Source organism: Rathayibacter sp. AY1H3, from assembly GCF_002932015.1.
In genome coordinates, this window is record NZ_PSUU01000001.1 from 283927 (window position 1) to 340667 (window position 56741).

Consider the following 56741-nt stretch of genomic DNA (forward strand, 5'->3'; position numbering starts at 1 on the left):
GCGGGCCGTGTGTCGATCGGATGCGGGATCGACCCATCCGATCGGCGCTGGGCGACGAATGAGGAGCAACAGACCGCTCGGGGGCGTGGCGGGAGAGGCGCGATCAGTGGCGCATTTCTACTCTTCTCTCCCCGTCGGCCCGATGATCCTGTTCGCGAAGTTCACCTCTACCGTCACCCGAAGGCGGCACAAAAATGCTCAATATTCTTTCCATCTGGGCGCGTCTCGCGCTGTCGGTCCTCCTGTGGATCGTCGTTCTTCCCGACATGCTCGTCCTGGTGCCGTTCCGCACGGGCAGGAGCGCCTCGCTCCCCGCCCTGCGACCGGTGCCGGTTCCCGCACCGACGGTTCCGATCGACACCCGGAGCACCAGCGGCGCGTACTAGGCCCACTTCCCGGTCGTTCCGGGCTCGACGCCCCGCTCCCATGAGCTCCGGCGTCGTCCGCCCACCGATCCCCGACGCCCGAACAGCCGTGCCTCTCTCCGCCAGGAGGGGGCGCGGCTGTTCGTCGTTCCCCGGGTCGATCCCGACTGACCGACAGATGTCGATATCGGCTCCTCTCGATCGCGAGCCGCGTCAAGCCCTTCGCAGAATCTCAGGGACTGGCAATACAGCGCTCGCACATGGTTCACCGATCGGAAGGAACACGGATGCTTCGCGCCACGCGCGACACCGCTGGGATCCAGCTCGATTCGACCACGGGATCCCCCGTGCGCCCCGACACCCCGGTCTCGGTGGTCGCGTCGGCGCCTCAGAGCCTGATCTCGCGGATGCTCGGACGCCGCCGCTGCGAAGCCTGCGGAGCGGCCTCGGCCCGTCGCCGCGACGGCTTCTGCTCGGCCGACTGCGCCGGCACCTTCCACCTCTACGAGTGAGCCCGACCGGCCGAGTGCCGGTGGTGAACGTTTCGAAGGCCCGTGATCGACGATCGCGGGCCTTCGTGCTGTCTCGGCAGTGTCGGAGCGCCGGGTGAGGAGCGCCACGGTCGGACTCGGTCGCCCACCGGGTGACGCCGCTCGGTCCGTGATGGAGGGGTGCGCCTCGAGGGGCGTCGAGCACCGGAGCTGAGCGCCCGTGTACGAGGAAGGAGAGCGGAGGACCGCGGGTGTGCCCCCAGTAGGATTCGAACCTACGCCCCTGCCTCCGGAGGGCAGTGCTCTATCCCCTGAGCTATGGGGGCCAGGAGTGCCTGACCACATTAGCACCCGGGCGGGGCGGGCCCCGACGCCGGGAGCGGTCCTCGCGCATGCCACGATGGAGCCATGCTGCGCACCGTCTCCGCCTCGCTGGATCTGCGTCTGAACGGCCCGACCGACCTGATCTTCCTGGTGGCGGCGACGCCCACGGGCGACTCGTTCGAGGACTCCTTCACCGTCCGGCTCGACGGGCAGGACGTGCCGGTGCGGGAGTTCCCGGCGCGGCACGGCGCCCGCGTGCACCGCGTCGCGGGGAACGAGGGCGACCTGCGGGTCGAGTACCGGGCGCGGGTCGCCGGGCACGGCGCTCCGGACGAGCCGAGCGAGCTCGAGCTCGTCGAGTACCTGCGGCCGAGCCGGTACGCCGAGGCGGACGTGCTCGGCGGGATCGCCCGGCGCGAGTTCGGGCGGGCCCGGGGCTTCGAGGCGCTGACGGCCGTCGAGGAATGGGTGCACGGCCACCTGTCGTACGTCTACGGGTCGACGGTCGGCACCGGGGGAGCGGCGCAGGTCATCGAGAGCGGCCAGGGCGTGTGCCGGGACTTCGCGCACACAGTCGCCGGGCTGCTCCGCGCCCTCGACATCCCCGCCCGGGTGACGGCGGTCTACGCGCCGGGCCTCGAGCCGCGCGACTTCCACGCGGTCACGGAGGCCTGGGTCGGCGGCGCCTGGCACGTCGTGGACGCGACCCGGCTGGCTCCGCGCGGGTCGATGCTGCGCATCTCGTCCGGCCGGGACACGGCCGACACCGCGTTCCTCAGCAGCTACCTGACGGACCTGCGCCTGACCGGGATGAGTGTGGAGGCCGACTGCGACGCGGCGCTCGTCGACGACCACGTCTCGCCGGTGCGCCTGGGCTGACGCCGGGGCTCAGTCGGCGAGGACGCCGATCGCCGACCGCACGAGCGGCTCGGGGTCCCCCGGCTCGACGAAGGCGGCGCTGGGCGCCTCGATCCAGTACTCGCCGACGAAGGCGTCCGCGACGCCCCGCCCCTCGGCCACCTGGTAGTAGCCCTCGATCTCCGGCGGCTTGCCGTAAGTGGGGACGGCCTTGCTGGTGGTGAAGAACTCGTTCTTGAGCGCCTCGATCACCGCGGGGTCGAGGTGGGCCACGGCCAGCTGCAGCTCGGCGCCCGAATCGTCGGACCATCCGCAGACCAGGCCGTCGTACTGGGCGATCTCCTCGGAGACGGCAGTGGTCCCGATGCCGTCGTCCGGGGAGAATCCGCCCCACAGGCCCGCCAGCGCCGAGGCCGGGACCAGCTGCTCGCAGGCGAGGGGGATCGGCGTGCCGCTGACGGCGCCGCTCGCGCTCGGCTCCGGGTCGGCCGCGGGGGAGCAGCCGGAGAGGGCCGCCGTGGCGAGGGCGACGAGGAGGAGGGCGGCGGGACGGCGCATGCGTCGCACCCTAGCAACGCCGCCCTGCCGAGCGGCCCCGCGGTGCAGGAGGGACGGGGGGCGCGGGCGCGGCGGCCGGTAGAATCGCTCCCCGTGACTCCCGAACAGCTCGCCGCCTCCCTGCACGCCCTCGTCCTCGACGCCGTGCAGCGACGGGGGAGCGATGCGGGCGTCGAGCTCTCGGACGTCGTGCTGGAGCGCCCGAAGAACCGCGACCACGGCGACTGGGCCTCGAACATCGCGATGAAGCTCGCGAAGCGGGTCGGCGCGAACCCGCGCGAGCTCGCCGCCGAGCTGGCCGAGGGGCTGGGCGCGGTCGAGGGCGTCGCCACGGTCGAGGTCGCCGGTCCCGGCTTCCTCAACGTCCGGCTCGAGGCCGCGGCCGCGGGCGCCCTGGCCGGCGCGATCGTCGAGGCGGGCGAGGCCTACGGCACCGGGTCCGCCTACGCCGGCGTCCGGATGAACCTCGAGTTCGTCTCCGCCAACCCCACCGGCCCCATCCACATCGGCGGGACGCGCTGGGCGGCGGTCGGCGACAGCCTGGCCCGGATGCTCCTCTCGCAGGGCGCCGAGGTGACCCGCGAGTACTACTTCAACGACCACGGCGCGCAGATCGACCGCTTCACGCGGAGCCTCCTCGCCGCCCACCGCGGCGAGCCGACCCCGGAGGACGGCTACGGCGGCGCCTACATCGGCGACATCGCCGAGCGCGTCGCGGCCGCCTACCCGGGCGACCTCGCCGTCCTGCCCGAGGAGGAGCTCGCCGAGACCTTCCGCTCGATCGGCGTCGAGCTGATGTTCGGCGAGATCAAGCAGAGCCTGCACGAGTTCGGCGTCGACTTCGACGTGTACTTCCACGAGAACTCCCTGCACGAGTCGCGCGCCGTCGACCGCGCGATCGAGCGCCTCCGCGAGCTCGGGCACATCTTCGAGGCGGACGGCGCCACCTGGCTGCGGACCACCTCGTTCGGCGACGACCGCGACCGCGCCATCATCAAGAGCGACGGGGCGGCGGCCTACATCGCGGGCGACCTCGCCTACTACCTCGACAAGCGCGAGCGCGGCTTCGATCGGGCGATCATCATGCTCGGCGCCGACCACCACGGCTACATCGGCCGGATGATGGCGATGTGCGCGGCGTTCGGCGACACCCCGGGCGTGAACCTCGAGATCCTGATCGGCCAGCTGGTCAACCTGCTCCGCGACGGCGAGGCGGTCCGGATGTCCAAGCGGGCGGGGACCGTCGTCACGATGGAGGACCTCACGGAGGCCGTCGGCGTGGACGCCGCGCGCTATTCGCTGGTGCGCTCCTCGGCCGACTCGACCCTCGACATCGACCTCGACCTGCTGACCAAGCGGAGCAACGACAACCCCGTCTACTACGTGCAGTACGCCCACGCGCGCACCCGCCAGGTCGCGGCGAAGGCCGCGGCGTCGGGCGTCCCCGTCGAGCCGTTCGCGCCCGAGACGCTGGTGCATCCGACCGAGTCGGCGCTGCTCGGCGGCCTGCAGGAGTTCCCGCGCATCGTGGCGCACGCCGCGGAGCTGCGCGAGCCGCACCGCGTCGCGCGGTACCTCGAGGAGGTCGCCGGCCTCTACCACCGCTGGTACGACAACTGCCGGGTCGTGCCGCAGGGCGAGGACCCGGTCGAGGCCGTGCACTCGACCCGGCTGCGCCTGAACGAGGCGACCGGGCAGGTGCTCCGCAACGGGCTCTCCCTGCTGGGCGTCACGGCCCCGGACCGGATGTGAGCGCGTCGGGGGCTGCGCCGCGGCGCCGGCGCGGGGGACGCGCGGCCGTGGTGGTCGTCGTGGTGCTGGTGCTGCTCGTGGTCGCGGCGGTGGTGGGCGACTCGCTCGCCCGCCGCGCCGTCGCGGACCGCGCCGCCGCGAGCCTCCGCGAGGCGCTCGCACTGCCCGCGGACCGGGCGGTGGACGTCGACGTCGCCGGCTGGGCCGTGCTCCCGCAGCTCGTCTCGGGGCGGCTGGACCGGCTCGACCTGCGCAGCTCGGACGTGACGTTCGGCGAGCTCGACGGCGACGTCGCTGCGACCCTGATCGGGGTGCCGGTGAGCGGCGTCGGAGCGGTCGAGTCCGGCAGCACCACGGTCGCGATCGACGCGGCCTCGGTCTCGCGGCTCGTCACCGAGCGCAGCACCGTTCCCGTCGACGAGGTGACCCTGGACGCTCCGCTCGTGCGCGTGACCGCCTCCGTCGAGGTGCTGGGCCTCCGGCTCGGCGCGGGCGTGGGGATGGAGCTCGCGGCCGTGGACGGCGCCATCCGGCTGACCCCGGCCGAGGTCTCCGCCGCCGGTGCGACCTTCTCGGCGACCGACTTCCGCGACCGCTTCGGCGCCGTCTCCGGCGACCTGCTCGCTCCGTCCTCCGTGTGCATCGCGGACTCGGTGCCGCGCGGACTGACGCTGACCGGAGTCGAGGTCGCCGACGAGTCGCTGAACGCAAGCTTCGCGCTCTCTCCGACGTTCCTCAGCGACCCCGCGGAGCAGGAACCGGGCACGTGCGCCTGAGCCCGCGCGGCGCCGCCGCCCCGGACCGGTAGGATCGGAGCCCTGTGCCGGCGTCTTCCGCGGGCCGAACACTGACATCGCTGGCTTCAGGGGTCAATCCGGACCCGCTCGCCCCGCAGTGACGCTCCCACTCTCTCCTGTGAGGTCTCACCCGTGGACACCGTCGACGCCCGCGCCCGCGCCCCCCGGCATCCGCTCGCGCCTGAGTGGCTGCACACGCCCGCCGACCCGAACGCCCTGGCCGACGGCGTGTGGCCGGACAGCGCCGAGCGCGGCGAGGACGGCGGGATCCGGATCGCCGGAGTGCCCGTCGCCGAGCTGGTGCGCGAGCACGGCACTCCTCTCTACGTGGTGGACGAGGCCGACGCCCGCCGCAGGGCCGTCGAGATGCGTGAGGTCTTCGCCCGCGAGCTCGGCCGGATCGGCACCGGCGTCACGGTCTACTACGCGGGCAAGGCGTTCCTCTCGACCGAGGTCGCCCGCTGGATGCGCGACGAGGGCCTGAACCTCGACCTCTCCAGCGGCGGCGAGATGGCAGTGGCCCTCGCCGCCGGGATCGAGCCCGAGCGCTTCGGCCTCCACGGCAACAACAAGTCGCTCCGCGAGATCGACAGGGCCGTCGAGGTGGGCGCGGGCACGATCGTGCTCGACAGCCTCGTCGAGATCGAGCGCGTCGCAGCCGCGGCCGAGCGGCACGGCCGCGTGCAGGCGGTGCGCCTCCGGGTCAACAGCGGAGTGCACGCGCACACCCACGAGTTCCTCGCCACGGCGCACGAGGACCAGAAGTTCGGCCTCGCACTCGCCGACTGCCCGGCCGCGGTCGCCCGCATCCGCTCCTTCTCCTCCCTGCGGTTCCTCGGGCTGCACTGCCACATCGGATCCCAGATCTTCGGCTCCGCCGGGTTCGCGGAGTCGGCGTCGCGCCTGCTCGACGTCCACGCGGCACTGCTCGCGGACGGCCCCGTGCCGGAGCTCAACCTCGGCGGCGGCTTCGGCATCGCGTACACCAGTGCCGACGACCCGACCCCGATCGCCGAGATCGCGGCCGCCGTCGCCGACGCGGTCGCCGAGCAGTGCTCCGCCCGCGGCGTCCCGGTGCCGCACATCGCGATCGAGCCCGGCCGCTCGCTGATCGGGCCCGCCGGCGTCACCCTCTACGAGGTGGGCACCGTGAAGGACGTGACGGTCGGCTCCGAGGGCTCGACCGCGGTCCGCCGCTACGTCAGCGTCGACGGCGGCATGAGCGACAACGCCCGTCCGGCGCTCTACGGCGCCGACTACACGGCGCGGATCGCCGACCGCTCCTCCTCGGCCGAGCCCGCCCTCGTGCGGGTGGCCGGGAAGCACTGCGAGTCGGGCGACATCGTCGTCCACGACGACTTCCTGCCCGCGGACGTGCGGCCGGGCGACCTGCTCGCCGTCGCCGCGACCGGCGCCTACTGCTGGTCGCTCGCCAGCAACTACAACTACCTCGGGCGCCCCCCGGTGGTCGCCGTCCGCGACGGGCGCTCGCGCGTCCTCGTGCGCGGCGAGACCGAGGAGGACCTCCTCCGCCGCGACGCCGGCATCGAACGAAAGGCCACCTCCCGATGATCGAGTACCGCAGCCTCCGCGTCGCCCTGCTGGGCGCCGGGTCCGTCGGTGCCCAGGTGGCGCGCCTCCTGCTCGACCACGGCGACGAGCTCGCCCAGCGCGTGGGGGCGCCGCTGGAGCTCGTAGGCGTGGCCGTCAGGGACGTGGACGCGCCCCGCACCGCCGACATCCCGAAGCACCTGCTCACCACCGACGCCGAGTCGCTGATCCTGGGCGCCGACATCGTGGTCGAGCTGATCGGCGGGCTCGAGCCCGCCCGCAGCCACATCCTCACGGCGATCTCGTCGGGCGCGGACGTGATCACGGCCAACAAGGCGCTGCTCGCCGCCCACGGCAACGAGCTCTTCGAGGCCGCCGACCAGGTGGGCGCCCAGCTCAACTACGAGGCGGCCGTCGCCGGCGCGATCCCGATCATCCGGCCGCTGCGCGACAGCCTCGCCGGCGACCGGCTCCACCGCATCCTCGGCATCGTCAACGGCACGACCAACTACATCCTCGACCGGATGGACACCGAGCACGCGAGCCTCGAGGACGCGCTCGCCCGCGCGACCGAGCTCGGCTACGCCGAGTCCGACCCGACCGCCGACATCGAGGGCTACGACGCGGCGCAGAAGGCGGCGATCCTCGCCCGCCTCGCGTTCCACACCGACGTCCCGGTCACCCTGGTGCACCGCGAGGGCATCACCGGCATCACGAAGGCGCAGGTCGACCAGGCCCGCGACTCCGGCTACGTGATCAAGCTGCTCGCGATCTGCGAGCGGCTGACCGACGCCAAGACCGGCGTGGAGGGCGTGTCCGCGCGGGTCTACCCCGCGCTCGTGCACCGCTCCCACCCGCTCGCGGCCGTGCACGGGGCCAACAACGCGGTCTTCGTCGAGGCGGAGGCGGCCGGCGACCTGATGTTCTACGGCGCCGGCGCCGGCGGGATCGAGACGGCCTCCGCCGTCCTCGGCGACGTCGTGTCGGCCGCCCGCCGCCACGTGGTCGGCGGCCCCCGCCTGGTGACCAGCGCGAGCTCCGGGCTCGCGGTCCTCCCGATCGGCCACGTCACCACCCGGTACCAGGTCACCCTCGAGGTGCTCGACCGCCCCGGCGCGCCCGCCCAGATCGCCGGCGTCTTCGCCGCCCACGCCGCCTCGGTCGAGACCCTGCTGCAGACCCCGCCCGGCGCCGACCCGCTGGAGGAGCAGGGCGGTGCGGAGCGGCGCGAGCCGACCGCTACCCTGGTCATCGGCACGCACGCCGCGGCGGAATCCGATCTGGCGGCCACCGTCACCGCCCTCCATTCCCATGGTTTCGTCGGCGCCGTGACGTCCGTTCTACGAGTTGAAGGAGCCTGAGATGGCCAAGCAGTGGCGCGGAGTCCTGCACGAGTACGCGGACCGCCTCGATGTCACCGAGGCAACCCCGGTCATCACTCTCGGCGAGGGCGGCACGCCGCTCATCCCCGCGGCGGCCCTCTCGGCGCGCACGGGCGCGAAGGTGTGGGTCAAGTACGAGGGCATGAACCCGACCGGCTCCTTCAAGGACCGCGGCATGACCATGGCGATCTCGAAGGCCGTCGAGCACGGCGCGAAGGCCGTCATCTGCGCTTCGACCGGCAACACCTCCGCGTCGGCCGCCGCCTACGCGACGCACGCCGGCATCACCGCGGCCGTCCTGGTGCCGGAGGGCAAGATCGCCCTGGGCAAGCTCAGCCAGGCGATCGCGCACAACGCGCAGCTGCTGCAGGTGCAGGGCAACTTCGACGACTGCCTCGACATCGCCCGCGACCTCGCGAAGAACTACCCGGTCCACCTGGTCAACTCGGTGAACCCGGACCGCATCGCCGGCCAGAAGACCGCGGCCTTCGAGGTCGTCGAGGTGCTGGGCGACGCGCCGGACTTCCACATCGTCCCGGTCGGCAACGCGGGCAACTACACCGCCTACTTCCGCGGCTACTCGGAGGAGCTGGAGCGCGGCGAGTCGACCCGCCTCCCGCGCATGTTCGGCTTCCAGGCCGAGGGCTCCGCTCCGATCGTGCACGGCGCCCCGGTCCGCCACCCCGAGACGATCGCCAGCGCGATCCGGATCGGCAACCCGGCCTCGTGGGAGCTCGCCCTGAACGCGCGCACCGTCAGCGACGGCTACTTCGGCGCGATCAGCGACGAGAAGATCCTCGAGGCGTACCGCATCCTCGCGGGCGAGGTCGGCGTCTTCGTCGAGCCGGCGTCGGCGATCAGCGTCGCGGGGCTCCTCGAGCGCGCCGAGGCCGGAGCGATCCCGAGGGACGCGACCGTCGTCCTGACGGTCACCGGCCACGGGCTCAAGGACCCGCAGTGGGCGCTCCGCACGGCCGACGGCGCGGACATCACGCCGACCGTCGTCCCGGTCGACACCGCCGCGATCGCGGATGTGCTGGGGCTGGCCGGCGCATGACCTCGGCGGTTCCCGTCGGCCGCACCGTCCACGTCAAGGTCCCCGCCACCTCGGCGAACCTGGGCCCCGGCTTCGACACGCTCGGCCTGGCGCTCTCGTTCTACGACGAGCTCGACGTGACGGCCGTCGCGGCCACGGGTGCGCGGGTCACCGTGCACGGGGTCGGCGAGGGAGAGGTGGCGACCGACGAGACGAACCTCGTCGTGCAGGCCATCGCGTACACGTTCGCCGACCAGCGGCAGGAGATGCCCGGCATCGAGGTGATCGCGCGCAACATCATCCCGCACGGCCGCGGGATGGGCTCGTCCGGCGCCGCGATCGTCTCCGGCATCATGGCCGCGAAGGGCCTGCTCGAGGGCGTCGTCGAGCTCGACTCGGACGACCTCCTCCGCATCGCCACCGAGATGGAGGGGCACCCCGACAACGTGGCGCCCACCTGGTCGGCGGCCTCACCATCGCATGGGTCGAGCCGCACGCCTCCGGCGCCGACGACTCGCCGCTGCGCCCGCGCTCCAAGAAGCTCATGGTCTACCGCGGCGTGTCCCCGGTCGTATTCGTGCCCGAGCACACCATGTCGACGCGGATGGCACGCTCGCTGCAGCCGAAGAGCATGCCGCACGAGGACGCGGTGTTCAACGTCTCGCGCTCCTCGCTCCTGATCGCCGCTCTCATCCAGAGCCCGGAGCTGCTGTTCGCGGCGACCGAGGACAAGCTGCACCAGAACTACCGCGCGGCCGCCATGCCCGAGACCTCAGCGCTGATCGCGCTGCTGCGCTCGCACGGCTACGCGGCCGTCGTCTCGGGTGCCGGACCGAGCGTCCTGGTGCTCTGCAGCGACCCCGCACAGCGCCTCGCCGCCGCGGATCTGGTGGAGCGGGAGGCCCCCACGCCGTGGCGCGCGCACACGCTTGCGGTCGACTTCAAGGGTGCTACAGTGGGGACTGCATCCCGAGGAACCGCGTAACGAGCGGAATCTGTCCGACGGATCGTCCCGACAACCACGGCCATCACATCGTGTGAAGGGCGCCCCTGCTCCTCTTGCAGACCGGCGCCTGGTCTCCGGGCCCTCTCCTCGCTCTCTGCGGCAGTCGGTCCCGGCGGCCGAGAGCATCGCGTGGATCAGAACACGCGATGGCACCGCACGGTCGATGAGCTCTCCCGGTGAGCACTCGTTCCCGGGGGGAAGGAACCCTCTCCAGTGACAGACGTCAACACCCACGGCTCGACCGTGGACCTCACCGCCGACCTCTCCGGTCTGCGCGTCGCCGAGCTCCAGGCTCTCGCGACGCGGCTCGGCCTCGGCGGCGCCTCCAAGCTCCGCAAGGGCGAGCTGGTCCAGGCCATCTCGGACCTGCGCGCCGCCTCCGCCGAGGACGCGCCCGCCGCGATCGCCGACGCGGTCGGTCCGCACGACGCAGAGGTCCACCCGGACGTCGACGCAACCGGCGTCGCGGCCGAGCCGGCCGATGTGGCCCAGCAGTCCCCTCCGCAGACCGACGCGACGGCGGAGCTGCCGACGCCCGTCGAGAGCACCGAGGCCGACACGGCCGACGTCCTCGAGCAGGCCGCGCCCACCGTCGACGAGCCCTCCGCGACGGCCGCCGAGTCGGCCCCCGTCGAGCTCGAGCTCCCCGCGGCGGCCGAGCCGGTCGCCGAGCCCGCCGAGCGCGCGCCCCGCCGACGCAGCTCGCGCCGCGCCTCCAGCGGCACCGTCGCCGCCGGCGAGCACCTCAACATCCCCGGCGGGACCGGCGTCGAGTCGCTGATCCCCGACCTCCCCGTCATCGAGCAGGACCGCGACGCCGACCAGGCTGCGAAGCCCGTCATCGACATCGAGCTGCCCAACGGGCCGGAGTCGGACGACTCCTCCCGCGAGGGCGGCCAGCGCGAGCGCCGCGGACGCCGCCGCAGCCGCGGGGGCGCCTCCGAGCAGAGCGAGCAAGCCGAGCAGGCGCCCGCCGAGAACGACGCCGACTCCTCCGACTCCGGCGACCAGCAGGAGCAGCAGGGCGGCGACCAGCAGCAGAACGGCGACCAGCAGGGCACCGGCCGCGGTCGCAACCGCCGCAACCGGAACCGCAACCGCGGGGACGACCGCCAGAACGACGCTCAGCAGAGCCCCGCCTCGCAGTCCCAGCCGCAGAACGGTCAGGGCGCGCGCGCCGCGCAGTCCGAGGGCCAGCAGGCTCCTCAGCAGAACGGCTCCGGACAGCCCCAGAACGGCCAGCAGGCCGAGGGCGAGGACGGCCGCCGCAGCCGCTACCGCGACCGCAAGCGCCGCGGCGGAGCGATCGGCGACGACTTCGAGCCCGAGATCGGCGAGGACGACGTCCTCATCCCGGTCGCCGGCATCCTCGACGTCCTCGACAACTACGCCTTCGTGCGCACCACCGGGTACCTGCCCGGCGTCAGCGACGTCTACGTCTCCCTCGGCCAGGTCAAGAAGTACAACCTGCGCAAGGGCGACGCGGTCGTCGGCGCCATCCGCCAGCCCCGCGAGGGCGAGGGCGGCGGCCGCCAGAAGTACAACGCGATCGTCCGCGTCGACTCGATCAACGGCCAGACCGTCGAGGAGGCCGCTGCGCGCGTCGAGTTCCAGAAGCTCACGCCGCTCTACCCGACCGAGCGCCTGCGCCTCGAGACGGAGCCCGGCAAGCTGACCCAGCGGATCATCGACCTGGTCGCCCCGATCGGCAAGGGACAGCGCGGCCTGATCGTCGCGCCGCCCAAGGCCGGCAAGACCATCGTCCTGCAGCAGATCGCCAACGCGATCGTGCAGAACAACCCCGAGGTCCACCTGATGGTCGTCCTGGTCGACGAGCGTCCGGAGGAGGTCACCGAAATGCAGCGCACCGTGCGCGGCGAGGTCGTCGCCTCCACCTTCGACCGCCCGGCCGAGGACCACACGACCGTTGCCGAGCTCGCGATCGAGCGCGCGAAGCGCCTGGTCGAGCTGGGCCACGACGTGGTCGTGCTGCTCGACTCCATCACCCGTCTCGGCCGCGCCTACAACGTGACCGCTCCTCCCTCGGGCCGCGTGCTCTCGGGCGGCGTGGACGCCTCGGCGCTGTACCCGCCGAAGAAGTTCTTCGGAGCGGCGCGCAACATCGAGAACGGCGGCTCGCTCACCATCCTCGCGACGGCGCTCATCGAGACCGGCTCGAAGATGGACGAGGTGATCTTCGAGGAGTTCAAGGGCACCGGCAACATGGAGCTCCGCCTCTCCCGTCACCTCGCCGACAAGCGGATCTTCCCCGCCGTCGACGTGAACGCCTCCGGCACGCGCCGCGAGGAGATGCTGCTCAGCGCCGACGAGGTCAAGATCACCTGGAAGCTGCGCCGCGCCCTCGCCGGGCTCGACCAGCAGCAGGCGCTCGAGATCATCCTGTCGCGCCTGAAGGAGACCTCGTCCAACGTCGAGTTCCTCATGCAGGTCTCGAAGTCGGCCGTCGGCCCGGCCACCGCCGGCCACGGCAACGGCCACCACTAGCGCCCCGACGTCCGCGGTCGCCCCTGTCACCGGGGGCGGCCGCGGACGTTTTCGCGTCCCCGGGCGATGAGCCCGACCCCGACCACCTCCGGAAGCCAGGACCCCATGTTCGAATCCGTCAGCGTCCTCCTCGCCGAGCACGAGGACCTGCAGACGCAGCTCTCCGACCCGGCACTCCACGCCGATGCCGCCCGCGCCAAGAAGGTCAACCGGCGCTACGCGGAGCTGAGCCAGATCAAGGCGGCCCACTCCGCCTGGATCCAGGCCGGCGAGGACCTCGAGGCCGCGCGCGAGCTCGCCCGCGAGGACGAGGCCTTCGCGGAGGAGGTCCCCGAGCTGGAGGAGTCGCTGCGGGTGGCGCAGGAGAAGCTGCGGCGCCTGCTCATCCCGCGCGACCCCGACGACGGCCGCGACGTCATCATGGAGATCAAGGGCGGCGAGGGCGGAGCCGAGAGCGCGCTGTTCGCGGCCGACCTCCTCCGGATGTACCTCCACTACGCCGAGGCGAAGGGCTGGAAGACGGAGATCCTCGACCGCGACGAGTCCGACCTCGGCGGCTACAAGAACGTGCAGGTCGCGATCAAGAGCAACGCCACCGATCCCTCGCAGGGCGTGTGGGCGCACCTCAAGTACGAGGGCGGCGTGCACCGGGTGCAGCGCGTCCCCGTGACCGAGTCGCAGGGGCGGATCCACACCTCGACCACGGGCGTGCTCGTGTTCCCCGAGGTGGACGCGCCCGAGGAGGTCGCGATCAATCAGAACGACCTGAAGATCGACGTCTACCGCTCCTCCGGTCCCGGCGGGCAGTCCGTCAACACGACCGACTCCGCCGTGCGGATCACCCACCTCCCGACCGGCATCGTCGTGTCGATGCAGAACGAGAAGAGCCAGCTGCAGAACCGCGAGGCGGGCATGCGCGTGCTCCGCGCTCGCATCCTGGCCCGCCAGCAGGAGGAGATCGCCGCGGCGGCCTCGGACGCGCGCAAGACGCAGATCCGCACGATGGACCGCTCCGAGCGCATCCGGACCTACAACTTCCCCGAGAACCGCATCGCCGACCACCGCACCGGCTACAAGGCGTACAACCTCGACGGCGTGATGAACGGCGCGCTCGACCCGGTGGTGGAGAGCGCCATCCAGGCCGACGAGGAGGCCCGCCTGGCCGACATCGGCTCCGAGGAGGCGTGACCCTCGTGACCACCGGCGTCGACGCGCGCACCCTCCTCGCGGATGCGGTCGCCCGCCTCGCCGCCGCCCGCGTCCCCACGCCGGACGTCGATGCGGAGCTGCTTCTCGGGCACCTGCTCGGGCTCGGCCGCGGCCGGCTGCAGGCGCGCCTCATCACGGGGTTGAGCGTCGACGAGGAGCACGCCGCGGCGTTCGCGAGCGCTATCGAGCGCCGGTCGGCTCGCGAGCCCCTGCAGCACATCACCGGGATCGCGCCGTTCCGCTCGCTCGAGCTCGCGGTCGGACCCGGCGTGTTCGTCCCGCGACCCGAGACCGAGGGCGTCGCGCAGATCGCGATCGACGCGCTCCGAGCGGTCGTCGATCCGGAGCCGATCGCCGTCGACCTCGGCACGGGCAGCGGAGCCCTGGCGCTCGCGCTCGCGCACGAGGTGCCGCACGCGCGCGTGATCGGCGTGGAGAACGCTCCCGAGGCGTTCATCTGGGCCCGCGGCAACCGCGAGCGGCTCGGGCTCGAGAACGCCCGCATCGTCTTCGACGACCTCGCCCGGGCACTTCCCGAGCTGGACGGCACCGTCTCCGTCGTCGTCTCCAACCCGCCCTACATCCCGGCCGCCGCCGTCCCGCGCGACCCGGAGGTGCGCCTGTTCGACCCGCCCTCGGCGCTCTACGGCGGCGAGGACGGCCTGGACGTCGTCCGCTCGCTCTCGGCGACCGCCCTCCGCCTGCTCCGCTCCGGGGGAGTGCTGGTGATGGAGCACGGCGAGCTGCAGGGCGCCGATATCCGCGCCCTGCTCACTGCCGACGGCTGGCGCGGAGCGACCACGCAGCGCGACCTCACCGGCCGCGACCGCGCGACGGTGGCGGTGCGCTGAGGCGTCGCGGAGCTCTGCTAGCCTCAGCGGCGATCCGGTGGCCGCACCGGGCAGGCAGGCTCGGGAGGCTCGCATCGCCGCTGCACGCGATCGGCCGCGCCGTCGGCTCCGCCGCCCGCTGCTGATCGTCCTGGCCGTCGTGGTGGTCGCGGCCCTCGTCGTAGTCGCCGTGCGGCTCCTCGAGCGGAGCGACGGAACTGCTCCCGTGGCCTGCGCGCCGTCGTCCGTTTCCGCGTCGCCCGCGCCTGCCATCGGCTCGGTCGACGACTACCTGGGCGGCCGGTCCTACCTCCGCGGCGTCAACGTGTTCGATCTGCAGTCGCGCGTCGACGTCGGAGTCGACTGCACCGCCGGGAATCCGGCCGAGAGCTACGAGTTCCTGGCGGACCGCGGGCTCACCCTGGTCCGGCTCGCGGTGCCCTGGTCGCTCCTGCAGCCGCAGGCCGACGGGGAGAGCACCGACGACGCTCTGGCGAAGGGGCTCGATCCGGCGGCGGTCGCGCTGCTCCGGACCGAGATCGCCGCCATCGGCGCCGCCGGCATGCGGGTCGTGCTCGACCTGCACAACAACGGCACTTATCCGGCGAGCCAGGGCGATCTGCCCGAGGGGACCGTCTGGTTCGGATCCGGGCTCTCGGTATCCCAGGCGCAGAGGGTCTGGACCCTGCTCGCGGCGGAGTTCCAGAACGACGGACGCATCGCCGCCTACGACCTCTTCAACGAGGTGAAGCGGTCGCTGGTCCCCGTCGAGACCTACAAGGCCTACACGCAGGCCGTGGTGTCCGCCGTCCGGGGAACCGGCGATCGGCACACGATCTGGGTCGAGGGGATGCGGGAGGCGACGACGGGCACGGTCGCCGCGATCGCACCCGACGGGCCGTGGATCCAGGACCCGCTGGACCGGACCGTGTACTCGCAGCACTTCTACCCCGGCGGCACGGGCACGACCCTGCGCTCGGACAAGCAGGGCGGCACCGACGAGCATGTCTTCGTGGCGGCGGTGACGACCTTCGGGCAGTGGTGCCGGCGGTACGGGGTGCACTGCTCGGTCGGGGAGGTCGGCTGGCCCAGCGATCAGAGCCTCTCTCTCACCGCGGGCGGCGCGGGCTCTTGGACGGACGTCGGCGAAGCCTTCTACACAGCACCGACTGGCTGTTCGCGCCGATCGAGGACGACGAGCCTCTCGTGGTGGTCGCCGTGGGGGGCACGCCGGAGCGCTCGCCCAAAGCGGCGGAGGCGGTCGCCGCCCGCACGTCCCGGATGACCTGGCTCGCGTACGACGGATTCGACCAGCAGTGGCACGGCATCGGCGAGGAGCGGCCGCTCGCCGAGTCGCTCGCCCGTGCCGATCTCGTCCTGGTCGGGATGGGCATGCCCCGCCAGGAGCGCTGGATCCTGGAGAACCGGGACCTCGCCCCGCGGGCGGCGTTCGCGAACGTGGGGGGGCTGCCTCGACTACATCGCCGGCACGCAGGCGCTCGCCCCGCGGTGGATGGGCGCCCTGGGCGTGGAGTGGCTGTTCCGCCTGGCGCGCGACCCGCGCCGGCTCGCGGCCCGCTACCTCCTCGAGCCACTGCAGCTGCTCCGCATCGTCCTGTCCGGTCGGTCCCGCGCGAAGCGGACGCCCGGCCCGTGCGACTCTCCGCGGCCCTCCGGCCGGGTGTCGACCGGAGTCGGTCCGCACTGATCCCCGCCGGCGGGCCGCCTCAGGCCTGAGCGGAGTACTTCTCCTCGGTGGCGGCCTTCGCGGGGCGCCACCAGTCCTCGTTGGCGCGGTACCAGTCGATGGTGGCGGCGAGTCCGGCGTCGAAGTCGGTGTAGCGGGGGCGCCAGTCGAGTTCGGTGCGCAGGCGGGTGGAGTCGATGGCGTAGCGGAGGTCGTGTCCGGCGCGGTCGGTGACGTGGTCGAAGGCGTCCTCGGGTTGTCCGAAGGCGGTGAGGATGCGGGTGACGACGTCGAGGTTGCTCTTCTCGCCGTCGGCGCCGATGAGGTAGGTCTCGCCGATCTCGCCGCGGTCGATGATGGCCCAGACGCCGGTGTTGTGGTCGTCGACGTGGATCCAGTCGCGGACGTTGGCGCCGGTGCCGTAGAGCTTGGGGCGAATGCCGTCGATGGCGTTGGTGATCTGGCGGGGGATGAACTTCTCGACGTGCTGGTAGGGGCCGTAGTTGTTGGAGCAGTTGGAGATCGTGGCGCGCACGCCGAAGGAGCGCACCCAGGCGCGCACGAGGAGGTCGCTGGCTGCCTTGGTCGAGGAGTAGGGGCTGGAGGGGTTGTAGGGGGTGTGCTCGGTGAAGCGCGCGGGGTCCTCGAGCTCGAGGTCGCCGTACACCTCGTCCGTCGAGATGTGGTGGTACCGCACGTCGTGCGCGCGCACCGCCTGCAGGAGCGCGAAGGTGCCGATGACGTTCGTCGCGAGGAAGGGCGTCGGGTCGTGCAGCGAGTTGTCGTTGTGCGACTCCGCGGCGAAGTGGACCACCAGATCCGCATCGGCGACCAGCCGGTCCACCAGCTCGGCGTCTGCGACGTCGCCCTCGACCAGCCGCACGCGGTCGGCGACGGGGGCGAGGGAGTCGCGGCTGCCCGCATAGGTGAGCTTGTCGAGCACGGTGATCCGCGCGTCGGGACGCTCGCGCAGGGTCAGGTGGACGAAGTTGCTGCCGATGAAGCCGGCACCGCCGGTGACGAGGATCCGCACGGGTTCTCCTGGAGGTCGGGAAGGTCGGGGGAGGCCGGGCTCAGCGGCCCGCGTTCACGCCTTCGAGGCTGAGCAGGCGGTGGAGGTAGGCGCCGTAGCCGCTCTTGACCAGCGGTGCGGCGAGCTCGGCGAGGCGGGTGTCGTCGATCCAGGAGTTGCGCCAGGCGATCTCCTCGATGCAGCCGATCTTGAACCCCTGCCTCTGCTCGATCACGCGCACGAACTCGGTCGCCTCGATCATGGAATCGAAGGTCCCGGTGTCGAGCCAGGCCGTTCCCCGGTCGAGCACCTGGACGTTCAGCCGCCCCGCCTCGAGGTAGCGCTCGTTGATCGTCGAGATCTCGAGCTCGCCGCGGGCCGAGGGCGTGATCGTCTTCGCGATCGCCACGACGTCGTTGTCGTAGAAGTAGAGGCCGGGCACGGCGTAGTTGCTGCGCGGCTGCTCGGGCTTCTCCTCGATGGAGACGGCTCGGAAGTGCTCGTCGAACTCGACGACCCCGTAGGCGCGCGGGTCGGCGACCTGGTAGGCGAAGATGACGGCGCCCTCGATCGTGGTGTTCGCCGCGAGGGCGGTGCCCAGGGCGGTGCCGTGGAAGATGTTGTCGCCCAGGACCAGGGCGACCGACTCGTCGCCGATGAACTCCTCGCCGATCAGGAACGCCTGCGCGAGCCCGTCGGGGGAGGGCTGCACGGCGTACTCGATCCGCATGCCCAGGCTCGACCCGTCGCCCAGCAGGGCGCGGAACTGGTCGTTGTACTCGGGGGTCGTGATCACGAGGACCTCGTCGATCCCGGCCATCATCAGCGTCGACAGCGGGTAGTAGATCATCGGCTTGTCGTAGATCGGCATCAGCTGCTTCGAGATGCCCTTGGTGATCGGCCACAACCGCGACCCCGAACCACCCGCGAGGACGATGCCCCTCATCGGAGCAGCCCCGGGTGAGGAGCTGCGGCGGGGGTCCGCTGCACCGCCGAGGGGAGCGTGAAGATCTGCGGGGAGAGGGTCACGGAGCCGACTCTATCGGCGGCGCCGCGGTGCCTCCGCATGCCGGTGCGGCGGGCGCGGAACCCGTGGCGGGGACTGACGGTCGAGCGACCGCTACCGACGCGATCCGACTCCGTGAGCGGCGCGCACGCCGCCCCCGCCTCCGTATCGCGCCTCCCACTCGGAGGCCGCCGGGCACGGGGATAACTTCTCCGACGTCCGCGGCTCCGCCTGCCGCGACGGAGAGAGGTACCGCCCTGTGCACGAGGTCATCGACCAGCGGGACTCCGCGCTCCTTACGTCTCCCGGTCCCTGCCGCCGATCCCCCCTGACGGGGGGAGTCCGCCCGTGCTGACCATCGGGATCGTCGCCCTCGATGCCTGGCACGCGGCTCCGCTCGAGCGCGCCTGGCGCCGCCAGGGACACCGCGTGGTCGTGGTGACCGGTGACCCGGAGGGGTTCAGCGGGGCGGAGCTCCGCCCCAGCGTGCTCGCCCGCTTCCTCGAGCCCGCCGGCCGGAGGGGCGCCGGGTCCGTCGGGCTCGCCGTCGTCACGCGCCGGGCCCGCCGACTGCTCGCCCCGGAGCGGCCCGACCTCGTGGTGGCTCTCCCTGGGACGGCCGTGGAGCTCGCCGGGCTCGCTCCGACGACCGTCCTCCTGGCCGACGACCTCCCGGCGCTCCCGCGCCTCCGGTTCGAGGAGGAGCGCCGCGGTGCTGTCGTCGTCACCCCGACGGAGCGGCTCGCGTCCGCCCTCGCGGGAACGGTCGTGACCCTGGGCCTGCCGGACGCGTCGTTCCCGACACCGTCCGCCCCCGACGGGCCCCTCCGCTTCGCCGCCGTGGGAGCCTCCGGTCTCGACCGGGGCGCCGAGCGGCTCGATCTCCTCGCCCGGCTGGACGGCACCGAGTACGTCACCGTGATCGACGACGGCGGCGGGATCGCCGACGACCTCGCATCGGGGCTGCGCTCCGTCGGCGAGCAGGACCGCGACGGCGTCGTCGAGGTGCTCCGCCACTCCCACACGTACGCCCATCTGACGCCGTCGACGACCGGCGCGGCCGCCGGACTCGACGCGCTGGCGAGCGGGCTGCCGGTCCTCGCGATCGAGTCGAGCGTCCTGGCCGATCTCTGCGCGGCGGGGGCGGGCGTGGTCCTCTCCGACGACGCGACGCGCGAGGAGTACGAGGACGCCCTCCACCGGCTCCGACGCGAGTGGACGGCTCTCTCCCGGGGGGCCGCCGAGCTCGCGCGGGAGCGCCCGTGGTCCGTCGCGGCCAAGGAGATCCTCGCCCTCGCGGAGGGACGCGTCCGTGTCGCCTGAACCGGTCCCGGCTGTCGGCGCCTCCGCCGACGCGATGCTGCCGAACGCCGTCGCCCTGCGCCTGGCCGCCGTGCTGGTGCAGTACAGCCTGCGGACGCACGGCGTCCGCAGCCTCGTGGTGAAGGGCGAGGGTCTGCACCGCCAGGGGATCCGCGCGCCGATGACGTCGGCCGACGTCGACCTCTGGGTCGACCCCGAGCGCTTCGACGAGGCTCTCGGGCTGCTCGCCTCGATGGGCTGGCGCCGCCGCGCCGAGGCTCTCAGCTGGACGCTCTTCGTCGACCACTCGATCACGCTCGTCCACCCCTCGTGGCCGTGTGACGTCGACGTCCACCGCTCCTTCCCGGGTGCCTTCGAGGAGGAGCGGATCGTCTTCGACCGTCTCTGGGCGGCCGCCGAGGATCTGCCGCTGAGCGACGAGACCCTGCGGATCCCCGGGCGCGCGCACCACCTCGTGCTGCACGCCCTGCACCAGCTGCGCAGCGCGCGCTCCGCCTCGGCGACCACGGCGCTGGCGGTTCTGAAGGCGCACGCCGCCGGCCTTCCGAGCGAGGAGCGCGAGGCGATCCGCGACGCGGCCGTCGAGCTCGGCGCGCAGACGCCGATGACGGAGCTCCTCACCTCCTGGGGAGTCCCCGCCGCGCCCGAGGAGCGCTACCGGCAGGCCCAGATTCTCTGGGACGTGCGCCGCAGCTCCGACCGGCACACCTTCAACTGGCTGCACGCCGTGGCGTCCGCTCCCTGGCACCTGAAGGGAGGCCTGCTGGTGAGAGCCGCCTTCCCCACCCGCGCGGATCTCGAGGCGAGCCATCCTGAGGCGACGACGGTCCGGCGTCGGCTCCGGCTCCGGGGGGAGCGGACCCTGCGGGCGCTCCGAGGCCTCCCCTCCGCCCTCACCGGTTTCGCCCGGGTGGCGCTGAGCGGCCGCAGCGAGGAGCAGGGCCCGGCGTCCTCGTTCGAGGCGATCGCGGAGGCCACGGCGCCGGCGAGCGACCTCCCGGCCTCGTCCGACCCCGCGGCGAGCGCCGTGCATCCGGTGGAGGCCTCCGCCGAGGCGCAGGGGGGCAGCGCGCCGCCGGCCCAGCGCTTCGCCGTCGAGCGCACGGACGGTCAGGTCTACGTGCTCGACCTGTCCCGCCCGTCGGTGCCCCCGATCGTGCTCTCGCTGAGCGCCGCCTCGGTCTTCGAGGCCGTGATCAGGCAGCGCCGGCCCCGGGACGAGGTCGTCGACCTCCTCGCCGATCACTACGACGTAGACCCCGGGACGATGGGCCGCGACGTCGACGCCGTCCTGGCCGAACTCGACGTCCGCTTCCCGGGCGCGGTTCCCGACGGGGCGCTCTCATGAGGGCAGCCCGTTCCCGTTCCCTGCGGATCCTGCACGTCCTCGACTCCTTCGAGGACGGGGGCGCGCAGCGTGTGGCCCTCTCCCTGTGTGCGTGGAGCCGCGAGCACGGCTGCGAGACCGCCTACTGGGGGCGTCCCGGGCCGCTCAGCGACCGCGCCGCGCAGGAGTCGCCCGTCTTCGTGGTGCCGAGACCCGGACAGGGCTTCGCGGCCGATCTGCGCGAGCTCGCACTCGCCGTCCGCCGGTTCCGCCCGCACGTCCTGCACGCCCACCAGCGCCGCGAGGCTCTGCTGGCCCTCCTCGTCGGCGCCGCGCTCGGTGTCCCCGTGGTCGAGCACGCGCACACCGAGCTGCCCGGGATCGACAGGCGAGCGCTCTCCTTCCGCTCCCGGCGGGTGTTCGCCGTCTCCGCCTCAGTGGGGCGGATGGTCGTCGAGGGCTACGGCCGCCCGCAGGATCGCGTCGTGGTCACCGGCAACGCCCCGGCGAACGTCACCGCGGAGCCCGCGAGCGCGCCGGAACTCGCCGAGCCGGTCGTCCGCGTCCTCGGCATCGGGCGGCTCGCGGAGCAGAAGGACCCGGTCCGCTTCCTCGCGGCCGTCGAGGCCCTCGCCCGGGTCCGGCCCGTCACCGGCACCTGGCTCGGCGACGGTCCGATGCTGCCGGTGCTGCGCGAGCGCGCCCGGGGAGCCGGAGTGGTCGACTTCGCCGGTCCGTCGGCGGACGTGACCGGAGCGCTGGACGCGGCGCATCTCCTCCTGTCGACCTCGCGGTGGGAGGGGACTCCGCTCGTGATGCTGGAGGCGATGGCCCGCCGTCGCCCGGTCGTGGCGACCGACGTCGGCGGTGTGGGTGAGCTGCTCGCCGACGGTCGGGGCCTCCTGCTCCCCGCCGACGCCGACGGGGAGCGGATCGCCGAGCTCCTCGCCGCCGCTCTGGAGCGACCCGAGGGGCTCCTGATGCAGGCCGACCGCGCGAAGGCGTGGGTGGACGAGGCCGCCTCGCCCGACGCCGTCTTCGGCCCCGTCGTCGCCGCCTACCGCGAGCTCGGGGGCCGACGGTGAGCGGGGGCGTGCACTCGGTGACCGTCGTGGCTCCCTGCTACAACGCGATCGCCCGGCTCGACGGCTTCCTCGCGCGGCTCGCACTCACTCTCGGACCGGGGACGCGGGTCGTCCTCGTCGACGACGCGTCCTCGGACGGCACGGCGGAGGTGCTCGAGAAGTGGGCCGAGGGACGCGAGGACGCCCGGGTCCTGCTCCTCGAGCAGAACGGCGGCGTCGCTGCCGCCCGGAACCGCGCCCTCGACGGCATCGACTCCGAGTTCGTCTGGTTCGTGGACGTCGACGACGAGTGGGACACGGAGATCCTGCGGACCCTCACCGCCGAGGCCGAGCGGACGGCGGCCGACGTCGTCGTCTGCCGGGCGCTCTACCGCACCCGGCAGTCGACCTCCGGACGTGTGATCGACGGCCTCGACCGGCGCGAACTGGTCTCGTCCGAACTCGCTCTCGAGCGGATGGCGTCCGGGCGCCTGCACGGCTTCCTCTGGAACAAGCTCTTCCGCCGCGCCGTCCTGCAGGAGGAGCTCTTCCCGCGCTTGAGCTCCCAGTCCGACTTCGTCGGCGTGCTGCGGGCCGTCCAGGCGGCGGAACGGGTGCTCTTCGTGCCGGAGATCCTCTACTCCTACGTCCACACGGCGTCCTCGATCACCCGTCGGCGCGACCCGGACCTCCGGAACCTCCTGGTCTGCGCCGAGGAGATGCGCGCGGCGCTCGCCCGTACGTTCGAGGAGGTGCCGCGCCCGCTGTCGGACTGGTTCACGACCTGGTTCTACGCCGTCCCCGTCGCGCTCACCCCGATCCGCCAGAACTCCGACGCGGCGCTCGTCGAGACCGGCGTCCGGCTCGGGTCCGAGGCGCTGCGCGACGTCCGCGTGCTCCGCTCCGCGCGGTCGCCGCGGCTGCTCGTCCTGGGGCTGGTGCTCAAGCACGTCCCCGCCGCCTTCACGGCGCTCAGCCGGATCCTCTACGCCGTGCACGACACCCGCCGCCGGCTCTCCGATCGGAGGAGCACCCGGTGGACGACGTGACCGTCCCCGTGCAGGCGGCCGCGACCGGCCCCTTCCGCACACCAGCTCCGTTCCCTCCCTCCCGCACCGACCCCCGAGGAGCACCGGCATGACCTCCTACATCACCGGCCGCATCGAGCGGATGCCGGCCAGCATCACCACGCTCGACGAGGCGGCGGAGGCCGTGCTCGAGCTGTCCCGGAGCGGCCGCGACGAGCTGGTCGTCACGCCGAACACCGACCACTTCGTGCGCTGGAAGCACTCCGGCGAGCTCCCGCGGTACTACGGCCGGGCGTCCCTCGTGGTGCTCGACGGGGCGCCTCTGGTCTGGCTGGCCCGCTCGTACGGCCACCGCACGGCGAGCCGCGTGACGGGCATCGACCTCTTCACCGAGGTCTGCCGCCGCGCGGCGCTCGAGGGTGCGCCGGTCGCTCTCATCGGCGGACGCCCCGGAGTCGGCGATCGCGCAGCCGCCGAGCTGCAGCAGCGCTTCGCCGGGCTCCAGGTTCCGGTCGTCCTCTCGCCGGAGCCGGCCGAGCTCGCGGACGACGCCTACCTCGCCCGCCTCTCCTCGACTCTGCGCACGGCAGACGTCCGCATCGTCGCGCTCTGCCTCGGCTCCCCCAAGCAGGAGGAGGTTCGCGAGCGCCTGCTCGCCGTCGGCGGCACGGGAGCGGTCTGCCTCGGCGTCGGCGCCGCCGTGGACTTCCTCGCCGGCGAGATCCCGCGGGCGCCGCTCGTGGTGCAGCGCCTCGGCCTCGAGTGGGCGCACCGGCTCAGCCGGGAGCCCGGCAGGCTCTGGCGGCGCTATCTGGGCGACGCCGTGCGGGTGCTGCCGAGCGTGGTCGCGGCCCTCCGCTACCGGGTGCGCCGTGCCGTCCGCTGAGCACGCGGGCGGCGTCGCCGGCGAGAGGCCGCTGGTCCTGGTCTGGAAGCGCGCGTGGCTGCAGGACTCCGAGACGTTCGTCCGCAATCAGATGCACGGACTCGAGCGCTGGCGCGCCCTCGGAGTGGGCCTCGAGCGCACCGGCTCGGGCGTCCTCCACGACCGCACGGACATCGTCCTGCACGATCCGATCACCCCTCGCGGGCGGCGGTCCCTCCTCCTGCGGTGGCTCGGAGTGTCACGACGGCTCGACGCGATCGTCGATGAGCACCGGCCCGCCCTCATCCATGCGCACTTCCTCATCGACGCCGTCTTCATCGCGCGGTACGCACGGAGGAGGCGCCTCCCGCTCGTCGTGACGGGGCACGGCTACGACGTGACCAGCTGGCCGCTCGCGACCGGAGCTCCGCGCCTGCTCCGCCCCCTCGCCCGAGCTCACCGCGCCCTCGAGGCCCGCGCCGTCTTCCGCACCGCGCTCGCGGTGATCGGGGTCTCCCGCTTCATCACCGACGGGCTCCTGCGCCTGGGGGCGGACCCGCGGCGCACCGGAGTGGGCTACATCGGCGTCCCGACCTCCCGCCCCGAGGCCGCACCGGCTGCGGAGCGCGCGGGAATCGTCTTCGTCGGACGCCTCACCGACAAGAAGGGCGTTCCGGATCTGCTCGAGGCGGTCGCCGCCCTCCCCGGACCGATCCGCGACGTCCCCCTGACCGTCGTCGGCGACGGCCACCTGCGGGAGGCGCTCGTCGAGCAGGCGGCGCGGCTGGGCCTGCAGGTGACCTTCACCGGCTCCCTGCCCCCCGCCGAGGTCGCCCGCATCCTCGCCGGCGCCGCGGTCCTCTGCGCACCCTCGCGGACCGCCGCGACAGGCGACTCCCAGGGCTCCGGCACGGTCTCCCGCGAGGCCGCGCCCGCAGGCGTCCCTGTCGTCTCGTACCGCCACGGCGGCGTCCCGGAGGCGGTCCAGGACGGCGTCACCGGGCTGCTCGTCCCGGAGGGGGACGTGCCCGGCCTGACCGGGGCGCTCGCCGCCCTGCTCCGGGACCCGGACCGCGCGGAGCGGATGGGCGCGGAGGGGCGGGAGCGCGTGCTCGCCTCGTTCGACCTCGCCGAGCGGATCCGCGACCTCGAGGACCTCTACGACCGGGCGGCCGGCCGATCGATGCCGACGACGACGGACGGAGATCGCGGATGAGCCGCGCCGAGCACCGCGCCGACGATCCACGACCGGACCTCCGTCCGGCCTCCGCCGGGCGGGAGAGGTGAGCCTGCGCCGGAGCACCGTCGACGCGACCGCCTGGACGGCGGTCTCGTTCGCCGTCGCGCTCGTCGTGCAGCTCGGGCAGTTCGCGCTCCTGGCGAGACTGCTGGACCCCTCCGAGATGGGGATCATCGCGATCGTCGCGCTGCTCAACGCGTTCGTCGACATCTTCCTCGGAATGGGGGTCGCCCAGGCGATCATCCAGCGCCGGCGGGCGACCAGCTTCGAGCTCTCGTCGGTCTTCTGGCTCAACCTCTCCGTCGGGCTCCTGGTCACCGTCGCCGTCCTCCTGGGCGCCGCACCGATCGCCTCCCTGCTCGGGTCCCCCGCCGCGACGCCGGTCCTCACCGTCCCCTCGCCCGTGTTCGTGGGCAGCGCAGCCGGGCAGGTGCCGAGAGCGGTGCTCGAGAAGGGGATCCGGTTCCGAGCGGTCGCCGTGTCCGAGACGATCGCTCTCGTCGGCGGCTTCGCCGTGACGGTCTGCCTCGCGGTCTCTGGAGCAGGGGCGCTTTCCTACGCGTGGGGGCTCGTCGCGACCGCGGCTCTGCGCTCCGTGCTCGCCCTCGTGCAGGCTCGGCGCTGGTTCCGACTGCGATTCCGGTTCCGGATCCGCGAGACCGCCCGCTTCCTCTCCTTCGGCGTCTTCCAGACCCTCGACGGCATCGTCAACTACCTGGGCTCGAACGCCGGCTCGCTCGCGATCGGCCGCCTGCTCGGACCGGCCCAGCTGGGCGGGTACACCCTGGGATACAACCTCGCCGTGAACCTCCCCGCGAGGGTCAACCCGATCGTGACGCGGGTGATGTTCCCGGTGTTCTCCTCGATCCAGCACGACCGTGAGCGCGTCGCGCGGAACCACCTCCGCGTCACCGCGGTGCTCAGCATGGCGAGCATCCCGCCGCTGATGCTGGTGGCGCTGCGCTCCGAGGAGATCGTGCGACTGTTCTACGGACCCGGCTGGGGCTGGATCGCGGGCATGACGAGCGCGCTGACGGTGGTGGGCGCGGTGCGGGCGATCGGCAATCCGGTCGGCTTCATCCTGATGGCGATGGACCGGGTGCGGTTCGGGCTGATCGTGAACATCGTGAAGACCGCGATCACGATCCCGATGATCGTCGGCGGGGGAGTGCTGTTCGGACTCGACGGCTTGATCGGCGGGCTGCTGCTCTCGAGCGCTCTCGGCTTCGCCGTCACCTGCGCCGTGCTGCGGGTGGTGCTCGGAGTGCGCCTCGGCGCGTTCCTGCGCGCGTGCGCCGCGGGGCCGCTGCTCGCCGCACCGATGGCGATCGTGCTGCTCCTGCTCCGCCTGCTCCCCGAGGGCGCGCCCCTGCGGCTGCTCCCGGTGGAGCTGGCGCTCGCGGGCCTCGTGCTGGGAGCGACCGCCCTCCTGACGCCGGGGCGCGACATCGCCGAGGCGCGATCGCTCGTCCTGTCGCGACTGCCCGCCCGGCTCCGGCTCGGCTCCGCCGCCCCGGTCGAGGTCGCCGTGGTGCTGGCCGCCGAGGAGCGCTTCGACGGCAGCGGGGGAGCCGTGGCGACCTGGGTCCGCGAGACGGTGTCCCGGTCCTCGCTCCGGATCGCCGTGCACGCGCCGTGGTCGTCGGCGTCACCGGGCGTGGACGTCCGGCCGCACCGCCTGTACCGGCGGATCTACGCGGTCCAGCGGCGCGCGGCACTCCTCCTGGCGCGTCGGCGCGACAGCGACCCGGGCGCCGAGCTGCGTCGGCTGTCCTTCGGTGGCCGCTTCTGGCTGCTGGTGCTCGCTCCGTCGCTGCGCCGTGTCCCGACGGTCTGGATCCACAACCGCCCCCGCTACGCCGTGCGCCTGCGCCGCCTGGGCTACCGGGGGCGGATCGTCGCACACCTGCACAACGACCTGCTCGATCACCTGCCACCCGATCCCGCCGCCGCCCGGCGCTACCTCGACGCGGTCGACGAGTGGATCTTCTGCAGCGAGTTCCTGCGCGCCCGGGCGGTCGACCGGTACGGCCTGATCGCCACAGCCGTCCTGTACAACGGGGTCGTCCCTCCGCCCGAGGTCCCGCCAGCGCCGCTCGGCGGTACTGCGGAGGCGGTCTTCGCCGGGAGGCTGGTGGCCGAGAAGGGAGCCCGCGAGGCCGTCGAGATCGTGAGGCGGATGCGGACCGAGCACGGCGCCGATCTGCGGCTGGTCATCGCCGGCGCATCGGGCCTCGGGGACGACGCGACGCCCACCCCGTACGTCCGAGCGCTCGACGAGGCGGTCGCCGCCCTGCCCGGCGTCGTGCGCCGGCTCCCGTTCCTCCGGCACGAGGACCTGCTGGAGCTGTTCGGCTCCTCGGCGCTCCTGCTCTACCCCTGCCGCTGGGACGAGCCGTTCGGGATGGTGGTGGTGGAGGCGCTCTCGCGGGGGATCCCCGTCGTGACGGTCGAGCGCGGAGGCCTCCCCGAGATCCTGCGCACCTCCGACGGAGTGGTCGACGGATCCGTCCTCGTCCCGCCGGGCACGGAGGAGGAGGTCGCGGACGCCGTCCTCGCGGAGCTCCCCGCCCTCATCGCCTCGCTGCGCGATTCCCCGCGACGCGCGGAGGTCGCTGCGGCGTCGCGGCGCCGAGCGGCGGACTTCGGCTGGCCGGGCATCGCCCGCCGCGCGGACGAGCTGCTGGCAGACCCCCGTGGCTGAGGCGCGGGGCCGCCGCGCGCACGCGGATCGACGTTCCGCGCCAAGCCCGTCGAGGCTCGTGCCGCGCGATTAGTGTCGGCGCGACATGCCACCTGCATCCCCTCTCCCGCCCGCGTCCGCCGACGCCACCGCCTCTCCCGTGCTGCTCGATCCGCCTCCCGCCCCGGACCGGCGCCCGCGGACGACCCTCCCGCCGCGAGAGGTCGGCCCGTCGTCCCGGAATCGGCGCGCCGCTCCTCCGCTCCGCCAGACGGAGGCCGCCACCAGCACCTCCGCGGAACGGCTCTGACATGGGCCGCCACGCCGACGACGCCCTCCTCCGCCGCCCGACCGCCTCTCGTCCCTCCGTCATCGCCGCGACCCGCGTCACCGACGCTCCGGAGACCCGCGGGCGGCCGTCGCGCGCGCCGGCGGATCCCGCTCAGCGGCGGCACGAGCGGATCGTCCTCGTCTTCCTCGCGGTGCTCCTGGCGCTGAGCGTCGTGCAGCTCTACACCCTGGGCCCCGTCACCGCTCCGGTCGCCTGGAGCCTGCTCTTCCTCCCGTACTCCGTGGCGCGGCTGCGCGGCGGGCGGATCGACCGGTTCGTGGTCGTGGTCCTCCTCGTGATCGCCGGCACCCTCTTCGCGCTCACCTACTCCGGAGCACGCGCGGCCGCGCTGCGCGACGTGGTCTCCGTCGTCTCCTTCCTCACTCCGTACCTGGCCGTCCGCGGGCTCGGCGACGGCGCCTGGCGTGTCGTCGGCCGCGCCCTCAACTGGGCGGCGCCCGTGTTCCTCCTCCAGGTGACGCTCACGATCCTCTTCCAGCTCGATCCCGTGCAGGAGACCGCCTACCTCCGGTGGCCGGAAGCGGTGCTGTTCTCCGACATCTACGTGCGGGACATCTTCACGACGTCCTTCAACAACGTCCTGCAGGAGAAGTCGGGAGGGTTCTTCCTCAACGGCAACATCGCCTCGATGTACATGGCCACGACCGGCGCGCTGGCCTTCGCCGTCTGGAGACGGCAGCGGGGGAGTCTCCTCCTGCTCGTCGCCGTCGCCGGGCTGGTCGGCGCCCTCTTCACGCTGTCCAAGACCGCGATCGTCCTCGCGATCGTCCTGCCCCTGCTGGTCGCCGCGATCCGCGGACTCAAGGGACGCAGCCTCGGTCCGGTCGCCTGGATGATCACCATCCCCTCCGGGATCACGGCCGTGTACGCCGTCGCCGTGTCCTTCCCGCAGCTGGCGGAGGCGGGCGTGCTCACGCTCGGGGCCCGCGGCGACTTCCTGCGCCTGGCTGCGAGCGCGTTCCCCGACAACTGGCTGCTGGGGCTGGGGTACGGCGGATGGCAGGAGCTGTGGCTGGCGCGCGGGTCGCAGTTCACCCAGCACAGCGAGCCGCGCCCGCCTCACAACCTCCTCGTCACCGCGTGGACCAACGGCGGGCTCCTGATCGCGCTCCCCGTCATCGCGTTCCTCCTCCTCGCCACCGTCGCCGTCGTGCGCCTGCTCCTCCGGGTCGCCCGGAACGAGGCCGTCGCCGTCGGGGCGCTCGCCGTCGCCGTCCTCTGGACGTTCCTGCACGGGATGGCCGACAACACCACCTGGTTCGGCGATCAGCACTCGCTCGCGACGCTCGCCGTCTCCGTGGCGCTCGTGGGCGTCCTGTCGGCGGAGGCGCCCGCCACGCCGGGCCGAGTGCCTCACGGAAGCGCTCCGGCGGCCTCGGCCGGCGCGGGTCGGGCGCCGCTGCGACGGCCGCCGAGCCCCGGCCTCGGGCGGCGCTGACGCGACCGCCGCGCCGCAGCCGGTCCGGACACGGACCGCGCCGGTATCATCGACCCGTTATGGCACGCATCTACGACTGCTCCGTCGACACGGACCTCCTGACCGGCACCCGTCTCGCGCGGACGGCCATCGGCCGCGGCGAGCTCGTGGTGATCCCCACCGACACCGTCTACGGCGTCGCGGCCAACGCGTTCGACGCCGCCGCGGTCCAGCGCCTGCTCGACGCGAAGGGACGGACGAGGCAGTCGCCGCCGCCCGTCCTGATCGGGGACGTGGCCGCCCTCGACGCCCTCGCCGAGAACGTGCCGGAGGCGGTGCGCGACCTCGCGCGCGAGTTCTGGCCCGGCGGGCTCACCATCGTCCTGCACGCCCAGCCCTCACTGGTCTGGGACCTGGGCGAGACGCGCGGGACCGTGGCGCTGCGCATGCCGGACAACCCGGTGACGATCGAGCTCCTCGCCGAGACCGGCCCGCTGGCGGTCTCCTCCGCCAATCGCACGGGGCAGCCCTCGGCCACGACCGCACAGGAGGCGTTCGACCAGCTCGGCGACTCCGTCGACGTCTATCTCGACGCCGGCGCCGCCGGATCGCGCTACAGCGACCGCCCCGCGGGCGCCAGCGAGTCCTCGACGATCGTCGACGCGACAGCGCTGAGCTTCGAGGGCGGCACCCTGCGCATCCTGCGCCAGGGCGTCGTGTCGGCCGAGCGGATCCGCGAGGTCGTCGGAGACCTGCTGCCGGATCCGGACGCGCCTCGTGCCGAGACGTCGGAGCCCGACGCCTCCACGGCCGGCGCGGCGCAGGCCGGGTACCAGCAGGAGCCCGCCGAGACCGCGACCGGCAGCGACCCGTACGCCTTCGAGCGGACCCCGACCGCGCGCCCCGACTGGGCCTCCGGCGCCCGCCTGCAGGACGACTCCGCGCCCGGCGACTCCGCGCCCGTCGATTCCGCCGATGCGCCGGACACGGGCTCGTCGAGCACGAACGCGCCGACGCCCAACACCGGCACCGGCGCCGCCCGGACCGACTCCACTCCGGGTGAGTAACCGGTGATCACCTTCGCCCTCGTCTCGCTCGCGGTCGCGCTCGTGACCGGAGCGCTGTCGTGGGTCATCTGGAAGCTGAGCCTGAAGTACCGGCTCTACCCGAAGATCCGCGTCAGGGACATGCACACGCGGCCGACCCCCCGCCTGGGCGGCATCGCGATGTTCCTCGGGATCCTCGTCGGCTTCGGCATCGCCTCCCAGCTGCCCTACTTCCGGCTGGTGTTCGCCAATCCCGAGCCGATCCTCGCGATCCTCGGCGCGAGCCTGCTCATCGTCCTCATCGGCGTCGCCGACGACATCTGGGACCTGGACTGGAGCACGAAGCTGGCCGGTCAGCTGATCGCCGCCGGCCTGATCGCCTGGAAGGGCGTGCAGATCGTCTCCCTGCCGATCGGCGGCCTGACCGTCGGCTCGCCGTGGATGTCGCTGATCATCACCGTGCTCGCGATCGTCCTGGTCACCAACGCTCTCAACTTCATCGACGGCCTCGACGGCCTCGTGGCGGGCGTCGCCCTGATCGCCAACGGGGTCTTCTTCCTCTACAGCTACCTGCTGGTGCAGCAGACCTCGCCCACCGACTACTTCAACCTGGCCTCGCTCATCGCGGTCCTGCTCGTCGGCGCCTGCGCCGGATTCCTCCCCATCAACTGGCGTCCGGCGCGGATGTTCATGGGCGACAGCGGCGCACTGCTGATCGGGATGCTGATGGCCACCTCCGCGATCGCGGTCACCGGCCAGATCGACCCGGCCCAGCTCGCGGCGAAGGAGCTCCTGCCCGCGTTCATCCCGATCATCCTGCCGTTCGCGATACTCGTGGTGCCGCTGATGGACTTCGGCCTCGCTGTGATCAGGCGCCTGCGCGCGGGAAAGTCGCCGTTCAGCGCCGACCGGAAGCACCTGCACCACCGCCTGCTCGACATGGGGCACTCCCATCTGCACGCCGTGCTGATCTTCTACGCGTGGACCGCCGTCGTCGCCGTCAGCTGCCTGCTGATGTTCGTGGTCGACGTGCTGTGGGTCCCGCTCGTCTTCCTCGGAGTCGGTCTGCTGGTCTGCACCGTCGTCACGCTCGCCCCGCTCAGCCGCCGCAAGCGGCTCGAGGCGGCGGCGCAGTCCGCGGAGGCCTCACCCGTCCTCGACCCCCTCGACCGCGCGTCCTCGACGGAGCTGCTCCGTCCGCCGGCCGGACTCCCGATCGACCGGGACACGACAGCGCCGACCACGGCGCGGAAGGAAGCATCATGACCGGAGCCTCCCCGGCCACCCCCCGTCCGCAGCCCGCGTCCGTCCCCGTCCTGCGCCGCGCGCTGGTCGTGGGCGGCCTCTTCGTGCTCGCCCTGGCCGTTCTCGGCACCGTCGTCGGCGGGATCGCCGCCGGGGGAGAGGGCGCGATCGGAGCCCTCCTCGGCGCGATCGTCGGCGGCGTGATGGTGCTCCTCACCGCCGCGAGCATCCTCGTCGCCAACCGCCTCGACATCGGCGGGTTCTTCGCCGTCGTCCTCGGCACGTGGCTCGCCAAGTTCGTGCTGTTCGTGATCGCCGCCCTGGTCCTGCGCGATCAGCCGTGGCTGAACAGCACCGCGATGTTCGTCACGATCATCGTCGCCGTCCTGGGGTCCCTGGTGATCGACGTCCTCGTCGTCTCGCGCTCGCGCATGCCGAACGTCAGCGACATCGCTCGATGAGGACGAGCCGAACGGTTCCTGAGAGGACCACGATTCGGCTCTCAGGCCGTTCTGTTGCTACAGTAGGGACGAATCCCGCAGGCGAACGTGTCCTCAGATCGTCTCATCGTTGATGGCGGTCGTCGAGCACGATCGCCGTCCGAGCGGAAAACCCCACCTTTCGTCGTCGCGAGAGCGTTGCGTCCGAATGATTCGATTCGGTCGGCTGCAACGTGCCACGCCCCGAATTCCAGGAGCTAGCGCTGTTTGCTAACGCTGTGACCCTGTTGGTCTCGTCCTCGACCGGTGAGAGTGACTTCCACACCCCGTCGATCTCCGAGTTCTTCCCGCCCGGTTTCCTCTTCGAGGGAACCCCTTTCGAGATCAACCGCGTCATGCTGGTCCGCTTCATCGCGGTCATCGCACTGATGCTGTTCTTCTGGCTCGGGACGCGCAAGCTGCGCCTCGTCCCCGGCCGCTTCCAGAACGTCGTCGAGCTCGCGTTCGACTTCGTCCGCGTCACCATCGCCAAGGACATCCTCGGCGAGAAGGACGCGCGCCGGTTCCTCCCGATCCTCGTGACGATCTTCTTCGCGATCATCTCGATGAACCTGACCGGCATCGTCCCGTTCCTGAACATCGCGGGGACCTCCGTGGTGGGCATGCCGCTCTTCCTCGGCCTGGTCGCCTACGTGACGTTCATCTACGCGGGCATCAAGGACCGGGGGATGGGCTTCTTCAAGAACGCCCTGTTCCCGCCCGGAGCGCCGTTCCTGATCTACTTCATCCTCACGCCGATCGAGCTGCTGCAGACGTTCATCATCCGTCCGCTCTCGCTCGCACTGCGGCTCGTGATGAACATGATCGTCGGCCACCTCCTGCTAGTGCTGTGCTTCTCGGCCACGCAGTTCTTCCTCTTCAGCTCCCAGATCGACCCGGGCTTCAAGCTCTTCGGCGTCGTGACCTTCGCCTTCGGCGGTGCGTTCACGCTCTTCGAGCTCCTCGTCGCCGTGCTGCAGGCCTACATCTTCACCCTCCTCGCTGCGGTCTACATCCAGTTGGCCGTCGCCGAGGAGCACTGACCCCACTACTCACGGGCTCCCGCCCGTTCTCACGATCACCCCACTGAAAGGACCCACTCGTGGACTCAGTCACCGTTCTCGCCGAACTCACCGGCAACATCGCGACGGTCGGTTACGGCCTCGCAGCGATCGGCCCCGGCATCGGTGTCGGCATCGTCGCGGGCAAGACCGTCGAGGCCATGGCGCGCCAGCCCGAGATGGCCGGCCGCCTCCAGACCACGATGTTCCTCGGCATCGCGTTCACCGAGGTGCTCGCGCTCATCGGCCTCGCCACCTACTTCATCTTCGCGGCGTAGTCGTGTTCAGCACCGCTGTGAACATCGCTGCGGAAGAAGGTGACGTCCCCGCGGTCATTCTGATCCCGGAGTTCTACGACTTCTTCTGGTCGGGGGTGATCTTCCTCATCCTGCTGTTCTTCTTCTGGAGGCTGGTCCTGCCGCGCCTGCAGAAGATGCTCGACGCGCGCTCCGCCGCGATCGAGGGGAACATCGCGAAGGCCGACGAGGCCCAGCGACAGGCCGAGGCCGCCCTCGAGAAGTACACCGCCCAGCTGGCCGAGGCCCGCGCCGAGGCCGGAGTGATCCGTGAGAAGGCGAACGCCGACGGCAACGCGATCGTGGCGGCGAAGAAGGAGCAGGCGCAGGTCGAGGCCGAGCGCATCCTCCACAACGCGCACGCCCAGATCGAGGCGGACCGTCAGGCCGCCGTGGTCTCGCTCCGCTCCGAAGTCGGAACCCTCGCCATCGACCTCGCCTCCGGCGTGATCGGCGAGAGCCTCAACGACGACGCGAAGGCGTCCGCGATCGTGGACCGCTTCCTCGCCGACCTCGAGGCCTCGGAGAAGGCGAACAACTGATGGGCAGCGCGTCCAGGCAGGCACTCGCATCGGCGAAGGCGGAGCTCTCCGCCCTCGCCGGTCAGGCGTCCCTCGACACGGCCCAGCAGCTCTTCGAGGCCGCACGGGTCATCGACAGCAATGCGCAGCTGCGCGCGGCACTAGCCGATCCGAGCGACGACTCGATCAGCAAACAGGCTATCGTCTCCCGCGTGTTCGGTCCCTTCGGCGAGCCGGCCAAGCGCCTGCTCACCGTGATCGTCGGCCACCGCTGGTCGAGCCCGAGCGACATGGTCGCCGGGGTCGAGGAGGTCGGGGTCCGCGCGATCGCGTCGTCCGCTCCGGAGGGCGTCAACCTCGAGAAGGAGCTCCACTCCTTCGGCGAGGTCGTCGCCTCCGACGCCCAGCTCGAGCTCGCGCTCGGCAGCAAGCTCGCCGCCGCCGACTCGAAGGTCGCGCTCGTGCAGCGCCTCCTCGAGGGCAAGGCCGCGGCCGAGACGCTGGCGATCCTCCGGCAGCTGATCGCGCACCCGCGCGGTCGCCGCATCCCGGAGCTCGTCCGCTTCGCAGCAGGCGTGGTCGCCGACCAGGGCGGGTTCATCCTCGCCACGGTCTCGGTCGCCGCACCGATCGCCCCCGAGCAGCTCGACCGGCTCCGCTCGGCGCTCACGCGCCAGTACAGCCGACCGGTCTCCGTCAACGTCGTGGTCGATCCCTCCCTCCTGGGCGGGATGCGCCTGCACGTCGGCGACGAGGTCATCGACGGAACCGTCTCCGCACGGCTGTCCGACCTGAAGCTCCAGCTCGCGTCCTGACGGGCGCACGTATCCTCAGAGGGCACTGCCCTCGACCCCCGCACCATCCAGGTCAGGCCCCGACGACCTCTTCGGCTCGCACGGACCCAACGAATAGGAATTCCCATGGCAGATATCACCATCAGCCCGGATGAGATCCGCGACGCGCTGAAGGACTTCGTCTCGTCGTACGAGCCGGGCAAGGCCTCCACCACCGAGGTCGGCTACGTCATCGACGCCGCCGACGGCATCGCCCACGTCGAGGGCCTCCCCGGCGTCATGGCCAACGAGCTCATCCGCTTCTCCAACGGTGTCCTGGGCCTGGCCCAGAACCTCGACGAGAACGAGATCGGCGTCGTCGTCCTCGGCGAGTTCTCCGGCATCGAGGAGGGCATGGAGGTCACCCGCACCGGCGAGGTCCTCTCGGTCCCCGTCGGCGACGGCTACCTCGGCCGCGTCGTCGACCCGCTCGGCAACCCGATCGACGGACTCGGCGAGATCGCCTCCGAGGGCCGCCGCGCCCTCGAGCTCCAGGCTCCCGGCGTCATGTCGCGCAAGTCGGTCCACGAGCCGCTGCAGACCGGCATCAAGGCCATCGACGCGATGATCCCGGTCGGCCGCGGCCAGCGCCAGCTCATCATCGGCGACCGCCAGACCGGCAAGACGGCCATCGCGATCGACACGATCATCAACCAGAAGGCCAACTGGGAGTCGGGCGACACGAACAAGCAGGTCCGCTGCATCTACGTCGCCATCGGCCAGAAGGGCTCGACCATCGCCTCGGTGAAGGGCGCGCTCGAGGACGCCGGAGCGATGGAGTACACGACCATCGTCGCGTCCCCCGCCTCCGACCCCGCCGGCTTCAAGTACCTCGCCCCCTACACCGGCTCGGCCATCGGCCAGCACTGGATGTACGGCGGCAAGCACGTCCTGATCATCTTCGACGACCTGTCGAAGCAGGCCGAGGCCTACCGCGCCGTGTCGCTCCTCCTGCGCCGCCCGCCGGGACGCGAGGCGTACCCGGGTGACGTCTTCTACCTGCACTCCCGTCTGCTGGAGCGCTGCGCGAAGCTGTCCGACGAGCTCGGCGCCGGCTCGATGACCGGTCTCCCGATCATCGAGACCAAGGCGAACGACGTCTCGGCCTACATCCCGACTAACGTGATCTCGATCACCGACGGCCAGATCTTCCTCCAGTCCGACCTCTTCAACGCCAACCAGCGTCCCGCGGTCGACGTGGGCATCTCGGTCTCGCGGGTCGGCGGCGACGCGCAGGTCAAGTCGATCAAGAAGGTCTCCGGCACGCTGAAGCTCGAGCTGGCGCAGTACCGCTCGCTCGAGGCCTTCGCGATGTTCGCCTCCGACCTCGACGCCGCCTCGCGCCGTCAGCTCGCCCGCGGCGCCCGCCTCACCGAGCTGCTCAAGCAGCCGCAGTACTCGCCGTACCCCGTCGAGGAGCAGGTCGTCTCGATCTGGGCCGGAACGAACGGCAAGCTCGACGAGGTCCCGGTCCCCGACGTGCTGCGCTTCGAGCGCGAGCTCCTGGACTACCTGGGCCGCAACACCCAGGTGCTGAACACCCTCCGCGACACCAACGTGCTCTCCGACGACACCGTCGCCGAGCTCAACCGTGCCGTCGACGGCTTCAAGCTGGAGTTCCAGACCGGTGAGGGCAAGCCGCTCGCCTCGGTCGGGCGCGAGGAGCACCAGGCCATCGCGGCCGACGAGGTCGGCCAGGAGAAGATCGTCAAGGGCCGTCGCTGACCAGCGGCACCCCGACGATTCGCCACTTTTAGGACAACAGGAGACACATGGGAGCGCAACTCCGGGTCTACCGGTCGAAGATCCGCTCGGCCCAGACGACCAAGAAGATCACTCGGGCCATGGAGCTGATCTCGGCCTCGCGCATCCAGAAGGCGCAGAACCGCGTCGCTGCCGCGGCGCCTTACTCGAACGCGATCACGCGCGCCGTGTCCGCTGTCGCGACCTACTCGAACGTGGAGCACCCGCTCACGACCGAGCGCGAGAAGCTGGACACGGCCGCGATCGTGATCTTCACCTCCGACCGCGGCCTCGCCGGCGCGTTCTCCTCGAGCGTGCTCAAGGAGGCCGAGGAGCTGGCCGCGCTGCTGCGCAGCGAGGGCAAGGAGGTCGTCTTCTACCTGGTCGGCCGCAAGGCGAACGCGTACTTCTCGTTCCGGAAGCGGGCCAGCGTCCGCGTCTGGACGGGCGGCACCGACCAGCCCGTGTTCGAGACGGCGAAGGAGATCGCGGACGCGGTCGTCGAGTCGTACAACCTCGATGACGAGGAGGGCGGCGTGGACGAGATCCACCTCGTCTACAACCGCTTCGTCAGCATGGTCACCCAGCAGCCGACCGTCGTCCGGCTGCTGCCGCTCGAGGTCGTCGAGGGCGCCGAGGAGCAGAACAGCGAGCTGTACCCGCTCTACGAGTTCGAGCCCGACCCCGAGACGGTCCTCGACCGCCTCCTGCCCGTGTACGTCGAGAGCCGCATCTTCAACGCGATGCTGCAGTCGGCGGCCTCGGAGCACGCGGCACGCCAGAAGGCCATGAAGTCGGCGAGCGACAACGCGGACACGCTGATCAAGACCTACACGCGTCTCGCCAACAACGCCCGCCAGACCGAGATCACGCAGCAGATCGCCGAGATCGTCGGCGGCGCCGACGCCCTGTCCTCCTCCAAGTAAGAGGGCTCCGCTCCACACAGTTTCGACTCCGCCCTCCGGGAGCGGTGAGACCACAGAAGGAAGTAGCAATGACACTGACCGCACCTGAGGCGGCGACCGGGACGTCGGGCGGGGCCATCGGCCGCATCGCCCGCGTCACCGGCCCCGTCGTTGACATCGAGTTCCCCCACGACGCGATCCCCGAGGTCTACAACGCGCTCTACACGCACGTCGAGGTCGAGGGCGTCTCGAGCAAGCTGACCTTCGAGGTCGCGCAGCACCTGGGCGACGACCTCGTCCGGGCCATCTCCCTGAACCCCACCGACGGACTCGTCCGCGGCCAGGAGGTCCACGACACCGGCCTGCCGATCTCGGTCCCGGTCGGCGACGTGACCAAGGGCAAGGTCTTCAACGTGATCGGCGAGGTGCTCAACGCCGACGCCGACGGGAAGATCAACGGAGAGTCGTTCGAGATCACCGAGCGCTGGCCGATCCACCGCAAGCCCCCGCAGTTCGACCAGCTCGAGTCCAAGACCGAGCTGTTCGAGACCGGCATCAAGGTCATCGACCTGCTCACTCCGTACGTGCAGGGCGGCAAGATCGGCCTGTTCGGCGGCGCGGGCGTCGGCAAGACCGTCCTCATCCAGGAGATGATCCAGCGCGTCGCGCAGGACCACGGTGGAGTGTCCGTGTTCGCCGGCGTCGGCGAGCGCACCCGTGAGGGCAACGACCTCATCGCCGAGATGGAGGAGGCGGGCGTCTTCGACAAGACCGCTCTCGTCTTCGGCCAGATGGACGAGCCGCCGGGAACGCGTCTGCGCGTCGCCCTGTCGGCCCTGACCATGGCGGAGTACTTCCGCGATGTGCAGAAGCAGGACGTGCTGCTCTTCATCGACAACATCTTCCGCTTCACGCAGGCCGGCTCGGAGGTGTCGACCCTGCTGGGCCGCATGCCCTCCGCGGTGGGCTACCAGCCGAACCTCGCCGACGAGATGGGTGTGCTCCAGGAGCGCATCACCTCGACGCGCGGACACTCGATCACCTCGCTGCAGGCGATCTACGTCCCCGCCGACGACTACACCGACCCGGCGCCGGCGACCACCTTCGCCCACCTCGACGCGACCACCGAGCTCTCCCGTGAGATCGCGTCGAAGGGCCTCTACCCGGCCGTCGACCCGCTCACGTCCACCTCGCGAATCCTCGACCCCCGCTACCTGGGCGCCGACCACTACCGCGTGGCGACGAACGTGAAGCAGATCCTGCAGAAGAACAAGGAGCTGCAGGAGATCATCGCGATCCTCGGTGTCGACGAGCTGTCGGAGGAGGACAAGATCACGGTGTCGCGTGCGCGCCGGATCCAGCAGTTCCTCTCGCAGAACACCTACATGGCGAAGAAGTTCACCGGTGTCGAGGGATCGACCGTCCCGCTGAAGGACACGATCGAGTCGTTCGACGCGATCACCAAGGGCGAGTTCGACCACGTGGCCGAGCAGGCGTTCTTCAACGTCGGCTCGATCTCGGACGTCGAGGAGAAGTGGACCCAGATCCAGAAGGAGAACGGCTGATCATGGCCGGGACCCTGAAGGTCAGCGTCGTGTCCGCGAACGCCGAGGTGTGGTCCGGAGAGGCGAAGCAGCTCACGGCTCGCACGGTCGAGGGCGAGATCGGCATCCTCGCCGGCCACGAGCCGATGCTCGCGATCCTCGCCACCGGCGAGGTGCGCGTCACGGCCCTGGACGGCACGCGTCTCACCGCGCAGGCCGACGACGGCTTCCTGTCCGTCGAGAACGACGTGGTGACCGTGGTCGCCCGTCAGGCATCGCTGGTCTAGTACACCGCCGCTCACCGCGGCACGGAGGGGCCGGACGATCATCGCGATCGTCCGGCCCCTTCGTCGTGCCGCCCGTCCCTCTTCTCCGAAGGAGTCCTGTGCACGTCCTGCTGCCACCGTCCGAGACGAAGCGCGACGGCGGCGACGAGCCGTTCGTGCTCGAGTCGCTCGCCTTCCCCGAGCTCCACGCGAAGCGGCGCGAGCTGGCGGAGGCGCTGATCGCGCTGGCCGGGGACCGCGAGCTCTCGGCCCGGGCGCTGAAGCTCGGTCCGCGTCAGCTCGGCGAGATCGATCGCAACGCGGCGCTCGCGACCGCGGCAGGCCTCCCCGCGGTCGACCGCTTCGACGGGGTGCTCTTCGATGCGCTCGACGCGCGCAGGCTCGATCCCGGTGCACGGGAGGTGCTCGGTCGGACGGCGATCGTGCAGTCCGCGCTCTGGGGGCCGATCCGCGCCCTCGACCTGATCCCTGCATACCGTCTGTCCCACGACTCCCGCGTCCCGGGGAGGTCGCTCAAGCGCTGGTGGGCAGCGGAGGCCGGGCGGGTGCTGAGCGCGCTCGACGGGCTCGTCCTCGATCTGCGGAGCGAGGCGTACGCGGCGCTCGGACCGGTTCCCGCGGGCGAGGGGCGGTTCTTCGTCCGCGTCCGCTCGCGCGGGGCCGACGGCGCACTCCGGTCGCTGAACCACTTCAACAAGCAGGGCAAGGGACGCTTCGTCAGGGCGCTGGCGGAGGACCGGGTGGCGACGGAGTCGCTCGGCGAGCTCTCGGCGTGGGCGGCCGGGCGCGGGTTCCTGCTCGCCGAGAACCGGCACACGGGAGAGCTCGACCTCGTCGTGCCGGAGTCGTAGGCGTCAGCGTCGGCGCCAGCAGCCGGTGAGGTGGTCGTCGACGACTCCGGCCGACTGCATCAGCGCGTACGCGGTGGTCGGTCCGACGAAGCGGAGCCCAGCGGCCTTCAGCGCTCGCGCGAGCGCCGTCGACCCGGGCGTCGTCGCAGGGACGTCGGCGGCTCGGACCACCCGGTCCTCGACGTCCGGATCGTGGAAGGACCACACGAGCTCGTCGAGCGCGCCCTCGCCTCTCTGCTCCAGGAGCGCGAGCACGGCCCGGGCGTTGTCCCGGGTGGCGATGATCTTCGCGCGGTTCCGGATGATGCCGCTGTCCTCCATCAGCCGCTCGACATCGGTGTCGTCGTACCGGGCGACGCGGGCCGGATCGAAGCCGTCGAAGGCCTCGCGGAACCTCGGCCGCTTGCGGAGGATCGTGATCCAGGAGAGGCCGGACTGGAACGCCTCGAGGGAGATCTTCTCGAACAGCGGGCGATCTCCGTGCAGCGGGGTGCCCCATTCCTCGTCGTGGTAGCGGCGGTACTCCGGATCCGCGCCGCTCCAGGCGCAGCGGACCAGGCCGTCCTCTCCCTCGACGAGTCCGTCGGCCGTGCTCATCGGTGGGGGATCCCCTCGTGATCGAGAAGCCAGGCTTTCGTGGCGACGCCCTCGCCCGCGCTGAAGCCGGTGATCCGTCCGTCGCTCGCGAGGACGCGGTGGCAGCCCACGATGATCGGCACCGGGTTCGCACCTACCGCTCCGCCGATCGGCCGGCCCGCCCGGGGGCGACCGGCGGCCGTGCCCAGTGCGCCGTAGGAGGTGATCTCCCCGAAGCCCAGAGCCTGGAGCCGCTGCCAGATCTCGAGCTGGAAGGGCGTGCCGCGCAGAGCGACCGGCAGATCGAAAGAGCGGCGGGTCCCGTCGAAGTACTCGTCCAGCTGCTCGACGGCCCGCAGGAGCACCGGGAGGTCCGACTCCGGGAGGTGCTCGTGCGGGAGCAGACCGGCCTGCTCGATGGCGAGCGAGACGATCGCATCGCCGTCGCTGCCCACTTCGATGCGGCCGAGGGGGCTCGTCGTCCGTCGGACGTGAAGGGGAGTCGTTCTCATGCGTCGAGAGTATCCGCGGGACTCCCCACCGACCGGCGGGAATCGGACACCGGTGCAGAACTCGGCCGATCGGTCCCTGTGGAGGGATTCCTGGGGGCCGGAGGGCGCCATCCGTGCGCCGGCGATTCGGTGTCGATGGGACCTCTCCCTCCACAGGCGGCGATCTCGAGATCCTTCCGATGATCCCGAGGGCCGTCGCTCCCGGCGGGTGCGAGGGTCGGCAGGATCGCAGCATGACCTCCTCAGCGCTCCTCCTCCGCCCCGCTCCCGCCTCGCGTGTCCCGGCCTCACCCGACGACGCCGCCCTGTTCCACGCCGCTCACGGGTCCCGGCGGTGTGCGGCCGAGGCGAGCCTCGTGCTCGTCCCGTTCCGGGCCGGCGCGCCGAGCGGCTCGCTCCGCTTCGAGCTGTCGGGGGCGGATCCGTCCCTGATCGCGCGGGCCAGCCTCGGTGCGCTCGGCCGGTTCGGGCGGGTGCAGCGAGCACTCGCGCTGGTGCATCCCGGCGAGGCGGGTCCGGAGTCGTGCGAGGGACTCGTCGCCGCCCTCGAGGAGCGTGCGCGCCGGCTCCCCGGCCTCGCCCTCCGCGTCGCCGTGCTCCCGTCGTCCGGCCGCGACGACGGGCTCGAGGCCGGCGACCGGGACGACCCGCGAGCGGTGGCCGCCGCGGTCGACCGTCTCCTCGACCGCCACCCGCGGGCCGAACTGCCCGACGTGCTGTTGCACGGCGTCGACGACCTCGTCCGGCGAGCTCTCACCGGTCCCGATCCCGAGGTCCGGCCTGCGGGCCTGGCTGCGCTCGTCGTGGCCGTGCAGCGCAGCCGCGGTGCGGACCGCGTGCTGCGGTCGGCGCGGAGCGGTGACCCCTGCGCGGCGGGAGCGCTCGCCCCGCTGCTCCGCCGTGCCGCCGTCGTCGCACCCGCGAGCGAGCGAGCCGGAGTGCTCGTCCTCCTCGCGCGGATCCTGGCCGGTGAGGGCCGTGCCGACGAGGCCGGACGGCTCGCCGACGAGGCCGTCGCTCTCGATCCGCACCACGCAGGTGCGCGCCGGGTCGCGGCCGCACTCGCCGCCGATCGGCGGGAGCGCGCCGCGTGAGGTCGCTAGAGCCGCGACCAGGCCTCGGTGAGAACGCTCCGGAGGATCTGCTCGATCTCGTCGAACTCGCGCGGGCCGATGGTGAGCGGCGGTGCGAGCTGCACGACGGGATCGCCTCGGTCGTCCGCCCGGCAGTACAGCCCCGCGTCGAAGAGCCCCTTCGAGAGGAATCCGCGCAGCAGCCGCTCCGACTCGTCCTCGTCGAACGTCTCCTTCGTCGCCTTGTCCTTCACCAGCTCGATGCCGAAGAAGTAGCCGTCGCCCCGGACGTCGCCGACGATCGGCAGGTCGAGCAGCTTCTCGAGCGTGGACCGGAAGACGGGCGAGTTCTCGCGCACGCGCTCGTTCAGGCCCTCCTCCTCGAATATGTCGAGGTTCTCGAGCGCGACCGCGGCCGAGACGGGGTGGCCGCCGAAGGTGTAGCCGTGCGGGAAGACGACCTGACCGTGGCGGAAGGGCTCGTAGATCCGATCGCTGACGATCGTCGCGCCGATGGGGGAGTAGCCGCTGGTCATCCCCTTCGCGCAGGTGATCATGTCCGGCACGTAGCCGTACTCGTCGCAGGCGAACATGTGCCCGATACGGCCGAACGCGCAGATCACCTCATCGGACACCAGCAGCACGTCGTGCTTGTCGCAGATCTCGCGGACCCTCTGGAAGTACCCGGGAGGGGGCGGGAAGCAGCCGCCCGAGTTCTGCACGGGTTCCAGGAACACGGCGGCCACCGTGTCCGGCCCCTCGAACTCGATCATCTCCTCGATGCGGTTCGCCGCCCACAGGCCGAACGCCTCGAGGTCGTCGCCGTGCTCGGGAGCCCGGTAGAAGTTGGTGTTGGGGACACGGAAGCCGCCCGGCACCAGCGGTTCGAACATCGACTTCATCCCGGGGATGCCCGTGATCGCGAGCGCTCCCTGGGGAGTGCCGTGATACGCGACCGAGCGCGAGACGACCTTGTGCTTGCCCGGCTTGCCCTGCAGCTTCCAGTAGTGCTTGGCGAGCTTGAAAGCCGTCTCCACAGCCTCGCCGCCGCCGGTCGAGAAGAAGACCCGGTTGAGGTCGCCCGGCGCGTGGTCGGCGAGCCGGTCGGCCAGCTCGATCGCCGAGGGGGTCGCGTAGGACCAGAGCGGGAAGAAGGAGAGCTCGGACGCCTGCTTCGCCGCGGCCTCCGCCAGTCGGCGCCGCCCGTGTCCCGCATTGACGACGAAGAGGCCGGACAGGCCGTCGAAGTACTTGCGCCCGGTGCTGTCCCAGATGTGGTGTCCCTCGCCGCGCGTGATGATCGGCACGCCCGCGCCGGAGTCCATCGTCGACTGACGGGTGAAGTGCATCCAGAGGTGGTCCTTCGCCTTCTTCTGCAGGGAGGCGTCGTCGATCCCCCCTGGCGCGTCGGTCCCGCGGACGGGATCGCCCGACTCGAGGCCGGAGGTCGAGAAGGCTGTCTCGGTGGTCATCTTTTACCGCGTTCCCCAGTTGTAGAACTGCTTGTGGAGCTTCAGATAGACGAAGGTCTCGGTCGAGAGCACGCCGGGAAGCGACCGGATCTCCTGGTTGAGCAGGGCGATCAGATCGTCGTCGTTCTCGCACACGACCTCGGCGAGGATGTCGAAGGAGCCGGCTGTCAGCACGACGTAGTCGACGGCGGGGATGGAGGCGAGCCGGTCCGCGACGTCGCGGGTGTCGCCGGTGACGCGCACACCGATCATCGCCTGGCGGTAGAAGCCGAGCTGCATCGGATCCGTCACCGCGACGATCTGCATGACGCCCGACTCCGTGAGCTTCTGCACCCGCTGCCGGACGGCCGCCTCGCTCAGGCCCACGGCCTTGCCGATCTCGGCGTACGAGCGCCGACCGTCGGCCTGCAGCTGCTCGATGATCGCCTTCGACACCTCGTCGAGCTGGACAGGACGCTGAGAGGGTGGGCGAGACGGGGCCATGCGGCGATTCTGGCAGTCCACGGGGGCCCGGGCAAGTGGATCCGCACGTCGGAGCTCGCTCCGGCATCGGATCCGGTGGTCGGAGCGTGGTCCCGTCTGCGCGACGGACATCGGGCGACAGCGATGGCGGCCGGCTCGGCGGAGGGCCGTCAGCGACTACCATCGGGAGGCGGCAGGGCACCCCTGGAGCCGGCGGTCACGGGCCGTCGGACCGGACGGCCGCGGGCCACGGGGATGCGAGGAGCAGCGATGACGCAGATCGGCCGCAGCCGCGCGTCCGTCACCGTCCCCGTCTCCGCCTGGAGCTCCGACGCGCCCTCGGCCGAAGTGACCCTCGGCTGGGCCGCGCGCACCGAGACCGGCCACGTGCGCAGCGCGAACGAGGACAGCTACCTCGCCAAGCGCCCCCTCTTCGCTGTCGCCGACGGGATGGGCGGGCACGCGGCAGGAGAGGTCGCCAGCGACGCGGTCGTGTCGCGCCTGTCCACCGCGGCGCTCGGCGCGACCGTCGGAGCGGAGGAGATCGACCGGGCGCTTCGGGAGGCGGTAGGGGACATCGCCCGGCAGTCGCACACGGCCGACGTCGGCACCGGGACCACGGTCACCGGGATCGCGCTCACGGTGGTCGGGGGAGAGCCCTACTGGTCCGTCTTCAACATCGGCGACTCGCGCGTGTACCTGAGCGTCGCCGGGACCCTCGTGCAGCTCACCGTGGACCACTCCATCGTCCAGGAGCTGGTCGACGCGGGCCTGATCTCCCGCGACGAGGCCGACGTGCATCCGCACAGCAACGTGATCACCCGCGCGGTCGGCTTCCACGAGGCGCCCGTCCCCGACTACCGGCTCGTGCCCGTCCTCGCCGGATCGCGTCTGCTGATCTGCTCGGACGGACTCACGAAGGAGCTGACCGATGCCGGCGTCGGCCACCTGCTCAGCGGCACCGGCTCCGCTCAGGAGGCGGCCGACGCCCTGGTCGACGCCGCGCTGGACAACGGCGGGCGCGACAACGTCACCGTGATCGTCGTCGACGTCCTCGCGGTCACCGGCGACGAGGAGGCCGGCGCACCGGTCTGACGAGCAGAGCTCCGGCACGGGACGGCCGCGGTCGCGGTGCCGCCGGACCGCCCGCACGCGCCGAACGGCCGTACGACGGTCCTGCGCCTGCCGGTTCGCGTCGGGTTCGGCCGGCTCGAGGCTCCCCGCGCCGGCGCTGGGTACGATGGTGAGCGGAAGGGCGTTCTCGGTGATCTGCAGCAAGTGTGGCTCCAACCTCGCTCCCGGGGCGATCCTCTGCGGCGAGTGCGGTTCGTCGGTGGCGGCGCATGCCACGACGGGTGCGTCCCGCCCCTCGTCCTCCGGCGACACGACGGTCCTCGACCCGTCCCGCCGTGCCTGGCTGCCGGGCCTGGCCCCCGGCCGGCACCGGCGTCCCGCCCCCGGCGCACCGATGGCGCCGCCCTCGCAGGGGCTCGTGCGCCTCAGCTTCGCGACCGGGCAGCACGCGATCGTGACCGGCAACGGCCTGATCGGACGCCAGCCGCTCCCGGACCCCAACGAGACGTTCCGGCACATCCTCGCGATCCCGGATCCGTCGCGATCCCTCTCCAAGACCCACCTCGAGTTCGGCTTCGACGAGGGCGGGCTCTGGGTCAGGGACCGCTGGTCGGCCAACGGGTCCGTGCTGGTCGCGCCGACCCAGGCGCCGCTCCCGCTCGAGGCCGGCCGCCGCTACCGCGCGAAGCTCGGCAGCCGGATCCTGCTCTCCTCGGTCGAGATGGCGGTCGAGCGCGTCGACGGGTCCGCCGGCGGCTCGGGACGCCCGCCCCTCACCCGCTGACGGCACGGCCTCCGGGGACCGAATCGGCGGTCGACACGGCCTCCGGGTGCGGAATTCGTGACGATCATGTTTCCGGATGAGCGTTCTCCTCCGTTCGCCGTGACAGGCGGATGAGCGCTGTGCCAGTATTTCCCCACGTTCGGCCCTCGAGGCACGAGCCCCGACGCAGTCAGGAGCCCCCGCCATGACCCGTCCCCTCCCGAGGGATCCCGTCCTCCGCCGGGCCGTCGCCGCGGCACGCTCGCACGAGCGCGAGCGCCGGGCGGTCCTCTCGCGTCGGGCGGTCCTCGGCGGGATCGTCCTCGGAGCCGGTACCCTCGCCCTGGCCTCCTGCCCCCCGCAGACCCGTGCCGCTCCGACCGCCGCCGCCGACGGATCGGCCGGCGACCCGCGCCTGGTGTGGGACAACTGGCCCGCCTACATGGACGAGGACGACGACGGGAACCACCCCACCCTCCAGGGCTTCGAGGAGCAGACGGGCATCGCGGTGACCTACAACGTCGCCGTCGACGACAACAACTCGTACTACGGCAAGGTGAAGGATCAGCTCGCGCTCGGGCAGTACATCGGCGCCGACACGGTCTGCCTGACGGAGTGGATGGTCTCGCGCCTGGTCCGCCGCGGCTACGTGCAGGAGCTCGACCACGCGAACATCCCGAACATCGCCAACCTCACCCCCTCGCTGGCGAACCCCGACTTCGATCCGGGCCGCCGGCTCTCCCTCCCGTACCAGGCGGGGTTCTCGGGCATCTGCTGGAACAGGGAGAAGCTGCCGAAGGGCCTCTCGAGCATCGAGGAGCTGTGGGATCCGTCGCTCCGCGGCCGCGTCGGCGTGCTGAGCGAGATGCGCGACACGATCGGGCTCATCATGCTCGCTCAGGGGACGGACATCGCCGGCTCCTGGGGCGACGACGAGTACATGAACGCGATCGACGTCTTCCGCGAGCAGGTCGACGCCGGACAGATCCGCAACATCAAGGGGAACGCGTACCTCAACGACCTGCAGAACGAGGACACCCTCGCGGCGATCTGCTGGTCCGGCGACATCACCCTGATCAACGCCGAGGCCGGCGACAAGTGGGAGTTCGCCTTCCCCGACTCGGGCGGCGCACTCTGGAACGACACCTTCGTGGTCCCGATGGGCTCCGAGCGCAAGGCCAACGCCGAAGCCCTGATGAACTACTACTACGAGCCGGAGGTCGCCGCCGAGGTGGCCGCCTGGGTCAACTACATCACCCCCGTGGATGGAGCGAAGGACGTCATGGAGAGCATCGATCCGGAGCTGGCCGAGAACCAGCTGATCTTCCCCGACGAGGACACGCTCGCGCAGGCGCACGTGTTCCGGACCCTGACCGCCGCGGAGGAGAAGGAGTACCAGGCCGAGTTCCAGAAGGTGCTCCTGGGCATCTGATGGCGATCGGGACCTTCGCCGAGAGCGGCGCCGACCTCCAGCTGGTCGGGATCAGCAAGCAGTACCCGGGCTTCACGGCCATCGACTCCCTGGACCTCACCATCCCGGCGGGCTCCTTCTTCGCCCTGCTGGGCCCCTCGGGCTGCGGCAAGACGACGACGCTGCGCCTGGTCGCCGGGCTCGAGGAGCCCTCCGCCGGCCGGATCCTCATCGGCGGGCGGGACGTCACCGAGACGAAGACGTACCAGCGGCCCGTCAACACCGTGTTCCAGTCGTACGCGCTGTTCCCGCACATGTCGATCCTCGAGAACGTCGCCTTCGGCCTGAAGCGGCGGAGGATCGCCGACCCCGTCGGCAAGGCGCACGAGGCGCTCCGCCTGGTCGAGCTCGACCACCTCGCCCAGCGCCGCCCCGCGCAGCTCTCCGGTGGTCAGCAGCAGCGGGTCGCCCTCGCGCGCGCCCTCGTCAACCGGCCCGCCCTGCTCCTCCTCGACGAGCCGCTCGGCGCCCTCGACCTCAAGCTCCGCCGGCAGATGCAGCTGGAGCTCAAGTCGATCCAGGAGGAGGTGGGCCTCACCTTCCTCCACGTCACGCACGACCAGGAGGAGGCCATGACGATGGCCGACACCGTCGCGGTGATGAACAAGGGCAGGATCGAGCAGATGGGCGCGCCGGAGGAGCTCTACGAGCTCCCGCGCACCGCGTTCGTCGCGAACTTCCTCGGCCAGTCCAACCTCTTCACGGGCGAGGTGGTCGGCAGCACCGACCGCGCACTCACCGTCGACGCGGGCGGGCACCGGATCGTCGTGCCCGTCGCCCGCTGCGCCCGCACGAGCGGGGAGATCACGGTCGGCGTCCGCCCCGAGAAGCTCCTGCTGCTGACGCAGGAGCCGCCGGCGGACTCCGGCCGGAACGTGCTCGGGCCCGGCCGAGTGGTCGACGTCTCCTTCAGCGGGGTCAGCACCCAGTACACGATCCGGATGCCGGGCCTGGGCCCGGTGGCCGTCTTCGCGCAGAACATGGTCTTCGGGCCGGTCGTCGGCGAGGGAGCGGAGGTGTGGGTCGGCTTCAGCACCGAGCACGGCTTCGGACTCGCGGACGAACCGGGCTCGGTCCCGCGCTTCGAGGCGGACGACTCCACCAGCGCCATCGCCGTGCAGCGCCGGGGGCTCCTCGCCGGCCGCAGCGGGGGAGCGTAGGCATGGCCTTCGCCGCCTTCGCCGCGGGGCAGCCGGGTCCTCAGGACGCTCCGGTCCGCCGGCGGTCGACGGTCGCGCTCGTCCTGCTGCTGCCGGGCATCGCCTACATGCTGCTGTTCTTCCTGGCGCCGCTGATCTCGCTCGTGCTCACGTCCTTCCAGGCCGAGGTGCCGGACGGGGACATCGGCGAGTACGCCCCCGGGTTCGCCTGGCAGAACTACCTCGTGGTGATGGGCGACTACTGGCCGCACGTGCTCCGCTCCTTCGGCTACGCGCTGATCGCGACGGTGCTCGCGCTGGTGATCAGCTACCCGCTGGCCTACTTCATCGGAGTGAAGGCGCGGCCCTGGCCGCTGCTGCAGAACCTGCTCCTCACGCTGGTGATCGCGCCCTTCTTCATCAGCTTCCTGCTCCGGACGCTGGCGTGGAAGCAGATCCTCGCGGACGAGAGCCCGCTCGTGCAGGCGCTCAAGGCCGTGGCGGTCCTGCCGAGCGACGGCCACCTCACGGGGACGCCGATCGCCGTGATCTTCGGCATCACCTACAACTTCATCCCGTTCATGACGCTGCCGCTGTACACGACGCTCGAGCGCCTCGACGTACGCTTCCTGGAGGCAGGGTCGGATCTCTACGCGCACCCCGCCTCCGTGTTCTGGAGCGTGACCGTCCCCCTGTCGATGCCGGGCATCGTCTCCGGCACGCTGCTGACGTTCATCCCCGCGGCGGGCGACTACATCAACGCGAGCCGGGACTTCCTCGGCTCGTCGCAGACCTCGATGGTGGGCAACGCGATCGAGGCGAACTTCCTCACGCTCGAGAACTACCCGGCGGCCGCCGCGCTCTCGATCGTGCTGATGGCCGTGATCCTGGTCATCGTCGGCTTCTACGTGAAGCGCAGTGGAACGGAGGACCTCCTGTGACCGCGACGGCCGACCGTCCGCTCGCGAGCGCCCAGGAGGCGCTCGGCGCGCCGCCCCCCGCCCCGATCCGGGGCCGCCGCCGCTTCCGGGGCCTCGGGCTCGGCGTCTACACGGCGCTGGCGCTGCTCTTCCTGCTCATCCCTATCGGGTACACCTTCGTCTTCTCCTTCAACGACTCGGGGAAGAGCAACCTCGCCTGGCGCGGGTTCACCCTCGACAAGTGGGTGTCGGCCTGGACCAGTGAAGAGGTGATGACCGCCTTCGGGAACAGCCTGCTGGTCGGTGTGATCGCCACCGTGCTGGCCACTGCGCTCGGCACCATGATCGCCATCGCGCTCGTGCGGTTCCGCTTCCGGTTCCGGTCGGCGATCAGCCTGCTGCTGTTCCTCCCCATGGCGACTCCGGAGGTGGTGCTCGGAGCCGGCCTCGCCGCGCAGTTCCTCAGCGTGGGCGCCGAGAAGGGGCTGGTCACGATCGTGCTGGCGCACACGATGTTCTGCATCAGCTTCGTCGTGGTCACCGTGAAGGCGCGGGTGGCGAGCCTGGACCCGAAGCTGGAGGAGGCGGGACGCGACCTCTACGCGTCGCCGAACCAGGTCTTCTGGCGGATCACCTTCCCGCTGCTGCTGCCCGGCATCCTCGCCGCGGCGCTGCTCTCGTTCGCGCTGAGCTTCGACGACTTCATCATCACGAACTTCAACTCCGGATCGGTCACCACGTTCCCGAAGTTCATCTACATCGCGGCGGCGCGCGGCATCCCGGCGGAGGCGAACGTCATCGCATCGGCGGTGTTCGTCCTGGCGATCCTCGTGGTGGTGATCACGCAGGTCTCCGCGGCGGCCCGGGCGAAGCGCCTCGCGCGCGAGCAGTAGCTCAGGGCGTGCCGGGACGTGCGGTCAGACGTAGGAGGCGCGGATCGCGCCGACCGGGCGCCCGCCGCCCGACACGACCGGGTTCAGCCGCACCAGCACGTCGTTCGCCGCGGTCCGGTCCACCGCGTCCGCCTCGACCAGGAGCTTCAGCGCGACCACGGTCGCGGCGCGCAGGCTCCCGTCGAGGATCTTCAGGGCGACGGTGGTGCCGTCGGGCGAGGCCATCACGAGCACGCCCTCGGCGCCGAGCTTGGCGACCAGGCCCAGGCGCTCGATCACGACGGTGTTGTCCCGGCCCGGGCCGTCGATCGCCCACGCGTTCTCGAGGATCGCGGCCGTGAGGACGCCGGCCTGGCGGTAGAGGCCGAACGGTGAGGCGGGGGAGGAGGACACGATCCGTGAGACGCCCTTCGCCAGCGCGGTCAGAGGAAGGGCGTGCACGGGAGCTCCGCAGCCGTCGATCCCCGAGGCCACGACGCGCTCGCCGGTGAGGCGCTCGATCGTGTCGACGATGTGCTGCTGCAGCGGGTGCGTCCGCTCGAGGTAGTCCTCGGTGCTCCAGCCGTTCTGCACGCAGGCCAGCAGCATCGCCGCGTGCTTGCCCGAGCAGTTCATGTAGAGCGGGTCCGGAGTCGCGCCCGCCCGCAGCAGCTGAGCGCGGGTCCCGGAGTCGCCGGGCCAGTCGGCCGGGCACTGCAGGGCGGTGTGGTCCAGGCCGGCGCGGAAGAGCAGGTTCTGCACCAGCGCCACGTGCTGGGGGATGCCGGCGTGGCTCGCGGTGGCGATGACCGCCTCCGCGCCGTTCAGCTCGACTCCGGCGGTCATCACCGCGAGGGCCTGGAACGGCTTGAGGCAGGAGCGGGGGAAGACGGGAGCCGTCGGGGTGCCGAGGCTGCGGGCGACGCGGCCCTCGGAGTCGAGGAGGACGGCGGAGCCGGCGTGGCGCGACTCGACGAACCCGGATCGCTCGACGACGGCCAGCTCGACGGACTCGGCGACGGTGAAGGTTCCTGCTGGCATCCCCCCATCCTGCCCGATGCGTGGACCGGTCCCGCGCTCCCCGAGACGCCGAAGGCCACCGGGGAGCGCCTCGGCGCCCGCGGTGGCCTTCGGAGGATCGCGCCTAGAGGGTGGCGAACGCGTCGGCGATGACCGACACGGCGTCGTCGAGCAGCTCGTCGGTGAGGGCGAGGCTCGGCAGGAAGCGGACCACCTTGCCCTAGGTGCCCGCGCTCAGCACCAGGACCCCGTGCTGGGCGCCGTAGTCGATGATCGCCTGGACCGCGACGGCGTCCGGCTCCTTCGTGGCGCCGGCGGTGCCGGGCTGCACGAGCTCCATCGCCATCATCGCGCCGATGCCGCGGACGTCGCCGATGATGTCGTAGCGCTCCTGCAGGCCTCGAAGCGCCGCGCCCAGGCGTGCGCCGATCCGATCGGCCTCGGCGAGGAGGCCCTCGCGCTCGATGCGCTCGAAGACCGCGACGGCGGCGGCGGCGGCGACGGGGTTCCCGCCGAAGGTGCCGCCCAGTCCGCCGGCCTGCGCCGAGTCCATGATCTCGGCGCGGCCCGTCACGCCCGCGAGCGGCAGGCCGCCGGCGATGCCCTTGGCCGAGAGGACGAGGTCGGGGACGAGGCCGAGGTGCTCGCTGGCGAACCAGGCGCCGGTGCGGGCCATGCCCGACTGGATCTCGTCGGCGACGAAGACGATGCCGTTGGCCGTGCACCACTCCTGCAGTGCCGGGAGGAAGCCGTCGGCGGGGACCATGAAGCCGCCCTCGCCCTGGATGGGCTCGGCGACGAGGCAGGCCAGGGCGGACGCGCCGACGGTCTTCTCGAGGTACGAGATCGCGCGCTGGGCGGCCTCGGCTCCCGACAGGCCGTCGTGGTACGGGTACGAGCTCGGCGCACGGTGGACGTCGCTGGCGAAGGGTCCGAAGCCCAGGCCGTAGGGCAGCGCCTTGAAGTTCATGGCCATCGTGAGGTTCGTGCGTCCGTGGTACGCGTGGTCGAGCACCGCGACGCCGGGGCGGCCGGTGTGCTTGCGCGCGATCTTGACGGCGTTCTCGACCGCCTCGGCACCGGAGTTGACCAGGACGGTCTTCTTGGCGAAGTCGCCGGGGGTGTGCTGGGCCAGCAGCTCCGCGACGCGGATGTAGGGCTCGTACGGAGTGACGGTGAAGAGGGTGTGCGTGAGGCGCGCGAGCTGCTCCGCGGCGGCCGCGACGACGGAGTCGTCGGTGTGCCCGATCGTCGTCACGCCGATGCCGGCGCCGAGGTCGATGAAGCTGTTGCCGTCGACGTCGACCAGGATCGCGCCGTGCGCGCGGTCGATGTAGACGGGGAGCGCGGTGCCGACGCCGGTGGGCACGACGGCGAGGCGGCGCTCGTGCAGGGCCCGGGATCGCGGCCCGGGGATCTCGGTCGCGACGCGCCGCTCCTGGGGGACTGCGGACGTGGGAACCTGGGGGGCGAGCGTGTCTGTCATGGTCCTCGGAGTCTACCCGCGGGGGTTCCGCGTCCAGAGGTCCAGACCGGCGCGACCGGCCTGATCCACCGCCGTCGAGGAGGAGCCCGATGAAGTCCGAGCACGAGTACGCGGTGTCCGTCGTCTGGGAGGGCGACCGGGGCACCGGCACGAGCGGCTATCGCGAGTACGGGCGCCAGCTGACCGTCACGGCGGAGGGCCCGGCGCCCATCCTCGCCTCGGCCGACACGCCCTTCCGGGGCGACGCCGACCGCTGGAACCCGGAGCAGCTGCTCCTCGCGGCGCTCGCGCAGTGCCACCTCCTCTCCTACCTGCACGTGGCGGTCAAGAACGGAGTCGTCGTCACCGGCTACACGGACGACGCGGTGGGCTCGATGCTGCAGGAGGGGGAGAGCGGCCGCTTCACCTCGGTGACCCTCCGGCCCCGCGTCACTGTCGCCGAGGAGTCGATGGTGGCGATCGCCCAGACGCTGCACGCCGAGGCCTCCCGGCTCTGCTTCATCGCCAACTCGGTGAACTTCTCCGTCGCCCGCGAGCCGGAGGCGTCCGCGCGCTGAGGCTCAGCGGCGCTCGTGCGGGAGCGCCCGGCGGATGCGCTCGACCGTGGTCGTCGGCGGCGACTCGTTGTACGCACCGGCGAGCTCCTGCCCGGAGAGCGCGTGGACGGCCGCCATCACCTCGTCGGTGGCGTGGCGTCGGGCGCGGCCGGAGTCGGCGGAGCCGTGCCGCGAGAGGTCCAGCGGAGCCCCGAAGCGGACCGTGATCCGGTGCAGGCGCGGCACCCTCGTGCCCACCGGCTGGAGCTCCTGCGTGCCGATCATGCCGACGGGGACCACCGGCGCGCCCGTGGTGAGGGCGAGCCATGCCACTCCGGTGCGGCCCTTGTAGAGGCGCCCGTCGCGGGAGCGGGTGCCCTCGGGGTAGACGGCGAACGCCTCGTCCCGCTCGAGGATCGCCCGGCCGAGGTCCAGCGCCTCCTGAGCGGCCTGGCCGGCGCCGCGCTCGACCGCGACGGCTCCGACGCTCGTGAAGAAGGCGCGAGAGAGGGCGCCCCGCACGCCGGTCCCCGTGAAGTAGTCCGACTTGGCCAGGAACTGCACCGGCCGCGGGGCGAGCAGCGTCAGCACCGGGGAGTCGATGAACGAGAGGTGGTTGGCCGCCAGGATCACGCGTCCCTCGGCCGGGACGTTGTCGCGCCCCTCCACGATCGGCCGGTAGACCAGCCGGCCGACGCCGCCGATGGACAGGCGCGCCAGACGCGCCGAGAGGCCGATCCCCGGGGGAGTCGGCCTCTCGTGGTCGTCGTCGATCCGCATTCCGACGAAGCTACCGGGGCGTCCATGCCGCTCCGGTCATGCGGCGGATCAGCCGAACTGGGCGAGCGCCTCCTCGATGACCGTCGCGGCGTCGTCGATGAGCTCCTCGCTGATGACCACGCTCGGCATGATCCGCAGCACGCTGTCCCAGCTGCCCGCGTCGAGGACGATCACGCCGTTCGTGGTGGCGTGCTTCAGGATCGCCGTGAGCGCCTCCGGGTACTGCTTCTTCGTGCCCGGGTGGACGAGCTCGACGCCCCACATCGCGCCCTTGCCGCGGACCTCGCCCACGACCGCGAAGCGCTCGGCCCAGTCGCCGATCCGCGCCTGCAGCAGGCGCTCGACCCGCTGCGCCTCCTCCAGCAGGCCCTCGGACTCGATCGCCTCGAACGTCGCGAGCGCCGCGGCGGTGGAGACGGGGTTGCCGCCGAACGTGCCGCCGATGCCGCCGGGCTGCACGGCGTCCATGATCTCGGCGCGGCCGGTGACGGCGGCGAGCGGGAAGCCGCCGGCGATGCCCTTGGCCGTCGTGATGAGGTCCGGGACCACGCCGTGGTGCTCGATGGAGTACCAGGTGCCGGTGCGGGCGATGCCGGCCTGGATCTCGTCCGCGACGAAGACGATGCCGTTCTCGGTGCAGAACTCGGACAGGCGGCGGAAGTAGCCCGGCGCCGGGATGATGATGCCGCCGTCGCCCTGGATCGGCTCGACGAAGAGCGCGGCCAGCTCCTGCGCGCCGATGTGGGTGGTGATGTAGTCGATGGTGCGCTCGGCCGCCTCCTCGCCCGTCATGCCCTCGGGGTCGCGGAACGGGTAGCTGATCGGGAGGCTGTAGATCTCTCCCGGGAAGGGGCCCATGCCCGCGCGCTCCGGCCAGGGGCGGTAGGTCATCGCCATCGTGAGGTTTGTGCGGCCGTGGAAGGCGTGGTCGAGCGTCGCGATGGCGCGGCGGCCGGTGAACTTCCGCGCGATCTTGACGGCGTTCTCGACCGCCTCCGCGCCGGAGTTGACCAGGATCGAGTGCTTCTCGAAGTCCCCGGGGGTGATCTCGGCGAGCTTCTCGGCGACCCGGACGTAGTTCTCGTACGGAGTGACGGTGAAGAGGGTGTGCGTCAGCTTCTCGGCCTGCGCGGCGGCCGCCGCGGCGACCGCGGGGTGCGCGTGGCCGATGGTGGTCACTCCGATGCCGCAGCCGAGGTCGATCAGGCGGTTGCCGTCGACGTCGACCAGGACCGCGCCCGACGCGTGGTCCATGTAGATGTTCGCGAGCGTCCCGGCGCCGCGGGAGACGCTGGCGACGCGGCGCTCCTGGAGGGCGACGGAGCGCGGGCCGGGGAGCTCGGTGACGAGCTCTCGGGACTGGGGGACCGAGAATTCACGCATGCCCCGATGGTAGGCCTGGGACCGTTCGAGGACCCGCACCCAGCGCGTTGCGAGGCGCGCCGTGCAGGATGGAGGCGATCCCCGAACGTCCACCGGCCGCCGCCGGTCACGAAAGGTGCCCCTGTGCGCAGAACCCTCGCGATCCTCGCCGTCCTCGGCGCCTCCCTGAGCCTGGCGGCCTGCACCCCCGGGGAGCCGGATGCAGCGCCGTCCGCCTCCGCCACCCCGCTCGGCTGCGCGACCGAGGGCGAGGCGACCGCCGCAGTGCAGACCAGCGGCGACTTCGCCACCAAGCCGGTCACCGTGTTCCCCAGCCCGGTCAGCGTGGACGCCACCGAGCGCTCCGTCGCGATCGAGGGCACCGGCGAGGAGGTCGCCGAGGGCGACACCGTGCTGGTCGACTACACGCTCTACAACGGGACGAGCGGTGCCGAGTTCTCGGCGAGCAGCTACGCGTCCGGTGGCCGCGCGGCCTTCGAGGTCGACACCGACCAGTACCTCGCCGGTCTCGTGAAGGCCGTCAACTGCGCGACCGTCGGCTCGCGCGTCGTCGCCGTCGTTCCCCCGGCCGACGCGTTCGGCGACGCCGGGCAGAGCCAGTTCGGCATCGCCGCGACCGACTCGATCGTCATGGTGATCGACGTCGAGCAGATCGTGCCGACCGCCGCCGACGGCGAGCCGCAGCCCCCGGTCGACGTCCTGCCGACGGTGGCGCTCGCCGAG

General features: G+C 71.8%; 52 protein-coding genes, 1 tRNA gene and 3 pseudogenes (1 of these 56 running past the window's edge). 44 read left to right on the forward strand and 12 right to left on the reverse strand.

Annotated features, from left to right (window positions below; translation table 11 throughout):
- Positions 1 to 194 precede the first annotated feature (194 nt).
- Both C5C33_RS01305 and C5C33_RS01310 read left to right on the forward strand, forming a co-directional pair.
- Positions 195 to 386 (forward strand): hypothetical protein, encoded by a 192-nt coding sequence (locus C5C33_RS01305; RefSeq protein WP_104260194.1) that lies wholly within the window; start codon positions 195 to 197, stop codon positions 384 to 386.
- Between the two features lie 266 nt (positions 387 to 652).
- A complete protein-coding gene (locus C5C33_RS01310) occupies positions 653 to 877 on the forward strand; it encodes a hypothetical protein (protein WP_104246599.1) in 225 nt (74 codons plus the stop codon).
- Positions 878 to 1110: 233 nt separating this feature from the next.
- Here the strand turns inward: C5C33_RS01310 and C5C33_RS01315 are convergent.
- A tRNA-Arg gene (locus C5C33_RS01315) sits at positions 1111 to 1182 on the reverse strand.
- Positions 1183 to 1264: 82 nt separating this feature from the next.
- On the opposite strand from C5C33_RS01315, the gene C5C33_RS01320 reads away from it, so the two are divergent.
- Positions 1265 to 2059, forward strand: a complete 795-nt coding sequence (locus C5C33_RS01320; RefSeq protein ID WP_104232730.1) for a transglutaminase family protein — start codon at positions 1265 to 1267, stop codon at positions 2057 to 2059.
- Between the two features lie 9 nt (positions 2060 to 2068).
- Here C5C33_RS01320 and C5C33_RS01325 read toward each other — a convergent pair whose 3' ends face one another.
- On the reverse strand, positions 2069 to 2596 hold the full coding sequence (locus C5C33_RS01325; protein ID WP_104260195.1) for a hypothetical protein: 528 nt from the start codon (positions 2594 to 2596) through the stop codon (positions 2069 to 2071).
- Positions 2597 to 2689: 93 nt separating this feature from the next.
- Here C5C33_RS01325 and argS point away from each other — a divergent pair, with 93 nt between their 5' ends.
- The 12 genes and pseudogenes from argS to C5C33_RS19180 all read left to right on the forward strand — a co-directional run bounded on the left by argS (position 2690) and on the right by C5C33_RS19180 (position 16372).
- A complete protein-coding gene (gene argS / locus C5C33_RS01330; RefSeq protein ID WP_104260196.1) occupies positions 2690 to 4348 on the forward strand; it encodes an arginine--tRNA ligase in 1659 nt (552 codons plus the stop codon).
- A 47-nt stretch (positions 4349 to 4395) separates the two neighbouring features.
- Positions 4396 to 5124, forward strand: a complete 729-nt coding sequence (locus C5C33_RS01335; protein ID WP_104262485.1) for an LmeA family phospholipid-binding protein — start codon at positions 4396 to 4398, stop codon at positions 5122 to 5124.
- Positions 5125 to 5277: 153 nt separating this feature from the next.
- Positions 5278 to 6717 (forward strand): diaminopimelate decarboxylase, encoded by a 1440-nt coding sequence (gene lysA / locus C5C33_RS01340; protein ID WP_104225560.1) that lies wholly within the window; start codon positions 5278 to 5280, stop codon positions 6715 to 6717.
- Entirely contained in the window at positions 6714 to 8057 is a 1344-nt protein-coding gene (locus C5C33_RS01345) for a homoserine dehydrogenase (RefSeq protein ID WP_104260197.1), read from the forward strand. The genes lysA and C5C33_RS01345 overlap by 4 nt, the downstream gene beginning before the upstream one ends.
- Before the next feature lies 1 nt (position 8058).
- Positions 8059 to 9135: a threonine synthase gene (gene thrC / locus C5C33_RS01350; protein ID WP_104260117.1), complete on the forward strand. Its 1077-nt coding sequence runs from the start codon at positions 8059 to 8061 to the stop codon at positions 9133 to 9135.
- Positions 9132 to 10099, forward strand: a pseudogene (thrB, locus tag C5C33_RS01355) (homoserine kinase). Before thrC ends, thrB begins: the two are co-directional and overlap by 4 nt.
- Before the next feature lie 234 nt (positions 10100 to 10333).
- Entirely contained in the window at positions 10334 to 12625 is a 2292-nt protein-coding gene (gene rho / locus C5C33_RS01360; RefSeq protein WP_104260198.1) for a transcription termination factor Rho, read from the forward strand.
- 105 nt (positions 12626 to 12730) lie between these two features.
- The gene (gene prfA, locus C5C33_RS01365; protein ID WP_104232724.1) at positions 12731 to 13813 is read left to right on the forward strand and encodes a peptide chain release factor 1; all 1083 of its coding nucleotides are present in this window, start codon (positions 12731 to 12733) and stop codon (positions 13811 to 13813) included.
- The gene (gene prmC / locus C5C33_RS01370) at positions 13810 to 14685 is read left to right on the forward strand and encodes a peptide chain release factor N(5)-glutamine methyltransferase (protein WP_104260199.1); all 876 of its coding nucleotides are present in this window, start codon (positions 13810 to 13812) and stop codon (positions 14683 to 14685) included. Before prfA ends, prmC begins: the two co-directional genes overlap by 4 nt.
- A 37-nt stretch (positions 14686 to 14722) precedes the next feature.
- Positions 14723 to 15949: a glycoside hydrolase family 5 protein gene (locus tag C5C33_RS01375; protein WP_181136165.1), complete on the forward strand. Its 1227-nt coding sequence runs from the start codon at positions 14723 to 14725 to the stop codon at positions 15947 to 15949.
- A pseudogene (locus tag C5C33_RS19175) lies at positions 15883 to 16062 on the forward strand (hypothetical protein); the annotation flags it as partial. The gene C5C33_RS01375 and the pseudogene C5C33_RS19175, both read left to right, overlap by 67 nt.
- A complete protein-coding gene (locus C5C33_RS19180; protein WP_219813756.1) occupies positions 16028 to 16372 on the forward strand; it encodes a WecB/TagA/CpsF family glycosyltransferase in 345 nt (114 codons plus the stop codon). The pseudogene C5C33_RS19175 and the gene C5C33_RS19180, both read left to right, overlap by 35 nt.
- Before the next feature lie 19 nt (positions 16373 to 16391).
- On the opposite strand, the gene rfbB is transcribed toward C5C33_RS19180, so the two are convergent.
- Together rfbB and rfbA are read right to left on the reverse strand one after the other, a co-directional pair.
- On the reverse strand, positions 16392 to 17384 hold the full coding sequence (gene rfbB, locus C5C33_RS01385) for a dTDP-glucose 4,6-dehydratase (RefSeq protein WP_104223009.1): 993 nt from the start codon (positions 17382 to 17384) through the stop codon (positions 16392 to 16394).
- Positions 17385 to 17424: 40 nt separating this feature from the next.
- Positions 17425 to 18309 carry a glucose-1-phosphate thymidylyltransferase RfbA gene (rfbA, locus tag C5C33_RS01390; protein ID WP_104232713.1) on the reverse strand — a complete coding sequence of 295 codons (885 nt, stop codon included), beginning with the start codon at positions 18307 to 18309 and terminating at the stop codon, positions 17425 to 17427.
- Between the two features lie 408 nt (positions 18310 to 18717).
- On the opposite strand from rfbA, the gene C5C33_RS01395 reads away from it, so the two are divergent.
- From C5C33_RS01395 to C5C33_RS01490, 20 genes are all read left to right on the forward strand, one after another.
- Entirely contained in the window at positions 18718 to 19692 is a 975-nt protein-coding gene (locus C5C33_RS01395; RefSeq protein WP_104260201.1) for a hypothetical protein, read from the forward strand.
- Entirely contained in the window at positions 19682 to 21040 is a 1359-nt protein-coding gene (locus C5C33_RS01400; protein ID WP_104260202.1) for a PqqD family peptide modification chaperone, read from the forward strand. Before C5C33_RS01395 ends, C5C33_RS01400 begins: the two co-directional genes overlap by 11 nt.
- Complete coding sequence (locus tag C5C33_RS01405) at positions 21037 to 22104, forward strand: glycosyltransferase family 4 protein (protein WP_104260109.1); 1068 nt, start codon at positions 21037 to 21039, stop codon at positions 22102 to 22104. Before C5C33_RS01400 ends, C5C33_RS01405 begins: the two co-directional genes overlap by 4 nt.
- Positions 22105 to 22112: 8 nt before the next feature.
- A complete protein-coding gene (locus C5C33_RS01410) occupies positions 22113 to 23132 on the forward strand; it encodes a glycosyltransferase family 2 protein (RefSeq protein WP_181069043.1) in 1020 nt (339 codons plus the stop codon).
- Positions 23133 to 23220: 88 nt separating this feature from the next.
- Entirely contained in the window at positions 23221 to 23997 is a 777-nt protein-coding gene (locus C5C33_RS01415; protein WP_104260204.1) for a WecB/TagA/CpsF family glycosyltransferase, read from the forward strand.
- On the forward strand, positions 23984 to 25192 hold the full coding sequence (locus C5C33_RS01420; RefSeq protein ID WP_104260205.1) for a glycosyltransferase: 1209 nt from the start codon (positions 23984 to 23986) through the stop codon (positions 25190 to 25192). The genes C5C33_RS01415 and C5C33_RS01420 overlap by 14 nt, the downstream gene beginning before the upstream one ends.
- Positions 25193 to 25259: 67 nt before the next feature.
- Positions 25260 to 27920 carry an MOP flippase family protein gene (locus C5C33_RS01425; RefSeq protein WP_104260206.1) on the forward strand — a complete coding sequence of 887 codons (2661 nt, stop codon included), beginning with the start codon at positions 25260 to 25262 and terminating at the stop codon, positions 27918 to 27920.
- Positions 27921 to 28210: 290 nt separating this feature from the next.
- Positions 28211 to 29689, forward strand: coding sequence for an O-antigen ligase (locus tag C5C33_RS01430; protein ID WP_104260207.1), 1479 nt, complete (start codon positions 28211 to 28213; stop codon positions 29687 to 29689).
- Positions 29690 to 29748: 59 nt separating this feature from the next.
- Entirely contained in the window at positions 29749 to 30735 is a 987-nt protein-coding gene (locus C5C33_RS01435) for an L-threonylcarbamoyladenylate synthase (RefSeq protein ID WP_104260208.1), read from the forward strand.
- Positions 30736 to 30738: 3 nt separating this feature from the next.
- Positions 30739 to 31980 carry an MraY family glycosyltransferase gene (locus tag C5C33_RS01440; RefSeq protein WP_181136160.1) on the forward strand — a complete coding sequence of 414 codons (1242 nt, stop codon included), beginning with the start codon at positions 30739 to 30741 and terminating at the stop codon, positions 31978 to 31980.
- Positions 31977 to 32420 (forward strand): hypothetical protein, encoded by a 444-nt coding sequence (locus C5C33_RS01445; protein WP_104223021.1) that lies wholly within the window; start codon positions 31977 to 31979, stop codon positions 32418 to 32420. The genes C5C33_RS01440 and C5C33_RS01445 overlap by 4 nt, the downstream gene beginning before the upstream one ends.
- 257 nt (positions 32421 to 32677) lie before the next feature.
- On the forward strand, positions 32678 to 33481 hold the full coding sequence (gene atpB / locus C5C33_RS01450) for a F0F1 ATP synthase subunit A (protein WP_068254016.1): 804 nt from the start codon (positions 32678 to 32680) through the stop codon (positions 33479 to 33481).
- 59 nt (positions 33482 to 33540) lie between these two features.
- Complete coding sequence (locus C5C33_RS01455) at positions 33541 to 33777, forward strand: ATP synthase F0 subunit C (RefSeq protein WP_055794702.1); 237 nt, start codon at positions 33541 to 33543, stop codon at positions 33775 to 33777.
- A gap of 2 nt (positions 33778 to 33779) precedes the next feature.
- Entirely contained in the window at positions 33780 to 34337 is a 558-nt protein-coding gene (locus C5C33_RS01460; protein WP_244229449.1) for a F0F1 ATP synthase subunit B, read from the forward strand.
- A complete protein-coding gene (locus C5C33_RS01465) occupies positions 34337 to 35131 on the forward strand; it encodes a F0F1 ATP synthase subunit delta (protein ID WP_104260209.1) in 795 nt (264 codons plus the stop codon). Before C5C33_RS01460 ends, C5C33_RS01465 begins: the two co-directional genes overlap by 1 nt.
- Positions 35132 to 35236: 105 nt before the next feature.
- Entirely contained in the window at positions 35237 to 36874 is a 1638-nt protein-coding gene (gene atpA / locus C5C33_RS01470) for a F0F1 ATP synthase subunit alpha (protein WP_104223023.1), read from the forward strand.
- A 47-nt stretch (positions 36875 to 36921) separates the two neighbouring features.
- Positions 36922 to 37818, forward strand: coding sequence for a F0F1 ATP synthase subunit gamma (locus C5C33_RS01475; protein WP_104223024.1), 897 nt, complete (start codon positions 36922 to 36924; stop codon positions 37816 to 37818).
- 68 nt (positions 37819 to 37886) lie between these two features.
- Positions 37887 to 39362, forward strand: coding sequence for a F0F1 ATP synthase subunit beta (gene atpD / locus C5C33_RS01480; RefSeq protein WP_104223025.1), 1476 nt, complete (start codon positions 37887 to 37889; stop codon positions 39360 to 39362).
- Between the two features lie 2 nt (positions 39363 to 39364).
- Positions 39365 to 39628, forward strand: a complete 264-nt coding sequence (locus C5C33_RS01485; protein ID WP_104223026.1) for a F0F1 ATP synthase subunit epsilon — start codon at positions 39365 to 39367, stop codon at positions 39626 to 39628.
- Positions 39629 to 39726: 98 nt separating this feature from the next.
- Complete coding sequence (locus tag C5C33_RS01490; RefSeq protein ID WP_104260101.1) at positions 39727 to 40479, forward strand: YaaA family protein; 753 nt, start codon at positions 39727 to 39729, stop codon at positions 40477 to 40479.
- A 3-nt stretch (positions 40480 to 40482) separates the two neighbouring features.
- On the opposite strand, the gene C5C33_RS01495 is transcribed toward C5C33_RS01490, so the two are convergent.
- A complete protein-coding gene (locus C5C33_RS01495) occupies positions 40483 to 41076 on the reverse strand; it encodes a DNA-3-methyladenine glycosylase I (RefSeq protein WP_104260210.1) in 594 nt (197 codons plus the stop codon).
- Entirely contained in the window at positions 41073 to 41567 is a 495-nt protein-coding gene (locus tag C5C33_RS01500; RefSeq protein ID WP_104223029.1) for a methylated-DNA--[protein]-cysteine S-methyltransferase, read from the reverse strand. The genes C5C33_RS01495 and C5C33_RS01500 overlap by 4 nt, the downstream gene beginning before the upstream one ends.
- A 233-nt stretch (positions 41568 to 41800) precedes the next feature.
- Here C5C33_RS01500 and C5C33_RS01505 point away from each other — a divergent pair, with 233 nt between their 5' ends.
- Entirely contained in the window at positions 41801 to 42661 is an 861-nt protein-coding gene (locus tag C5C33_RS01505) for a hypothetical protein (RefSeq protein WP_104260100.1), read from the forward strand.
- A gap of 5 nt (positions 42662 to 42666) precedes the next feature.
- Here the strand turns inward: C5C33_RS01505 and C5C33_RS01510 are convergent, their stop codons facing one another.
- Both C5C33_RS01510 and C5C33_RS01515 read right to left on the reverse strand, forming a co-directional pair.
- Positions 42667 to 44112: an aspartate aminotransferase family protein gene (locus C5C33_RS01510; protein WP_104223031.1), complete on the reverse strand. Its 1446-nt coding sequence runs from the start codon at positions 44110 to 44112 to the stop codon at positions 42667 to 42669.
- A 3-nt stretch (positions 44113 to 44115) separates the two neighbouring features.
- Entirely contained in the window at positions 44116 to 44595 is a 480-nt protein-coding gene (locus tag C5C33_RS01515; protein ID WP_104223032.1) for an Lrp/AsnC family transcriptional regulator, read from the reverse strand.
- Positions 44596 to 44844: 249 nt separating this feature from the next.
- Between C5C33_RS01515 and C5C33_RS01520 the strand changes: the two genes are divergently transcribed.
- The 6 genes from C5C33_RS01520 to C5C33_RS01545 all read left to right on the forward strand — a co-directional run bounded on the left by C5C33_RS01520 (position 44845) and on the right by C5C33_RS01545 (position 50834).
- A complete protein-coding gene (locus tag C5C33_RS01520) occupies positions 44845 to 45669 on the forward strand; it encodes a PP2C family serine/threonine-protein phosphatase (protein ID WP_104260211.1) in 825 nt (274 codons plus the stop codon).
- A 169-nt stretch (positions 45670 to 45838) separates the two neighbouring features.
- Positions 45839 to 46432: a hypothetical protein gene (locus C5C33_RS01525; RefSeq protein ID WP_146085722.1), complete on the forward strand. Its 594-nt coding sequence runs from the start codon at positions 45839 to 45841 to the stop codon at positions 46430 to 46432.
- 184 nt (positions 46433 to 46616) lie between these two features.
- Complete coding sequence (locus C5C33_RS01530) at positions 46617 to 47843, forward strand: PotD/PotF family extracellular solute-binding protein (RefSeq protein ID WP_104260212.1); 1227 nt, start codon at positions 46617 to 46619, stop codon at positions 47841 to 47843.
- On the forward strand, positions 47843 to 49042 hold the full coding sequence (locus C5C33_RS01535; protein ID WP_104260213.1) for an ABC transporter ATP-binding protein: 1200 nt from the start codon (positions 47843 to 47845) through the stop codon (positions 49040 to 49042). Before C5C33_RS01530 ends, C5C33_RS01535 begins: the two co-directional genes overlap by 1 nt.
- Positions 49043 to 49044: 2 nt before the next feature.
- Complete coding sequence (locus C5C33_RS01540) at positions 49045 to 49962, forward strand: ABC transporter permease (RefSeq protein ID WP_104260214.1); 918 nt, start codon at positions 49045 to 49047, stop codon at positions 49960 to 49962.
- A 65-nt stretch (positions 49963 to 50027) separates the two neighbouring features.
- On the forward strand, positions 50028 to 50834 hold the full coding sequence (locus C5C33_RS01545; RefSeq protein ID WP_181136168.1) for an ABC transporter permease: 807 nt from the start codon (positions 50028 to 50030) through the stop codon (positions 50832 to 50834).
- Between the two features lie 24 nt (positions 50835 to 50858).
- Here the strand turns inward: C5C33_RS01545 and C5C33_RS01550 are convergent, their stop codons facing one another.
- Entirely contained in the window at positions 50859 to 51854 is a 996-nt protein-coding gene (locus C5C33_RS01550) for an asparaginase (RefSeq protein ID WP_104223039.1), read from the reverse strand.
- A 103-nt stretch (positions 51855 to 51957) separates the two neighbouring features.
- Positions 51958 to 53319: pseudogene (gene gabT / locus C5C33_RS01555) on the reverse strand (4-aminobutyrate--2-oxoglutarate transaminase).
- 89 nt (positions 53320 to 53408) lie between these two features.
- Between gabT and C5C33_RS01560 the strand changes: the two are divergent.
- On the forward strand, positions 53409 to 53876 hold the full coding sequence (locus C5C33_RS01560) for an OsmC family protein (protein WP_104260095.1): 468 nt from the start codon (positions 53409 to 53411) through the stop codon (positions 53874 to 53876).
- Between the two features lie 3 nt (positions 53877 to 53879).
- On the opposite strand, the gene C5C33_RS01565 is transcribed toward C5C33_RS01560, so the two are convergent.
- Complete coding sequence (locus C5C33_RS01565) at positions 53880 to 54635, reverse strand: 1-acyl-sn-glycerol-3-phosphate acyltransferase (protein WP_104223042.1); 756 nt, start codon at positions 54633 to 54635, stop codon at positions 53880 to 53882.
- A 48-nt stretch (positions 54636 to 54683) separates the two neighbouring features.
- Positions 54684 to 56018 carry an aminotransferase class III-fold pyridoxal phosphate-dependent enzyme gene (locus tag C5C33_RS01570; protein WP_104223043.1) on the reverse strand — a complete coding sequence of 445 codons (1335 nt, stop codon included), beginning with the start codon at positions 56016 to 56018 and terminating at the stop codon, positions 54684 to 54686.
- A 123-nt stretch (positions 56019 to 56141) separates the two neighbouring features.
- On the opposite strand from C5C33_RS01570, the gene C5C33_RS01575 reads away from it, so the two are divergent.
- Positions 56142 to 56741 carry the 5' portion of an FKBP-type peptidyl-prolyl cis-trans isomerase gene (locus tag C5C33_RS01575; protein ID WP_181136166.1) on the forward strand. The gene runs 366 nt beyond the window's last position, so 600 of the gene's 966 nt are visible here — the first part of the coding sequence; it begins with the start codon at positions 56142 to 56144; the stop codon falls past the right edge of the window.

Excerpts from the sequence above, each read along its gene's own strand:
- C5C33_RS01510 (WP_104223031.1), bottom strand. The coding sequence starts at position 44,112 with ATGACCACCGAGACAGCCTTCTCGACCTCCGGCCTCGAGTCGGGCGAT.
- C5C33_RS01540 (WP_104260214.1), top strand. The coding sequence starts at position 49,045 with ATGGCCTTCGCCGCCTTCGCCGCGGGGCAGCCGGGTCCTCAGGACGCT.
- rfbA (WP_104232713.1), bottom strand. The coding sequence starts at position 18,309 with ATGAGGGGCATCGTCCTCGCGGGTGGTTCGGGGTCGCGGTTGTGGCCG.
- C5C33_RS01520 (WP_104260211.1), top strand. The coding sequence starts at position 44,845 with ATGACGCAGATCGGCCGCAGCCGCGCGTCCGTCACCGTCCCCGTCTCC.
- C5C33_RS01495 (WP_104260210.1), bottom strand. The coding sequence starts at position 41,076 with ATGAGCACGGCCGACGGACTCGTCGAGGGAGAGGACGGCCTGGTCCGC.
- C5C33_RS01565 (WP_104223042.1), bottom strand. The coding sequence starts at position 54,635 with ATGCGGATCGACGACGACCACGAGAGGCCGACTCCCCCGGGGATCGGC.
- C5C33_RS01445 (WP_104223021.1), top strand. The coding sequence starts at position 31,977 with ATGACCGGAGCCTCCCCGGCCACCCCCCGTCCGCAGCCCGCGTCCGTC.
- prfA (WP_104232724.1), top strand. The coding sequence starts at position 12,731 with ATGTTCGAATCCGTCAGCGTCCTCCTCGCCGAGCACGAGGACCTGCAG.
- C5C33_RS01570 (WP_104223043.1), bottom strand. The coding sequence starts at position 56,018 with ATGCGTGAATTCTCGGTCCCCCAGTCCCGAGAGCTCGTCACCGAGCTC.
- C5C33_RS01310 (WP_104246599.1), top strand. The coding sequence starts at position 653 with ATGCTTCGCGCCACGCGCGACACCGCTGGGATCCAGCTCGATTCGACC.
- C5C33_RS01535 (WP_104260213.1), top strand. The coding sequence starts at position 47,843 with ATGGCGATCGGGACCTTCGCCGAGAGCGGCGCCGACCTCCAGCTGGTC.
- C5C33_RS01415 (WP_104260204.1), top strand. The coding sequence starts at position 23,221 with ATGACCTCCTACATCACCGGCCGCATCGAGCGGATGCCGGCCAGCATC.
- C5C33_RS01405 (WP_104260109.1), top strand. The coding sequence starts at position 21,037 with ATGAGGGCAGCCCGTTCCCGTTCCCTGCGGATCCTGCACGTCCTCGAC.
- C5C33_RS01435 (WP_104260208.1), top strand. The coding sequence starts at position 29,749 with ATGGCACGCATCTACGACTGCTCCGTCGACACGGACCTCCTGACCGGC.
- C5C33_RS01485 (WP_104223026.1), top strand. The coding sequence starts at position 39,365 with ATGGCCGGGACCCTGAAGGTCAGCGTCGTGTCCGCGAACGCCGAGGTG.
- C5C33_RS01430 (WP_104260207.1), top strand. The coding sequence starts at position 28,211 with ATGGGCCGCCACGCCGACGACGCCCTCCTCCGCCGCCCGACCGCCTCT.
- C5C33_RS01465 (WP_104260209.1), top strand. The coding sequence starts at position 34,337 with ATGGGCAGCGCGTCCAGGCAGGCACTCGCATCGGCGAAGGCGGAGCTC.
- C5C33_RS01325 (WP_104260195.1), bottom strand. The coding sequence starts at position 2,596 with ATGCGCCGTCCCGCCGCCCTCCTCCTCGTCGCCCTCGCCACGGCGGCC.
- C5C33_RS01515 (WP_104223032.1), bottom strand. The coding sequence starts at position 44,595 with ATGGCCCCGTCTCGCCCACCCTCTCAGCGTCCTGTCCAGCTCGACGAG.
- C5C33_RS01500 (WP_104223029.1), bottom strand. The coding sequence starts at position 41,567 with ATGAGAACGACTCCCCTTCACGTCCGACGGACGACGAGCCCCCTCGGC.
- C5C33_RS01475 (WP_104223024.1), top strand. The coding sequence starts at position 36,922 with ATGGGAGCGCAACTCCGGGTCTACCGGTCGAAGATCCGCTCGGCCCAG.
- C5C33_RS01550 (WP_104223039.1), bottom strand. The coding sequence starts at position 51,854 with ATGCCAGCAGGAACCTTCACCGTCGCCGAGTCCGTCGAGCTGGCCGTC.
- atpA (WP_104223023.1), top strand. The coding sequence starts at position 35,237 with ATGGCAGATATCACCATCAGCCCGGATGAGATCCGCGACGCGCTGAAG.
- C5C33_RS01305 (WP_104260194.1), top strand. The coding sequence starts at position 195 with ATGCTCAATATTCTTTCCATCTGGGCGCGTCTCGCGCTGTCGGTCCTC.
- C5C33_RS01320 (WP_104232730.1), top strand. The coding sequence starts at position 1,265 with ATGCTGCGCACCGTCTCCGCCTCGCTGGATCTGCGTCTGAACGGCCCG.
- C5C33_RS01345 (WP_104260197.1), top strand. The coding sequence starts at position 6,714 with ATGATCGAGTACCGCAGCCTCCGCGTCGCCCTGCTGGGCGCCGGGTCC.
- C5C33_RS01505 (WP_104260100.1), top strand. The coding sequence starts at position 41,801 with ATGACCTCCTCAGCGCTCCTCCTCCGCCCCGCTCCCGCCTCGCGTGTC.
- thrC (WP_104260117.1), top strand. The coding sequence starts at position 8,059 with ATGGCCAAGCAGTGGCGCGGAGTCCTGCACGAGTACGCGGACCGCCTC.
- C5C33_RS01530 (WP_104260212.1), top strand. The coding sequence starts at position 46,617 with ATGACCCGTCCCCTCCCGAGGGATCCCGTCCTCCGCCGGGCCGTCGCC.
- atpD (WP_104223025.1), top strand. The coding sequence starts at position 37,887 with ATGACACTGACCGCACCTGAGGCGGCGACCGGGACGTCGGGCGGGGCC.
- C5C33_RS01560 (WP_104260095.1), top strand. The coding sequence starts at position 53,409 with ATGAAGTCCGAGCACGAGTACGCGGTGTCCGTCGTCTGGGAGGGCGAC.